Annotated in this window: 52 protein-coding genes, 2 tRNA genes, 2 rRNA genes and 3 pseudogenes (2 of these 59 running past the window's edge); 23 read left to right on the top strand and 36 right to left on the bottom strand. The window is 37.1% G+C overall.

Going from position 1 to position 57671, the window contains the following annotated elements:
- Positions 1 to 1920 carry the 3' portion of an alpha-ketoacid dehydrogenase subunit alpha/beta gene (locus AC0L3Q_RS20485; RefSeq protein ID WP_473282443.1) on the top strand. It extends 159 nt beyond the left edge of the window, so 1920 of the gene's 2079 nt are visible here — the last part of the coding sequence; the start codon falls outside the window, past its left edge; its stop codon occupies positions 1918 to 1920.
- Between the two features lie 48 nt (positions 1921 to 1968).
- Here the strand turns inward: AC0L3Q_RS20485 and AC0L3Q_RS20480 are convergent, their stop codons facing one another.
- The 22 genes and pseudogenes from AC0L3Q_RS20480 to AC0L3Q_RS20375 all read right to left on the bottom strand — a co-directional run bounded on the left by AC0L3Q_RS20480 (position 1969) and on the right by AC0L3Q_RS20375 (position 21192).
- Entirely contained in the window at positions 1969 to 2574 is a 606-nt protein-coding gene (locus tag AC0L3Q_RS20480) for a methyltransferase domain-containing protein (protein WP_473282442.1), read from the bottom strand.
- Between the two features lie 36 nt (positions 2575 to 2610).
- Positions 2611 to 3222 carry a glycoside hydrolase family 25 protein gene (locus tag AC0L3Q_RS20475; RefSeq protein WP_473282440.1) on the bottom strand — a complete coding sequence of 204 codons (612 nt, stop codon included), beginning with the start codon at positions 3220 to 3222 and terminating at the stop codon, positions 2611 to 2613.
- 198 nt (positions 3223 to 3420) lie between these two features.
- On the bottom strand, positions 3421 to 3948 hold the full coding sequence (locus AC0L3Q_RS20470; protein WP_473282439.1) for a hypothetical protein: 528 nt from the start codon (positions 3946 to 3948) through the stop codon (positions 3421 to 3423).
- Positions 3945 to 4358 carry a hypothetical protein gene (locus tag AC0L3Q_RS20465; RefSeq protein ID WP_473282437.1) on the bottom strand — a complete coding sequence of 138 codons (414 nt, stop codon included), beginning with the start codon at positions 4356 to 4358 and terminating at the stop codon, positions 3945 to 3947. Before AC0L3Q_RS20465 ends, AC0L3Q_RS20470 begins: the two co-directional genes overlap by 4 nt.
- 308 nt (positions 4359 to 4666) lie before the next feature.
- Entirely contained in the window at positions 4667 to 6688 is a 2022-nt protein-coding gene (gene ppk1, locus AC0L3Q_RS20460; RefSeq protein WP_473282436.1) for a polyphosphate kinase 1, read from the bottom strand.
- Positions 6689 to 6790: 102 nt separating this feature from the next.
- On the bottom strand, positions 6791 to 8686 hold the full coding sequence (locus AC0L3Q_RS20455) for a cation:proton antiporter domain-containing protein (RefSeq protein WP_473282435.1): 1896 nt from the start codon (positions 8684 to 8686) through the stop codon (positions 6791 to 6793).
- A 5-nt stretch (positions 8687 to 8691) separates the two neighbouring features.
- Complete coding sequence (locus AC0L3Q_RS20450; protein WP_473282434.1) at positions 8692 to 9453, bottom strand: hypothetical protein; 762 nt, start codon at positions 9451 to 9453, stop codon at positions 8692 to 8694.
- Positions 9454 to 9501: 48 nt separating this feature from the next.
- Positions 9502 to 10533: a Rieske 2Fe-2S domain-containing protein gene (locus AC0L3Q_RS20445; protein ID WP_473282432.1), complete on the bottom strand. Its 1032-nt coding sequence runs from the start codon at positions 10531 to 10533 to the stop codon at positions 9502 to 9504.
- On the bottom strand, positions 10533 to 10931 hold the full coding sequence (locus AC0L3Q_RS20440) for a hypothetical protein (protein WP_473282431.1): 399 nt from the start codon (positions 10929 to 10931) through the stop codon (positions 10533 to 10535). The genes AC0L3Q_RS20445 and AC0L3Q_RS20440 overlap by 1 nt, the downstream gene beginning before the upstream one ends.
- Before the next feature lie 2 nt (positions 10932 to 10933).
- Complete coding sequence (locus tag AC0L3Q_RS20435; protein ID WP_473282429.1) at positions 10934 to 11119, bottom strand: hypothetical protein; 186 nt, start codon at positions 11117 to 11119, stop codon at positions 10934 to 10936.
- A gap of 29 nt (positions 11120 to 11148) precedes the next feature.
- Positions 11149 to 13104, bottom strand: coding sequence for a thiamine pyrophosphate-binding protein (locus AC0L3Q_RS20430; protein WP_473282427.1), 1956 nt, complete (start codon positions 13102 to 13104; stop codon positions 11149 to 11151).
- Positions 13105 to 13116: 12 nt separating this feature from the next.
- Positions 13117 to 13506 carry a DUF2721 domain-containing protein gene (locus AC0L3Q_RS20425; RefSeq protein ID WP_473282425.1) on the bottom strand — a complete coding sequence of 130 codons (390 nt, stop codon included), beginning with the start codon at positions 13504 to 13506 and terminating at the stop codon, positions 13117 to 13119.
- A gap of 5 nt (positions 13507 to 13511) precedes the next feature.
- Positions 13512 to 14255 carry a hypothetical protein gene (locus tag AC0L3Q_RS20420; protein WP_473282424.1) on the bottom strand — a complete coding sequence of 248 codons (744 nt, stop codon included), beginning with the start codon at positions 14253 to 14255 and terminating at the stop codon, positions 13512 to 13514.
- Positions 14256 to 14281: 26 nt separating this feature from the next.
- Positions 14282 to 14542, bottom strand: a complete 261-nt coding sequence (locus AC0L3Q_RS20415; RefSeq protein WP_473282422.1) for a hypothetical protein — start codon at positions 14540 to 14542, stop codon at positions 14282 to 14284.
- Positions 14543 to 14594: 52 nt separating this feature from the next.
- Positions 14595 to 14771 carry a hypothetical protein gene (locus AC0L3Q_RS20410; protein WP_473282420.1) on the bottom strand — a complete coding sequence of 59 codons (177 nt, stop codon included), beginning with the start codon at positions 14769 to 14771 and terminating at the stop codon, positions 14595 to 14597.
- A 19-nt stretch (positions 14772 to 14790) separates the two neighbouring features.
- On the bottom strand, positions 14791 to 16401 hold the full coding sequence (locus AC0L3Q_RS20405) for a glutamate synthase-related protein (RefSeq protein ID WP_473282418.1): 1611 nt from the start codon (positions 16399 to 16401) through the stop codon (positions 14791 to 14793).
- A 35-nt stretch (positions 16402 to 16436) separates the two neighbouring features.
- Positions 16437 to 18851 carry a BamA/TamA family outer membrane protein gene (locus AC0L3Q_RS20400; RefSeq protein ID WP_473282416.1) on the bottom strand — a complete coding sequence of 805 codons (2415 nt, stop codon included), beginning with the start codon at positions 18849 to 18851 and terminating at the stop codon, positions 16437 to 16439.
- Positions 18836 to 19966 (bottom strand): metallophosphoesterase family protein, encoded by a 1131-nt coding sequence (locus AC0L3Q_RS20395; protein ID WP_473282414.1) that lies wholly within the window; start codon positions 19964 to 19966, stop codon positions 18836 to 18838. The genes AC0L3Q_RS20400 and AC0L3Q_RS20395 overlap by 16 nt, the downstream gene beginning before the upstream one ends.
- 28 nt (positions 19967 to 19994) lie before the next feature.
- Entirely contained in the window at positions 19995 to 20333 is a 339-nt protein-coding gene (locus tag AC0L3Q_RS20390; RefSeq protein ID WP_473282413.1) for a Crp/Fnr family transcriptional regulator, read from the bottom strand.
- 36 nt (positions 20334 to 20369) lie between these two features.
- Positions 20370 to 20483 (bottom strand): annotated as a pseudogene (locus AC0L3Q_RS20385) (hypothetical protein); the annotation flags it as partial.
- Positions 20484 to 20485: 2 nt separating this feature from the next.
- Positions 20486 to 20665, bottom strand: coding sequence for a hypothetical protein (locus AC0L3Q_RS20380; protein ID WP_473282411.1), 180 nt, complete (start codon positions 20663 to 20665; stop codon positions 20486 to 20488).
- A gap of 194 nt (positions 20666 to 20859) precedes the next feature.
- Complete coding sequence (locus tag AC0L3Q_RS20375; protein WP_473282409.1) at positions 20860 to 21192, bottom strand: single-stranded DNA-binding protein; 333 nt, start codon at positions 21190 to 21192, stop codon at positions 20860 to 20862.
- 277 nt (positions 21193 to 21469) lie between these two features.
- Between AC0L3Q_RS20375 and AC0L3Q_RS20370 the strand changes: the two genes are divergently transcribed.
- From AC0L3Q_RS20370 to AC0L3Q_RS20355, 4 genes are all read left to right on the top strand, one after another.
- The gene (locus tag AC0L3Q_RS20370) at positions 21470 to 22009 is read left to right on the top strand and encodes an AAA family ATPase (RefSeq protein WP_473282407.1); all 540 of its coding nucleotides are present in this window, start codon (positions 21470 to 21472) and stop codon (positions 22007 to 22009) included.
- 64 nt (positions 22010 to 22073) lie between these two features.
- Positions 22074 to 22454: a nuclear transport factor 2 family protein gene (locus tag AC0L3Q_RS20365; RefSeq protein ID WP_473282405.1), complete on the top strand. Its 381-nt coding sequence runs from the start codon at positions 22074 to 22076 to the stop codon at positions 22452 to 22454.
- Positions 22455 to 23378, top strand: a complete 924-nt coding sequence (locus AC0L3Q_RS20360) for a leucine-rich repeat domain-containing protein (protein WP_473282403.1) — start codon at positions 22455 to 22457, stop codon at positions 23376 to 23378.
- Positions 23379 to 23431: 53 nt separating this feature from the next.
- On the top strand, positions 23432 to 24121 hold the full coding sequence (locus AC0L3Q_RS20355; protein ID WP_473282401.1) for an alpha/beta fold hydrolase: 690 nt from the start codon (positions 23432 to 23434) through the stop codon (positions 24119 to 24121).
- Positions 24122 to 24288: 167 nt separating this feature from the next.
- On the opposite strand, the gene AC0L3Q_RS20350 is transcribed toward AC0L3Q_RS20355, so the two are convergent.
- The 3 genes from AC0L3Q_RS20350 to AC0L3Q_RS20340 form a co-directional block, all read right to left on the bottom strand.
- On the bottom strand, positions 24289 to 24903 hold the full coding sequence (locus AC0L3Q_RS20350; RefSeq protein ID WP_473282399.1) for a DUF4230 domain-containing protein: 615 nt from the start codon (positions 24901 to 24903) through the stop codon (positions 24289 to 24291).
- Between the two features lie 90 nt (positions 24904 to 24993).
- Positions 24994 to 25542, bottom strand: a complete 549-nt coding sequence (locus AC0L3Q_RS20345) for a DUF4136 domain-containing protein (RefSeq protein WP_073318791.1) — start codon at positions 25540 to 25542, stop codon at positions 24994 to 24996.
- Between the two features lie 82 nt (positions 25543 to 25624).
- Entirely contained in the window at positions 25625 to 25801 is a 177-nt protein-coding gene (locus tag AC0L3Q_RS20340; protein ID WP_473282397.1) for a DUF5522 domain-containing protein, read from the bottom strand.
- Between the two features lie 28 nt (positions 25802 to 25829).
- On the opposite strand from AC0L3Q_RS20340, the gene AC0L3Q_RS20335 reads away from it, so the two are divergent.
- Positions 25830 to 26156, top strand: coding sequence for a hypothetical protein (locus AC0L3Q_RS20335; RefSeq protein ID WP_073318788.1), 327 nt, complete (start codon positions 25830 to 25832; stop codon positions 26154 to 26156).
- A 4-nt stretch (positions 26157 to 26160) separates the two neighbouring features.
- Here the strand turns inward: AC0L3Q_RS20335 and AC0L3Q_RS20330 are convergent, their stop codons facing one another.
- Complete coding sequence (locus AC0L3Q_RS20330) at positions 26161 to 27087, bottom strand: polysaccharide lyase family 7 protein (RefSeq protein WP_473282395.1); 927 nt, start codon at positions 27085 to 27087, stop codon at positions 26161 to 26163.
- A gap of 85 nt (positions 27088 to 27172) precedes the next feature.
- On the opposite strand from AC0L3Q_RS20330, the pseudogene AC0L3Q_RS20325 reads away from it, so the two are divergent.
- The 3 genes and pseudogenes from AC0L3Q_RS20325 to hemL all read left to right on the top strand — a co-directional run bounded on the left by AC0L3Q_RS20325 (position 27173) and on the right by hemL (position 30272).
- Positions 27173 to 28107: pseudogene (locus tag AC0L3Q_RS20325) on the top strand (1-aminocyclopropane-1-carboxylate deaminase/D-cysteine desulfhydrase).
- 255 nt (positions 28108 to 28362) lie between these two features.
- The gene (locus tag AC0L3Q_RS20320) at positions 28363 to 28983 is read left to right on the top strand and encodes a glucosaminidase domain-containing protein (protein ID WP_473282393.1); all 621 of its coding nucleotides are present in this window, start codon (positions 28363 to 28365) and stop codon (positions 28981 to 28983) included.
- A gap of 2 nt (positions 28984 to 28985) precedes the next feature.
- Positions 28986 to 30272: a glutamate-1-semialdehyde 2,1-aminomutase gene (gene hemL / locus AC0L3Q_RS20315; RefSeq protein ID WP_473282391.1), complete on the top strand. Its 1287-nt coding sequence runs from the start codon at positions 28986 to 28988 to the stop codon at positions 30270 to 30272.
- 7 nt (positions 30273 to 30279) lie between these two features.
- On the opposite strand, the gene AC0L3Q_RS20310 is transcribed toward hemL, so the two are convergent.
- From AC0L3Q_RS20310 to AC0L3Q_RS20295, 4 genes are all read right to left on the bottom strand, one after another.
- Positions 30280 to 30816 carry a TIR domain-containing protein gene (locus AC0L3Q_RS20310; RefSeq protein ID WP_473282390.1) on the bottom strand — a complete coding sequence of 179 codons (537 nt, stop codon included), beginning with the start codon at positions 30814 to 30816 and terminating at the stop codon, positions 30280 to 30282.
- A gap of 153 nt (positions 30817 to 30969) precedes the next feature.
- Positions 30970 to 31449 carry a hypothetical protein gene (locus AC0L3Q_RS20305; protein ID WP_473282388.1) on the bottom strand — a complete coding sequence of 160 codons (480 nt, stop codon included), beginning with the start codon at positions 31447 to 31449 and terminating at the stop codon, positions 30970 to 30972.
- A gap of 200 nt (positions 31450 to 31649) precedes the next feature.
- Entirely contained in the window at positions 31650 to 34085 is a 2436-nt protein-coding gene (locus AC0L3Q_RS20300; RefSeq protein WP_473282386.1) for a zinc-dependent metalloprotease, read from the bottom strand.
- Between the two features lie 165 nt (positions 34086 to 34250).
- Positions 34251 to 35738 carry a hypothetical protein gene (locus tag AC0L3Q_RS20295; protein ID WP_473282385.1) on the bottom strand — a complete coding sequence of 496 codons (1488 nt, stop codon included), beginning with the start codon at positions 35736 to 35738 and terminating at the stop codon, positions 34251 to 34253.
- Positions 35739 to 35895: 157 nt separating this feature from the next.
- Here AC0L3Q_RS20295 and yiaA point away from each other — a divergent pair, with 157 nt between their 5' ends.
- The 4 genes from yiaA (at position 35896) to AC0L3Q_RS20275 (ending at position 38784) form a co-directional block, all read left to right on the top strand.
- Positions 35896 to 36375: an inner membrane protein YiaA gene (gene yiaA / locus AC0L3Q_RS20290; protein WP_473282383.1), complete on the top strand. Its 480-nt coding sequence runs from the start codon at positions 35896 to 35898 to the stop codon at positions 36373 to 36375.
- Positions 36376 to 36527: 152 nt separating this feature from the next.
- Positions 36528 to 37829, top strand: a complete 1302-nt coding sequence (locus tag AC0L3Q_RS20285; RefSeq protein WP_473282381.1) for a DUF2157 domain-containing protein — start codon at positions 36528 to 36530, stop codon at positions 37827 to 37829.
- Positions 37826 to 38383, top strand: a complete 558-nt coding sequence (locus AC0L3Q_RS20280; RefSeq protein WP_473282379.1) for a GDYXXLXY domain-containing protein — start codon at positions 37826 to 37828, stop codon at positions 38381 to 38383. Before AC0L3Q_RS20285 ends, AC0L3Q_RS20280 begins: the two co-directional genes overlap by 4 nt.
- A gap of 56 nt (positions 38384 to 38439) precedes the next feature.
- Positions 38440 to 38784, top strand: coding sequence for a DUF6515 family protein (locus AC0L3Q_RS20275; protein ID WP_473282377.1), 345 nt, complete (start codon positions 38440 to 38442; stop codon positions 38782 to 38784).
- 81 nt (positions 38785 to 38865) lie between these two features.
- Here AC0L3Q_RS20275 and AC0L3Q_RS20270 read toward each other — a convergent pair whose 3' ends face one another.
- Positions 38866 to 39468, bottom strand: coding sequence for an SPOR domain-containing protein (locus AC0L3Q_RS20270; RefSeq protein ID WP_473282375.1), 603 nt, complete (start codon positions 39466 to 39468; stop codon positions 38866 to 38868).
- Between the two features lie 180 nt (positions 39469 to 39648).
- On the opposite strand from AC0L3Q_RS20270, the gene AC0L3Q_RS20265 reads away from it, so the two are divergent.
- Positions 39649 to 41406: an alkaline phosphatase D family protein gene (locus AC0L3Q_RS20265; protein ID WP_473282373.1), complete on the top strand. Its 1758-nt coding sequence runs from the start codon at positions 39649 to 39651 to the stop codon at positions 41404 to 41406.
- 137 nt (positions 41407 to 41543) lie between these two features.
- A complete protein-coding gene (locus AC0L3Q_RS20260; RefSeq protein WP_473282371.1) occupies positions 41544 to 42008 on the top strand; it encodes a hypothetical protein in 465 nt (154 codons plus the stop codon).
- Between the two features lie 63 nt (positions 42009 to 42071).
- Here AC0L3Q_RS20260 and lysS read toward each other — a convergent pair whose 3' ends face one another.
- The 3 genes from lysS to AC0L3Q_RS20245 form a co-directional block, all read right to left on the bottom strand.
- The gene (gene lysS, locus AC0L3Q_RS20255; protein WP_473282369.1) at positions 42072 to 43760 is read right to left on the bottom strand and encodes a lysine--tRNA ligase; all 1689 of its coding nucleotides are present in this window, start codon (positions 43758 to 43760) and stop codon (positions 42072 to 42074) included.
- 162 nt (positions 43761 to 43922) lie between these two features.
- Positions 43923 to 44387 carry a DUF1573 domain-containing protein gene (locus AC0L3Q_RS20250; protein WP_473282367.1) on the bottom strand — a complete coding sequence of 155 codons (465 nt, stop codon included), beginning with the start codon at positions 44385 to 44387 and terminating at the stop codon, positions 43923 to 43925.
- Positions 44388 to 44524: 137 nt separating this feature from the next.
- The gene (locus tag AC0L3Q_RS20245; protein WP_473282365.1) at positions 44525 to 45589 is read right to left on the bottom strand and encodes a response regulator transcription factor; all 1065 of its coding nucleotides are present in this window, start codon (positions 45587 to 45589) and stop codon (positions 44525 to 44527) included.
- A 112-nt stretch (positions 45590 to 45701) separates the two neighbouring features.
- On the opposite strand from AC0L3Q_RS20245, the pseudogene AC0L3Q_RS20240 reads away from it, so the two are divergent.
- Positions 45702 to 45859 (top strand): annotated as a pseudogene (locus tag AC0L3Q_RS20240) (YqaE/Pmp3 family membrane protein).
- Between the two features lie 53 nt (positions 45860 to 45912).
- The gene (lipB, locus tag AC0L3Q_RS20235; RefSeq protein ID WP_473282363.1) at positions 45913 to 46632 is read left to right on the top strand and encodes a lipoyl(octanoyl) transferase LipB; all 720 of its coding nucleotides are present in this window, start codon (positions 45913 to 45915) and stop codon (positions 46630 to 46632) included.
- 36 nt (positions 46633 to 46668) lie between these two features.
- Here the strand turns inward: lipB and AC0L3Q_RS20230 are convergent, their stop codons facing one another.
- Complete coding sequence (locus AC0L3Q_RS20230) at positions 46669 to 49143, bottom strand: hypothetical protein (protein WP_473282361.1); 2475 nt, start codon at positions 49141 to 49143, stop codon at positions 46669 to 46671.
- Positions 49144 to 49270: 127 nt separating this feature from the next.
- The gene (locus AC0L3Q_RS20225; RefSeq protein WP_473282359.1) at positions 49271 to 49870 is read right to left on the bottom strand and encodes a ribonuclease HII; all 600 of its coding nucleotides are present in this window, start codon (positions 49868 to 49870) and stop codon (positions 49271 to 49273) included.
- A 137-nt stretch (positions 49871 to 50007) separates the two neighbouring features.
- On the opposite strand from AC0L3Q_RS20225, the gene AC0L3Q_RS20220 reads away from it, so the two are divergent.
- From AC0L3Q_RS20220 to AC0L3Q_RS20195, 6 genes are all read left to right on the top strand, one after another.
- Positions 50008 to 51993 (top strand): putative porin, encoded by a 1986-nt coding sequence (locus AC0L3Q_RS20220; RefSeq protein ID WP_473282357.1) that lies wholly within the window; start codon positions 50008 to 50010, stop codon positions 51991 to 51993.
- Between the two features lie 143 nt (positions 51994 to 52136).
- A complete protein-coding gene (locus tag AC0L3Q_RS20215) occupies positions 52137 to 54434 on the top strand; it encodes an FdhF/YdeP family oxidoreductase (RefSeq protein WP_473282355.1) in 2298 nt (765 codons plus the stop codon).
- 548 nt (positions 54435 to 54982) lie between these two features.
- A 16S ribosomal RNA gene (locus tag AC0L3Q_RS20210) occupies positions 54983 to 56508 on the top strand.
- 125 nt (positions 56509 to 56633) lie between these two features.
- Positions 56634 to 56707, top strand: a tRNA-Ile gene (locus AC0L3Q_RS20205).
- Positions 56708 to 56796: 89 nt separating this feature from the next.
- Positions 56797 to 56870, top strand: a tRNA-Ala gene (locus AC0L3Q_RS20200).
- Positions 56871 to 56987: 117 nt separating this feature from the next.
- Positions 56988 to 57671: ribosomal RNA gene (locus AC0L3Q_RS20195) — 23S ribosomal RNA — on the top strand; it runs 2136 nt beyond the window's last position.
- Together the 16S and 23S rRNA genes with 2 tRNA genes alongside form the textbook arrangement of a ribosomal RNA operon.

The following is a 57671-nucleotide window of genomic DNA, read 5'->3' as shown; positions in this document are numbered from 1 at the left end:
GTAGCGATGCAATTATTGCCGCAGGATTTTGCTTTTCCGTATTATAGAGATGATGCGATGTTGTTGGGGATCGGGATGAAACCTTATGATCTGATGTTGCAACTGTTGGCAAAAAAGGACGATCCTTTTTCCGGGGGTAGAACCTATTATTCGCATCCGAGTTTACGAGATGCCGATAAACCAAAAATACCACATCAATCTTCTGCAACAGGTATGCAAGCGATTCCGGCAACCGGGGTTGGATTAGGGTTACAGTATAAAGAACTTGTAGGGATACCGCACAACGATTCCGGCAAGAGTGAGATAAAAGAGGCTCCTCTGGTGCTATGTTCTTTGGGAGATGCGTCGGTGACGGAAGGAGAGATCGCAGAGGCTTTCCAGATGGCAGCCTTAAAACAGCTTCCGATCTTGTATTTGGTTCAGGATAATGGTTGGGATATTTCTGCCAACGAAGCTGAAACAAGGGCACAAAATGCTTTTGAATACGCTAGAGGATTTAATGGTTTGGAAGCCATATCTATAGACGGAGCGAATTTTACTGAAAGCTATTTAGCCATTCAGGAAGTGATTCAAACGATTAGAGAAGAGCGACGACCTATATTGGTTCACGCCAAAGTTCCTTTATTAAATCACCATACATCGGGAGTACGTATGGAGTGGTATCGAGATGATCTTGATGAAGCTAGATCTCGAGACCCATATCCGGTGCTTCGTAACCAGCTGTTGGATAACGGATTTGAAGAAAAAGAAGTACAAGAAATAGAAAACAAAGCCAAGGATATCGTAGCCAGAGATCTTGAGGAAGCAATGAAAGCCGAAGATCCAACGCCAGAAGATTTGTTTACACACGATTTTGCACCAACACCAGTAACCCAAGAACTTGGAGAACGAGCACCATCAGACAAAGAAGAGGTAGTTATGGTAGATTGTGCCTTGTTTGCGGTAGAGGAATTGATGAGAGAGCATAAAGAATGTTTGCTGTACGGACAGGACGTAGGAGGTCGATTAGGAGGTGTATTTAGAGAAGCTGCGACACTGGCTCAAAAATTTGGAGATGAACGTGTATTCAATACCCCAATACAAGAGGCTTTTATCGTAGGATCAACTGTAGGGATGTCTGCTGTTGGGTTAAAACCAATCGTAGAAGTACAGTTTGCAGATTACATTTGGCCAGGATTGAATCAATTGTTTACAGAGGTAAGTCGTTCTTGTTATTTGTCAAACGGGAAATGGCCTGTATCAATGATTTTACGAGTTCCTATTGGTGCCTATGGTAGTGGTGGTCCTTATCATTCTTCATCTGTAGAATCTGTAGTAACCAATATCAGGGGTATAAAAATAGCATATCCTAGTAATGGAGCAGATCTAAAAGGATTAATGAAAGCCGCTTATCACGATCCAAACCCAGTGGTGATTCTGGAACATAAAGGGTTGTATTGGTCTAAGGTAAAAGGAACGGATGCAGCCAGAACAATAGAACCTTCTGAAGATTATATATTACCTTTCGGAAAAGCAAACATCGTGCAACGTATCTGGCCACAGGATGATCAAGAAACGCTTACCGTGGTGACCTATGGTATGGGAGTGCATTGGGCGCTAAATGCCACAAAAGATATCAAGGATGTTGTAGAGATTATTGATTTAAGAACCTTGTACCCTCTTGATGAAGAAACCATTATGGAATCGGTGAGAAAGACTAAAAAATGTCTGGTAGTTACCGAAGAACCAAGTAATAATTCTTTTGCAAGAGCTTTGGCTGGGAAAATTCAGGAAGAGTGTTTTAGGTCTTTGGATGCACCAGTAATGACAATAGGTTCAGAAAATATGCCGGCTATTCCCCTCAATAGTACTTTAGAACAAACCATGATTCCTTCTACCGAAAAAGTGAAGGCAAAAATTGATGAGTTACTAAAGTATTAAGCCGTCCTTTGAAAAAGAAAATTAAAAAGAAGACCTCTGCAAGGAGGTCTATTTTTTTATAAAAATCCCAAAAAGTTCGTTTCCTTGTCGTTCTGGAATTGAGTTATAGCTTTTTTCAAATGTTTTGGTCTTAAAATGAGTGTTGAGGTACGATAAATAAAGATCCTTGTCGCCTCCAAATGGGCGTTTTTCCATATCGTCAGTTAATGGGAAATCAAACCAAAGACCGACCAGTTTTCCTTCTGGTTTTAGGAGGTTCGCCATTTGTTTTACATAGGCCATTCTGTTATCGTCTGTAGGGATAAATGAACAAAAAAAGGTTTGTTCCAAAATAAGATCGTATTTCCCTTCGAGTGTAAAAAAATCATCGAGAATCAGATTGGATTTGGGAAATTGAGGCACCCTTTGAGCAAAGGCATCGAGAGGTGTTTGAGAGATGTCTAACACAGAAACGTTGGTAAATCCATTATGAAACAGATATTCTGCTTCATAAGCATTTCCAGCTCCCGGGATGAGTATTTTGATCGTTTTGTCTGTTAGCTGATCAACATATGTTTTTAAGGGCGTAGATACATATCCAATATCCCAACCCGTTCGGTTTTCGGCATAGCGTTCTGTCCAATAACGGCTTTCGGTAGATTGATGTTCATTCATTGATCCAAGATAATGAATACCATAGAATCTTGATCTCTATTTCTTTATCATTTTCAGAAAAGAGTCGGCATCGCCTTGAAACAGATCGTAATCGATTTTCCCTTCGGCACCTTCTAATTTTTTGCTATCGGTACGTTGCCAAAATGTCCAACTTTTATCCCTCCAGGTGTACGGCATTGTAGGAGATGCTGCCTTGGTATAATCTGCTATCCAAAGTTTATAGTTGGCAAACTCTGGATGTTTAAGATACGCATTGGCAAAAGTAGGATTGCTGTAAATGATAGGCCGAACCCCTAATTTTTCTTCAACTATTTTGAGCCATAGTAGTGTGTTGGTTTCGTACATTTCTTTGGTTACCGAAGTTTTCATTCCTAATTCTTCCAAATCTAACACAGGTGGTAGATCACCAGGAATTAGTTCTTTTACGGTTTCGGTAAAATTTTGTGCTTGTTTTTTGGGATCTTTTCCTGTTTCATAGAAATGATATGCCCCTCTATATAAGCAATTCTTCTTGGTCGCCGCATGGTTCTTTTCAAATCTGGGATCTTTAAAAGTTGTTCCCTGAGTGGCTTTCATGTATACAAAATTGACTCCATCTGCTTTTATTTTGTTCCATTGTACTTCTCCCTGAAAATGTGAAATATCCATCCCCAGTATACTGGGTTCCGTTCGGATTCTCTCTTCCTCAGAGGTACACGGATCTTTAATCACTTCTTTTTTTCAACTTCTGGTTGTTGGACTTCTATGTTTTCCTGTTCCTTTTTACATGATATCATCAAACATAGTGTAAGTAAGAAAAATGCTGCTTTTTTCATAAGATTAGGTTTTTTGAGTATGTTGTATTGGTTAGTGATTACTGGATTCGAAATCTTCACCAAGTTTTTTAAGGTTATCTATTTCTTGAGCACCGATAAGATTTAATCCTGAAAAATGGAAGAATTTTTTCAGTACTAGCCCCATAATGTAGAAGTATAATAGTGGCAAAATCAAGAAAAGTACCGTCAGATTACTCACCATATTAAGGATGAGCTTCATCAATTCTTTTTTGCCTTCTTTGAGAATCTGAAAAGTTTCGGATACTCCTTCGCTAACATCTACTCCAACATCTTCGACTTTGTCAACTACGGCATCTTCCACTTTTTTGAATAGGCTAATGTCCTTATGCCCTTTTTCTTTGGCTTTTTCTAGTTGTTTTTTCTTCTTACTTTCCTGTTTTGCCTTTAGTTTTTCTTTTTTATCCTCATACTTGTTTTTTATTTCAGACAGTTGCTTGTGTAGGTCTGACCCCAAACTTAGTTCCATAGTGTCTGAAACATAGTGAATACCATTCACGTATAATGCTAATCCAGGATTAATCAAAAGGGATATAATCAATAACCGCAACGCAATTTGGTTGTATTTTTTAAAGAATGCTCCAGCAAGAAAAAAATGGGCAGTATTTTGAATAGTAAGGATTTGCACATATTTACTAAAATGGTTTGAACACCAAGAACGATATTGGAAAACGCCAGATAATTAATAGCGCGTGTAAAAATATCTTCAAGCTCTGTTGCTAACCCACCTATTAATGGGATTTTAGAACTGTCAACGCTAGAAGCTATACTTTTTAATTCCATCGCAATCCCAAGACTCAGCATCATATCACTATTTACATTAGTCAAAAAGTCAATAGCTGGAGTGGTAAGGAGATTGGTGAAACCAATAATGATCAAAATAGAAGTAACGATAAGGATCCAAATTTTATCTTTTTGGAATACGGTTGTCAATGCTTGGTTGGTACTCATGACAGGTTAGGTTTAAAAGTTGTTGTGCTATCTTAAAGATAAATATTTTACCCCTAACAATTCGTACGTGTTTTTACGTAATATTGAAAATTAACGATAATTACCTATGGCACTAATAATAATCTAAAACCTGCTTAACAATGTCTTTGTATTATGCTTACGGGAATCTTAGTACCTTTGATGTCTATCTCATTGGGAGAAAAAGCATCGATATTTTATTTGGAAATATGGTAGATATTAGTATTTCTATAAACCTACTTAAATTCTGCGATAATTATAACATTAGATAAGTAAAGAAAACCACATAGCTATTGAGCTAGAGCTTGTACAGTTTCCATCTGAGCACGTATTTTTTTGGAACCACTCACATAATCGTTACTTTGATCTTCGTCGATGATTCTTGATTTTATAGTGTCCTCAATTTGTAATTGTACTACCTTTCTAATTTTAGCATATACATCTTGGTCCAGAATTGGAGTAATCACTTCGATCCTGTGATCAAGATTACGTGTCATCCAATCTGCCGATCCGATATACATTTTTTCTTTTCCGCCATTAGCGAATATATATACCCTACCATGCTCCAAAAACCGATCTACAATACTGGTCACATAGATATTTTTACTTTGTCCCTCGATACCAGGAACAAGACAACAAATACCTCGTACTACAAGTCGAATTTTTACTCCGGCATTACTAGCCTGATATAAAAGATCGATCATCCCCTGATCCTGGAGACTATTTAATTTCAAAATAATGTAGGCTTCTTGACCGGTTAACGCATTTTCGATTTCATTTCTAATTAATTTTTCGAAAGTGTTACGTGTAGAAAAAGGAGAAACTAATAGTTTTTTAGTTTTTGGGAGTATGCTATTTCCTTCTAATAGTTGAAAAACCTGATTCAGTTCGTCCGTTATTTTTTGATTAGCGGTCATCAAACCAAAGTCGGTGTATATTTTGGAGGTCTTTTCATTAAAATTTCCTGTGCTGATATAGCCATAGTTTTTGGCGATACCATTTTCTATACGTTCTATTAGCATGATTTTTGAATGTACTTTTATACCAGGGTAACTATACATTGCTTTGGCCCCATTATCTTGCAAAATTTTACCCCACCTGATGTTGTTTTCTTCATCAAATCGTGCCTTCGTCTCAATAAAAACAAAAACTTCTTTCCCATTTTTTGCAGCTTTCAGCAATGCCTCTGCTATTCCAGATTGTTTCGCTACCCGATAGAGTGTTACTTTTATTCGACTTACGGTTTCGTCTTCAGCAGCTTCTTGTGCCAAACGAAGGACATCGTCAAAAGATTCGTAGGGATAATATCGTAATCGGTCTTTTTTGGTAATTGCTTCAAAAATGGTATCGAACTTTTGAAGTTGACTGTCATATATTGGTGCCACAGCATCTTCGGTAAAGGTTTTGTTTGTTGGATTAGGAAAACCAAAAAAGTCTTTAAAATTATGATAGGTTCCACCCCATAAAACATCAGTTTCGTTGGCATCTATAATGTCTTTAATACGACTTAGTAGTTCATCAGGTATCGATCGATCGATTAATAATCGGGTAACCTGACCTGTATCTCGATTGCCTAGCGAATCTTTAATTTTGGTGAGAAGATCTCCAGAGTATTCGTTGTCTATGTATAATTCTGCATCTCTGGATATTTTGATAGCATAAAAATCAGAACATCCTTTTTCTGCATAAACCTTGGCGAGATTGTATTTCAGGATGTCGTCTACAAAGGTGATGTAGTGTTTCTCGCCTTCTGATGGAAACGTCACAAATCGACTCGTGTCGTTGGGGATTTTTACGATAACAACTTCTGAAGTATTGGATTGCGACGTAAGATACAATTGCTCATTCTCTATAAAAACACTTTCATTTTTTTGCACGCTATCAATAAGAACCTGTGTTTTATGCTCTAAATGTTCTTTATAATAGCGTTCTGCTACTATTTTTTGTGATGGTGAAAATGCATTATGATCAATTAAATGGATGCCTTCTTTCTCCAATCCGGGGAGAATCTGATTACCAAAAATAGCTCCGAATTCTTCTTGTTGAAGATGCACTTGCTTCTTTATTTTTTTTAATAGCTTATTGGGTTTGGTAATTAGTTTTTTGCGAAGGGATTTATCAAGATCTTTAATCTTTCTAATATCAGAAACTCGCACTTTAAAAAACTCATCAAGATTAGAAGAAAAGATGGCCAAGAATTTAATACGATCGTATAACAGATTGTTTTGATCTGCAGCTTCCTGCAATACTCTATGATTGAAACGTAACCATGATAGATCTCTGTTATAGTATTTCTTTGATATGAGCGCCATATTCTTAAGGTTTAATTTTGAAATATAATGACACTAAAGCTCTTGATGCCAAAATTATATATGATGTTAGTGTTATTTTTATGTAAAAAAAGATGAAGGATATTATCGATACAATCTTTTAACTAGTTTTCCGATACTTAAGCCTTGAACAATTATTGAAAAAATCACAACTACATAAGTAATATACAATATAACTTCGGAAGAAGCATTATCAGAAAGGCTTAACGCCAAAGCTACCGAAATACCACCTCGTAAACCTCCCCAGGTAAGCACACTTACCGTTTTGATAGGACTATCCTCAGTATGTCGTAACAAAGAATAAGGCAACAATACCGAAATAAACCTGGAAAGAAGAACTATTAAGATAGTGATTATCCCAAGCGTAAGATGTAACGGATCGTATTTGAGTAAATGGATTGCCAATCCTATTAGAACAAACAAAATACCGTTAAACACGTCATCCAATACTTCCCATATTTCATTAATTAGTTTTCGGGTTGGGCCAGTATTACTTTTAATATTCAATTTGTTGCCGATAACCATTCCGGTAACTACCATTGCCAGTGGGCCAGATACATGAATCATAGAGGCGATGGCATAACCCCCCATTACTATAGCAAGGCTAATCATAACAGCAAGTTGAGGGTTTTCTTTTATCGACCTAATCGTATAATATCCCAGAAACCCAAGTGCAGTACCGTATGCTATTCCTCCAACGGCTTCTTCCAGGAAAAGTTTTCCAATTTCTGAACCGATAGAACTTTCTATATCATGTTCACCCATTCCAGCCAAAATTAGGATACCAGAAAAGACAACAACACCAATCCCATCATTAAAGAGAGATTCTCCTTCTATTTTAATACCCAGACTTTTTGAAATATTTGCTTTCTTAAGTATGGCCATAACGGCAATAGGATCGGTGGGAGAGATTAAGGCACCAAATAATAAGGCATCCAAAAAGGGAAGAGATACTCCCATTGGATTAGCAACCAGATAAAGCAATCCTCCCACGACAAAAGTTGAAATAAGAACTCCTAAGGATGCAAATAAGATAATTGACCATTTTTCTTTGTTTAAATCTTCAATGTTTACATGCAATGCTCCAGCAAAGAGCAAGAAACTCAAGATGCCATCTAATAGCAGGGTCTTAAAATCTGAATTGACAATGATGTCGCAAAAAAACTGGTAAAATGCAGGAAAAATACTTTTACTTATCGTGATGATAAGAATGGTCACGAGGCTCATAATCATCAACGCAATAGTTGTGGGTAGATTTAACCATTTGTAGTTGATATAACTATAAAGAGCAGCGATAGAAAAGATAATACTGAAGGATTGTAACATGATGTTATTTTTTTCATTAATGTATTTACCAACAAAAAGAGCAATAACAATAGCGAGATAAAATTGCCCAATAACATTGAGAACAAGAGTTATCGCTTGAGCTTGCGGTGTAATAGGGGTAATATCTCCATAACCCACAGTAGTAATGCTAATAAAGCTGAAATAATAGTATACATATCCAGAGATATCGCTATGAAACCGGAAGGAAGAAGGATCAATGAGGTGTACAGTTTCAAAAAAAATACCTCCAATAATTCCCAGATAAATAAAACCTAAAATCGGCCCCAAAATAAATTGAAGGTTCATAGTGCGAATCTTTCTTAGTTGATGAATTAACAGTAAGCAAAAGTGAGAGAACAATACCAAAGAAGAGGCAAGACGACAGGCTAAGATACCCATGTGATTGGGATAAGAAAATTCTATCCAGATAAAAACTAAGGTAATGGCTCCCAAAGCATAGGTTCTAATCCTTTTTCTGGAGTCTGAAGCAATTAAAGAACTCGCTAATATGACTAAGGTATAATTGATTACTACCGGGTGCGCAGGTTGTATGGAAGAAATACTCGCATGGATAGGAGTTAATAGAAAATTAAATACACTTATTAATGCAATAAGATATTTGTATTTGGATAATATTTCTAAGGTCTTCGACATATGATTTAATAAATTCTGGAAGGTAAATCCAATTCTTGTATGGTGCTCACGTCAATCCTAATTTGATACCAGTCTTCTAGCTGTACTATCTGTCCTGAAAGTAATGAGGGCTTACCAATAAAGGGTAAAATATCCTTATGTATGGCTTTGCCATTTTGATCGGTAATTTGATAATATTCTGAGATATTATTGTCATCACTGGTTACCAGAACAGGAGGGATACCTCCAGAAATACATAAGGCCGCACAACTACGATGTATCTTTCCTTTTCCTGGTTTCATCACACCAAAATAGCATTTGGGATCTACGATTTCTCCCTTTAGCTCCATGTTTTTGGCTATGGTAGAAGATATTGGAGCTTGATGTGCTTGTCCTTTTTCCAGTAATGTTACTTTTTCATCATTTGTAATTTGTAATAGGGTTTTGCCATTGTAATAAATGAGATTACCCTCGATACTGATGATACTTCCGGAGATGGAACCTGACGTATTCCGGATCTTTTTTAAATAAGGGTTAGCACTAAATTTCCCAAAGCCCAGTAATAAGATATTTTTAAACGTGTTTTCTCCAGTTTTCACTTTAAGCATTGGGTATGGGTTTTCGTGATAAACCCCCATAATTTTGGTCGCTGTTGCTAATTCAAAAGTGCTATTCTTAAATCGATTCTGCGTAAATGCAAAAATGGAAGCGATTAAGATGACAGCTAGCAATCCAAACAGCACAAATTGCCGTACTGTTTTTTTGGTATGTTGCCCTATACCATCCACATAACCAATATAAAATTCGTCTTCTCTTTTTTCATGAGTTCTGTTTTTTTAAATGAGTATAGGAGTAACTTCAGTTCCTTCGGGCAGCGGGGTAGGAAGTATATACACTTTTTTATCCTGAATACGAAGCTCGTAAGTCGCTACTTTTTCCGTAAATGGAGGAGGAGACTGTCCATTGTGTGGCAAATACTGATATCCATGCCACGGGCAGGTCACGCAACCGTCAACTATTTTTCCTTCTCCCAAAGGTCCACCTTGGTGTTTACATACGTTTGAAATCGCAGATAATTGGTTGTTGTACTTAAATACAGCAACACGTTCCTTTTCTACGATAAATATTTTGGCTCGGTCTTCAAGAATGTCATTAACATCACAAACATATTCCCAGCCATCTTCAGTATCTTGGGTTACCGTAGCGTCAACTCTGGTTTCTTTAAAAGCAGCAATCAAATGTAGCGAGGCAATGATGATAAATCCAAAAATCAAAATACCTATGGATGCAAAAGAAGGCTGTTGCTGAAAAGCACCAAGAAAAACATGCATGATAATTAGTGCATAGGCAAAATACACCAGCATATGAAGTCTTTTCCAGGTTTTCGGAGAAAGGTTTTTTAACCAAAAATCATGACTGGTAGAAGCCATCAAGAACAAAATGATCAATGCAAAAAAACCAAGCACCTGAAATGGAAAATGAGTGAGTGAATCATAATCCATATTAGAGGTGAACAAAGCATAAATCGGATTTACATTTCCCAAGGAATGAAATTGAAATATAGAAAAGCCTCCATGCACCAAAGCAGCTAGAAACATACTTACTCCAAGATGTCTTCTGTTGTATAGCAAAGGAAGAAAATTAGTATTTAATCTGGCTAATGGACCGATTACCAGAACAATATGTAAAAGAGCAATAGCCAAAGTCCCGAACGCCCTTATGATCAAGGTTTCTATGCTGGTTGCTGGATTTGTAACCACGGTGATACCAATAAAGCATATCAGATAAACCAGAATCCCGATACCAATCCATCTATCATATACTTTTTTATTCTTGTTCCATAGAACAGTTTGATAACTTACTCCCATTACAATTCAATATTAAAAAGGTTGATATGTTTAATGTCATCTTGAATTTTAATGCTTTTACAGTTTGGGTTGATCTGAAATTGATAAATGCCTTTTTTATCCAGAACTCCCAAAAAAATCTCACTTTCGTTATTCGACGAAATTCCATATACCGAGGAGGAAGCACTTTTAAGAGGACGTTTTACAACTATTTGTAAATTGCTTTTATCCAATAATTGGATTTGAAATTGTGCATCATCTAAGATTAATTCCCCTGTGGTTTCTTCGCTGCTGTTTAGATCACTATCGGTAATAAAAGGTTCTTTGATACTTTTTAAAGCAAATATCACAAATACAGGAATCGCAATAACCAAGAGTATCCAGATGAGTTTATGTGCTTTTCGTTGTCCAGAAGTCATAATTAAGATTTTGAAGTTTTCAAGATTTTAATCAATAAAATAGGCCATAACCCTATAGCACCAGGAACCAATAATAACCGTACCGTCCATTTGCTCTCCGAAATCAGCGAATCTATTTTGGCAGCTCCTTTAATAAAAAAGTAGATGCCAAATAAAACCCCGATACCAAAGTATATGAGTATGAGCATAGGGATTATTTTTATCAAAGTTTCCATAGTTAGATAAGGTTTACGTCGGTAATTATTTCTAATAGTGCAGGACCTTGGTGATCTCTTAATTTTTCCATTGCAGGAATCAAGTCTTCTAATTTTTCTACTTTGATACCCAATGCTCCGCAGTTATTTGCAAAATCAGCAAAACTTGGATTGTGTAGAGAGGTTTGCCATACATCAAGTTCTGCGGCCCGTTGTTCTTTGGAAATTTTACCCAGTTCAGAATTGTTAAGTACGATATGCTTAATATTCATTTGATATTTTACCAAAGTAGAGATTTCTGCCAGGTATTGCCCTAGACCTCCATCACCAGATACCGACCAGATCGGTCTTTGATCACCTTGTGCGGCCCATGCCCCCATAGCTGCTGGTAATGAAAACCCAATGGACCCCAAATACCCAGACATAAGAATGGATTGTTGTTTTGGCTCAAAATAGCGACCAAAAGAATAGGTGTTGTTACCTACATCTACCGCAATAACCGCATTATCTGGAGTTACCTTGTTCATGGCATCAAATACAGCAATAGAACTAATGCCGGCAGCACTAGAGTCCTGAAGCCTACTTTGTTTCTCATCTCTCCATATTTGCCAACGGGAAGCAATTTCTTTACGATGATCAATACTCTGTGTAGCTCCTTCAGTTTCTTTTCGTATTACGGTTAAAGTTTCAGAAATTTCACCCCACAACGCGCAGTCAACTTTATGAAATTTGCTCAGGGCCATAGGATCAAAATCTACCTGGATGATTGGTTTTTTGGGAGTGATCCCTGTGTGATTAGAGAACGAGGCACCAAAAACAATCAAAAGATCGCTTTCATTCATAAACCATGAGGCGATGGGTGTACCACTACGTCCTAATACCCCGCACCCCAATTCGTGATCATCTGGGATCAAACCTTTTCCTTTGAAAGTGGTAATCACGGGGCAGTTAAGCGTACCTGCGTACTTGATGATGCTCTCCATTTCAAAACGTGCTCCATGTCCTACGATTATTGCAGGTCTTTTTGCAGATTTGATCATATCAATGGCTTTGCTAAGCATTTCTTTGGGTGGAGAGATATTAAAGGGAGTAATACGATTTTCTGGTGTTTGTGCTTGTTCTTTTTCTGGCTTAGCGGTAAAGGCAACTTCATCAGGAAAAGTGAGGTGAGAAACGTCTCTTTTGATCAAAGCATGCTTTAATGCCAAAGACATTAATTCACTATGATTAGAGTTGAGGTGTACTGCATGATTAAATTCAGCTACACTGTTAAAAGCTTTGGTCAAATCCACTTCTTGAAATGCACCTGTACCCACTACCTGCGTATGTACTTGTCCCGAAAGCGCTAATAATGGTACACGATCAACTTTGGCATCCCACATCCCTGTAAACATATTGGTGGCTCCTGGTCCTGCAATTCCAAAACAAGCGGCGGGTTTTCCGGTCAGTTTTGCATATCCGGATGCTGCAAAGGCAGCTGCTCCTTCATGACGAATTCCGAAGAAGCGTAATTTTCCTTTTTGTTCTTGCCTTCTCATAGCATCTGCAATCCCCAAATTACTATGTCCCACCATACCGAATACGGTATCTATACCCCAATTGACCATAGTTTCGATCATAACATCAGAGATAGTTTCTTGATGCTCGCCTTCTTCTGGGATACCTACGTAGATTGCATTTTCTTCTTCCTTAACATCAAAGGTCGTTACACCGTCATCAAATCCACCTGGGGGTAATCCTGTACAAGGATGAAAATCCCAACCATGCCATGGGCATCGTAACATTCCATTTTCTATAGAACCTTCTCCCAGTGGTCCTCCCTGATGCGGACAACTATTATCTAGTGCAGAGAACTTTCCTTCAAAATGCGTAAGGCAAATTCCTTGATGCCCCGCAGTAACGGTTTGTACTCTGCCTTCTGGAAGTCGATCTTTGTTGTCCAGTACTTTGTACCATACTGTTTTTTTGTTTGATGCCATGAATTTGTGTGTTTAGTTATTTGTTTTTTGATGAAATTGCTGTTGTCGTATCCGTACTGCTCTAAATGAGTAAATAATCAGTATGACTAATCCGAGAAGTACGCTAACAATTCCTGCTATGGAGATATAAATGGAAAATTCGAAATTGCTATCAGCGCTTTTGTATAGACCTGAAACCAAAGCTGAAATTACTAAACTTGCTACTCCGATATATAGAAATACCATCGCACTGTTTAGAAATTTTAACTGCTTTAATTTTTGTTCAATAAGATTTTGATTCATTCCATCCTGTTCTATTAGTCCTTTAATCTCTGTACTCAGATTTATGAGGAGGTTGGAGGTAGAAAGGATCAATAATCCAATCCCGGGAATGATCGTTGCAGGAATATACCAGTTTTCCATAGAGTTTAGTTTTTATAAGCTTGAAATGCTTCGTTAAAAAAACGTACTCCGGTTGTATGATCGATATCACTAATTGCTAATACAGCTCCTTTAAAGCCTTCATTTTTCCATTCACCCGCAGTAAGAGCAGCAAAATTAGAAGTGTCGATACCATCATGTCCTTGATAGGCACTGATGTAGAAATAATAGTCATCGATCATGGTATCGGGGATTGCCATTCCCAGTCCAATAGCCAACCCAGATTCATCCTCTAGAGGGGTAAATGCGCCAGTATCGAAATGATGAGGCCATATGCGTATTTCTGAACTTAGATGGTTATCATTAAGAAATCGTTGGATGACTGTATTAGCTAAGATACGATGCTTCTTTAATGTCTCCAGTTGATGTTTATCCTGAAGTGTAAACGTGTAATCCTCATGAATTTTGTAGGGTAGCTCATAATGTAGATCATAGCTATAGGTCCCTAACCCATATTGATGAGCCATTTGTTGAATCCATTGCACTATTTCGGCATGCGAAGTGCCATCTAACTTCAATGAATTAGAAATGTCTGTTCCCTTCCATTCTAAAGTGAAAAGATTGTAATTCAAACAAAGTCGGATCTCTTTATCTCCTAATTTACGAGTAGATAAAATGGCATTTTCTGTTGAAAATCCAAGGTTTGTATGGCTGTCATCATCTTTTTTCTCTAAAAAACTGATTCCTGCTGCAGCCAGATATTGTGCTGCCAAGTGCAATTGATTTGTCATGTTAAGGTTTATTTGTGTGTTATTACCTATTCTTTATGCGATTTTTGCTTTTCGTTTTTTAGAAAAACAAAAACAACTCCAACCGTAATAAATTCGTCATTCAATGCTCCCGAAACTCCTTTAAACTCAGCAAAAGCAAAAGTTTTTCCTAGATTATAGTGTACTCCAAGTCCATAATTGATTCCAAAAGTCTCTTCTTTTTCCTCTTCCGAAGTATTTGAAACTCGCTCTTGTTCAATGGTATAATTAATACCGGATAATGGATACACTCCAATTTTATGAGACACTTCAAAGATGTAATGTGCATTGAAGTTGAGTTCGGTTATTTTTAGATCATAATTATTTTCTACTTCTTGCTTTGGGAATAGGGGTTACTTCTGGACCAAAACAAAAATGGTCGTTAATTCCGTAGTACCCTCTTGCATTAAATCCTATCAAATTTTCTTCAAGTTCTAAGGATGGGGCAAAACCTAGCATCCATCCTTGTTGGCCTAACAGCGTTGAGGGAAAGCTCAAAATAACGACTAACAGTATTTTATAGCACACCCGCATAGTTAATGCCCGTTAGTCGATGCATGTCATAATCAAAAGTGGTCAGATCATCAAAATTGAATTGTCGGATATCATTATGACCACAAGATCTCGCGATAACTTGCATCAATTCTGTAGAGGCTTCAAAATAATTGGCCAATTGCCTGGCTGAGGATTGGATTTTTAATCGTGCTCTTAGATGCTCTTTTTGAGTGGCAACTCCTACTGGGCAATTATTGGTATTACAGGCTCTCATCCCTACACAACCTACCGCCTGTATGGCCGCATTCGAAACAGCAATAGCATCAGCTCCAAGCATCATGGCTTTAGCAAAATCCTCTGCTATACGCAGTCCCCCGGTAATGACCAGGGTAACGTCCTTTACACCTTGCTGATCCAAAAATTTTCTGGCTCTAGCCAGGGCGGGAATTGTAGGTACGTTGATGTTATTTCGCAAAACCGTTGGTGCGGCTCCGGTTCCACCTCCGCGTCCATCCAAAATGATGTAATCTGCATCGGCTTCTAGTGCAAAGGCAATATCTTTTTCGATGTGACTTGCGGCCAACTTGAATCCTACTGGAATTCCTCCAGATACTTCACGGACCTTATCACCCCAATCTCTAAAATCTTTTACGGTAACCAGGTTTGTAAAAGTGGCTGGAGATATTGCTGCTTCACCTTCTTTTAACTCGCGAACTTTTGCGATTTCTCCCTTTACTTTTTCTCCAGGGAGATGCCCTCCGGTACCTGTTTTGGCACCTTGTCCACCTTTAAAATGAAATGCTTGCACTTTGGGAACGCGATCCCAGGAGAAACCAAATCCGGCAGAAGCATATTCCATAAAATATCTTGAGTTTTCGGCTTGCTCATCAGGTAACATTCCGCCTTCTCCAGAACAGATTCCGGTTCCGGCCATTTCTGCACCAGCGGATAGCGCAATCTTTGCCTCTCTCGATAAAGCCCCAAAACTCATATCACTCACAAACAAAGGAATATTGAGGGTTAACGGTTTTTTTGCTCTTGGTCCGATCACAACTTTGGTGGCAACTTCTTCGTGATCTAATAAAGGTTTCTTTGCTAATTGAGCAGGTAGAAATTGTATATTTTTCCATTTGGGAAGGGTATTACGATCCACTCCCATTGCTTCTGAAAACCCGTGATGGCCTACTTTTTTTAGACCATATTGAGCCAAATGTTTAATGTAATTGGTATATGGCTCTGTATCTTCTGGATGAGTATCAGCATAAGCCCCCAAATATTCTTCTCTATTGAAAGGTTGTGGGTGTTCCACCAAGTATTGATTGATTTCTTCCTCGTCCACCAATAGATCATCTCCTTTTATTTGTGCTGTAAACTTATGTAATACTTCTTTGTTATTATATTCTGAAACTCCTGTGTCATAGCGATAGTCCCAACCGTGTACACCACAAATTAGATTGTGTCCATCGATATGACCATCTGCCATCAAAGCACCTCTGTGCAGGCATCGACCATAGAGCACAGAAATATCATCTTCGTATTTAACAATAACTAAATCCAAGCCATTTACGATGGCATGTGTTGGTGTTTTGGTTTCCAACTTGCTAACCTGTGCAATTACAACCGGTTTTTTCATAAGTGTGAGCGTATGTTAAAAGTTTATTTTTTGTTCTAAAAAGCGAATCCAACAGTAAATACAAATCGTGCTCCGTCTTCGGTGCCATATAAACCTGCATTTGCGGAAAAAGTGTCTAAACCACTAATCCAAAAAGTTCCTCCTACTGAGGTATGCCAGGTATCTGAATCGTCGTCTTCCACCCAAACCCGACCATGATCAAACCCACCGGTTACTCCGTATTTTAAAGGGATAAAACTGGTTTTGAATTTTCCTAGTTGCCAACGCAAGTCAATATTTTGGTATAAGGAGTACTTACCATTAAAGCGTTCGTTTCTGAAACCACGTAGTCCGTTGTTTCCTCCAATTTTAGTCCCGTGATAGAATTCAAAATCGTCACCAAGTATCGCTTCGGCTTGAACTTTTGTAGCCAGCACAAAGTTGCCTCTTTTAGAAAGACTGTGATCTATAGAAAAATACGGTCTTACGTATGCAAAACTATTTTCATTATCTCCACCATCAATATTGGTTTTATATCCTGCGGTGACCCCTGTATTAAGTGCATAGGTAGGAAAAGCAAGGTCATTTTTGTTGGCAAAATGATAATGTGCTTCGGCTCCCAGATAGTTTTGTCTTTCAAAAACATCATTGGTGGCGGGTACGATATTAATGAATCGTCCATTCGTGTTTTCAACCTCAAAAGATTCGAATAGCGGTTTGAAGTAAAAGTTACCTCCATCTCGACCTCTCCATATCAGAGAAATCGCAGCACTCAATTTTTCGATGCGAGTTCGGTTGAAGTCTAGATCTACTTCGTCTCTGTCGTATTCGGTATCATTACCAAATCCAAAAAAGTTAATCGCAAAAGTAGGACTGTTGTACTTGGCTTCTACACCAAAATTCCAGTTGTAAAAAATATTAGAAAACTCCCCATTGTATGATACATCAAATCCTGATGATCCAGTATAATACGATGCACCAATGGATTGTTTATGAGTAAAAGGGTTTCTTTGCAGACCATATTGTGTAAAGGTGTTTTGAACCCCAATGCGTAATCCATCATCGGGATTAAAGGCTAATAGAGGTAATACCTGATTTACGTGATAGCGACGTTTTTTGTAGTCATAATTATTAATCTCATAAGAATCGACTAGCCACTTTCTTGAATTTTTGTGTACGATGGTATTATCTTTTGATTTGTAGTCATAAAGTTTCACCTTTCTTCTATTGCTAAAATCGTAAGTGTCATTTTTTCTTCCACCCATAATCCGAACCATGATTGGATGATCGCCTTGTCCCTGGACCTTAAAAGAATCATTACCATTTAGACCGTATAACCAAATTTCTTTGGTTTCTTCTTTAGAAAAGGTACGATTAAAAATCTCAAGATCTTTACGTTGGATGTTGACAGAAGTTTGACCATTGGGAAGTCTTTCGATGACAAAATCATCATTTTTTTGAGTCCCGACCACTACTTCAAATTTATTGACGTAGAGATAATAGGCTCTGGCAATATTTTCAAGATTAGCTCTCCTTCCTTTTAGTTTGTTTTTAAGAGATTCAATATTTTCCCCTTTTACTTCATCAGGAATCTCGTTAAACGCTTTTTCTATCACCTCGTCGGTTAGGTTGTTCTGGATATATTGAATTTGCTGTTGCCAATCTTCCCAATTGGATTTATTGATAAACGTAAGGTCAAGGGGGTAAGGCTCAAAATTGAACCACTTGGTATTGGGTAACTCTTCATCAAAAGACTGCATCATTCGTATAAAGGGCACAGCAAATCTCAAAAAGGATAATACACTGCCATCAAATACAGAAAATGCCTGATCTCTATCCCTGGGGATCGGTTTACATACTTCGGTTCCATCGGGATTTTCGAATCGTGCCCAACGCCATTGATCTTCGTGTCTATCCCAATCTCCGATAAGCATATCAAATAATCGGGCACGTATGTAAGAAGGTTCGTCGACAATAGATTTTCCGGTTTTTCGAATCTCCATCAACACATCATTTGTACTTAGGATATCTTTGGGTTTTCCAAAACTTTCTAACTCGTTTTGATTGGAGGCAACACGTTCTTCAATCATGTATAGTTCATCTCCATATTCATCGTTGTATACTCCTAACGCTTCTTGTTTAGGAACATAAAAGAGTTTAGGATTAGTATGGTATACATCTGCAGCATCGGCAAGTGTACCTACAGCAAACGGAGTGTAGGGATGAGCAGAGGTATAGAAATCCAGTAAAAACCGATCTGCAAAACTATCTTGTAAATCTTCTTCGACGTATTTATCCTGAAATGCTGTTGCCTGTAAGAATTTAGTAGCACTTTTTCTTAAGGCTCGCATTACAAACTGTCTTCCATCTTTGTCTTCTAATCGAAGGGATTTAGATTGATGTCCTCCTCCACGACGTATTGGTTGTAGTCCACCAAATAAGGTGTCTAAGAATACTATGGGAGCTTCCACTTGGGTGCTGTAATATTTTCGATAATGGTCTCCCCAAAGTCCACGATACAATTTTCCTTTTGTAGTTTCTTCTTTAGTGTATACAGAAGATGTTGTGGTTTTTTCAAAACTATTTTTGGATTTGAAATTATAGGAAAGCTCTGAAACATCTCCTGAAAAGATAGTTGTAGAAAATATAGGCGCATCTGTACTGGAGAAAAAGAAACGGTGACCTTTCCACTCTTAAACACATCTAATTTGGCATATCCCATTTGCGAAGCACCAAAATCACCTTTCATTACCGATCGTACACCTTTTGTATTTCCCACTGCACCGCTAATGATTTGAGGAATGCTATATTTATTGATGTATTGCAGGTTTTGATCTTTTCCAGAAGCAAAGATGACATTTTCTCGTTGGCGCGCCAGAGTAAGTAATTTATTTCGTAAGTCGGTGTATTGTTTGTTCTGAAAATCCTGAGTAGACGTACCTCCAGTTCTGGCAATTAAACCCGAAGTTGAATTAGAAAAAACCGGATGATGAATAGCAACGATCTTAATTTTATCTTGATTCTTTTTCAGGACACTTTCAAATTCATCGTAGAACTGCGTTCGGTTTTGAATCTCACAATTGTCATTGATATAAATATTTTTATCCCAGTTTTCGAGATACCATTGAGAATCTACAGCGATTAAGACCACGTTTTCGGAGAGGTCTTTTTTCTTGATAGGGCATCCATCATCGGGATAGTACTTGGCTGCACTGTTATCCTGAACAAATTTTTCGATTCTTTTTACGTTTTTGTAACCAGATACTTTCCATTCGTTGTATCCGGGAGTGAGTATAATCTGTCCATTAAAATCTTCGATAACATCCAATTGTTTTCCTATCGTAGTTTTTGTAGAATTTTCTTTAATACTGGCTGGATCAGCAATATTACCAACCAACAATAAGGTGTTGTTTTTTTGTTGTTCTGATGCTTTGACAATCTGTTGTAGTACATCTAGATCAATATCATTACTGGTATTTGCAGTAATGTATATCGAATTCTCTATTTCGCTTTCTTGACTGTATAAAACAGAAAAGGCAAATACAAAAAAGAGTGTCGAGATGATTTTTGGTTGTGTGAATTTCATAATTAATATACGGTGTCTTTTGCTAGTTTTATGTCGGTATAGGTTTTTTGAGCATAGAAACGTATTGAGAATCATAATCAATGATGTTGTCTTTACGTAGTACGCTTAAAACATTACTAGCCATTTGTCTTGAGGTATTGGTTAAGTGGGCAATATCTTTATGTGATAGCAGGTTTTTGGCTATCATTCTATTATTTTCTACTTGTCCGAATTCTTGTATATAATCGGTAATAAAATCAGTGATTCGGGAAGTGCTATCTTTGTATAATAAGTCTTGAAGTCTGCGTTCCAGTTTTTTTATTCGTAAACCATACACTTTGAGTACACCATTTTTTAAGGATTGGTGTTTTTGCATGATTTTTTCCATTCTATCGGCTTCTATATAGCAAATGATACAGTCTTCTAAGGCAATTGCTTTTTCTTCTGCTGGCGATAAGTCGTCATATAGAGATAGTTCTCCAAAAATGTTTCCTTTTTTTACTAAGTACTTTGTAGTATCGTTTGAAGTATCAACAATTTTTACGCTTCCTTTTTTAAGAAAAAAATACTTTTTTCATCATTGTTGATAAGGTGAATGGTTTCTCCTTTGTTGATGTTCTCCATTTCAAGAATTTCACACATACGCATCATGGTTATGCGTCCGAGTTTTTGAAAAAGATTAAACCCTTCAAGAAACCAATATTTGGTATACGTGTTCAAAAAAGAAATTGGTTTATATAGTTAGTATTGTTAAAAATAATGAATTTTGATAACACCCTGACTGTGTTAATTTTTCAAAACTTACTTCAGACGACAAACTGCCTGTTTTGGATAATTTGGTCACCCAAAATTCAATAAAAAAGGCTCCGTTCAGGAGCCTTAATAGTCGTATTTATGATATTGATCTTACGAAGTTATTTACCAAGCATGAGTAATTCGTTGCAAACAACTTCTGTAATATACCGTTTTTGCCCATCATTATCTTCATAGCTTCTCGAAGTGAGCTTCCCTTCGATAGCGACTTCTTGTCCTTTGTTTACATATTTCTCAATGATTTCCGCGGTCTTACCCCATGCCACAATATTATGCCATTGTGTATCCGTAACTTTATCTCCGGATTTGTTGTAATAGTAATCATTGGTAGCAATAGAGAATTTTGCCAATTTTTTTCCAGATTCTAGATTTACGATTTCTGGTTCCTGTCCTAAGTTTCCAATCAACTGTACTTTGTTTTTAAGTGTGTTCATAATTTTTAGTTTTCGTTAAACAATTGATACTATCGAGTTCTGATGTTTCGACGATGCAAACATAGTATCGGGTTCAAACAGGATTCGGTTAGGAAGCATTTAATTTCGTTTGTAATCGTTTGTAGTCGTTTAAAAACTTTTATAATATTGATTATTAGTATTTTGTAAATAAAGGTGGGAGGTGTTTTTTATTTGGGAATTAGTTAATTTTAGAATGTAAATGGCTAGATGCAAGCATAATGATATATGTTCTGATGCATAATTATAAATCAGTTTGATGAAAATATTAGTATTTGGAGCTTCCGGTTCGGGAACCACGACATTAGGTAAGGCCATTGAAAAAGAATCAGGTTTTGTGCATTTGGATGTCGATGATTATTATTGGAGAAAAACAGAACCTCCGTTTGTCGAAAAAGTGCCATTACAAGAACGAAATGAGCATTTGAAGCAAGATTTTGAACATTATGATCATGTGGTGATGAGTGGTTCTATGGTAAGCTGGGGAAAAGAATGGGAGGTAGCCTTTGATTTGGCTATTTTTCTGTATTTGGATAATGAGGAAAGGATGAATAGGCTTCGGAAAAGAGAAAATGAACGATACGGGAATTTGTTAGAAACAGATCAAGAGATTCAGGAAAATTCGAAAGCATTTTTGCAATGGGCTAATCAGTACGAAAATGATGATTTTGAAGGAAGATCACTTAAGATTCACAAGAATTGGATGAAAAAACTGGACTGTCCTGTTTTGAAAATAGATGGAAGTTTGGAGTTACCAAATAAAGTACATCTGGTGATGACCAAATTAAAAACGATCTAATATGAGGTGTCTTTGGATATTCATAGTGTTTGGAGTTTTGATGAGCTGTAAAAAAAATGATACTATGCGAAATGAACAAAAACGAATGATAGAAAACTATGTCAATTCTTACAACAATTTTGACATAGAAGGGATGATTCAAGATCTCAATCAGGAAATTATCTTCGAAAATTATACTGGAGATACGCTGGATTTGAAGATAGAAGGATTGGATGGGTTTATAAAACAAGCAGAGTCTGCTACATCATTTTTTAAAGAACGACAACAAACCATTACGTCTTGGCAGTTTGATAATGATCTAGTCCGTATTACAATAGACTATGAAGGAATTTTGGCGGTAGATCTTCCAAATGGGATGAAAAGCGGGGATACCTTGCAACTCAAAGGTGTTTCTGAATTTACATTTAAAGGAAATAAAATTAATAGTATAAAAGATAAAAGTTAGATGTTGAGATCTGTAATTGTTACCATGGTAACTACCGGCTTATTGTTGCCAACAATAAATGCTCAAAAGCAGAACCCAAACGATTTGGTAGAGGGTGTTTTTGAAGCACCGGGAAAAGTAAAAACACTTACCCTGAATTGTTCAAATATTTCGGTTCTGGAAAAACAGGCTGATCAACTTATACAACTATCTAGTTTGTATATTCCTGGATGCAATCTTGAAGAATTACCTTCTGGAATCGACCAATTAAAAGCACTTACCTTATTGAATCTAGAAGATAATAATTTGAACACGCTTTCAGATGATTTAATGAGTCTACAAGAATTGCGGGTAATTAACCTTAGGAAAAATAGTTTCAAACATACTCCAGAAGTTTTTATCCATTTCCCCAATCTTAGGGAAGTTGATCTAGCCAATAATCAATTGGATTTGGCAAAAAGTATGAAGACTCTTAAAGAGATAAAGAAACTTGATTTTTTATATCTCTCGGGAAATGAGATATCCCTACTTCCTGAACAAATGGTGGATTTAGGAAGTTTACAAGAACTTCATTTAAGTCATAACCCGAAACTAAATCTTTCCAAAGGTTTCAAAGTACTATCTCGAATACCGTCATTAAAAATTTTGGTATTGAGTGCGAACCAGCTTACAGATCTTCCTAAAGAATTAGCGTTGATGCAAAACTTAGAGGGTTTAGTGCTGGATGAAAATCCAAATATGAATTTGGAACTGTTGCTCAATCAATTAAAACAACTACAGAACATAAAGGTGCTTTTGATTAGAAAATCTGGTTTGAACAATTTACCCCAAAATTTAGAATCTTTAAAAACGCTCGTGGTATTGGATTTGAGTCACAATAAATTTTCCGAAGCTGAGAAAATCAGAATTAAAGAAAAGTTGACGAATACCAAGGTGCTGTTTTAAAAATAATGTGGAAATGAAACAGTTCTTCACGATAAAATTTATATCCTATTAAGATGAAAAAACATATTCTTTTACTTCATGGAGCTTTAGGGTGCGTGGATCAATTCCAGGAATTGAAACGTATTTTATCTCAACAGTTTGAAGTACATGCCTTTAATTTTGATGGGCATGGGGGAACAACAATGACAAAAGACTTTAGTATTGATCTTTTTACGGATAATGTGCATTCGTTTATTCGGTCTCATGATCTTAAAGAGGTTTACATTTTTGGGTATAGTATGGGAGGGTACGTAGCATTAAACCTTGAGCATAAGTATCCTGGAAGCGTCCAAAAAATTATCACCTTAGGAACAAAATTTGATTGGTTTCCAGAATTTGCAGCCAAAGAGGTAAAGATGCTTAATCCTGATAAGATTGAAGAAAAAGTACCAAAATTTGCCAATTATTTGGAACAATTACACGGTCCTGAAAACTGGAAAAATGTAGTTCTTCAAACGGGGAATTTAATGCGTGATTTAGGAAATCAACCACTTCTTGATGATCAAGTGTTGGGATCCATACAAACCGAAGTGGTTGTACTTTTGGGAAGTTTGGATACTATGGTGACCAAAGAAGAATCAGAGCATGTAAGCAATTTGTTACCTTCTAGTACATTGAAAGAAATTCCTGATTTTCCGCACCAAATAGAGAAAGTAAACAAGGAGCAGTTAGCGTCCTTCATTACAAATATTATAAATAATTAATTTTTTTTGTGATAGGGGGTGGGGTATATTAGAAGTGATGCGTTTAATAAGTACAAAACAATAATCTGTATCAAAACGAGAAGTTTGAGGGACAAAGCAAATTTCTTTTAACAGGTTTTATATGAAGAAGGAAAGAGAGCTCTCTTTCCTTCTTTTTTTGTTCAAAATTAATCGATTAATTGCTTGATCTCAGACTCGTTAGTGATTTCTGTGTGATTGTATTTTAATCGCCATCCCAAGGAATTGGTGAGAATATAAATTTTTTGCAGTTCGCTAATCAAACGATTTTCAGAATTGGTGATCAGGGTGGATTTTCGGACCTTATGATCTAACTCTTTTATTACCTTTTTTTGTATTTCATTATGATCTTCTGCAGAAAATGGATTCAAGAATCCAGAAACAAGATTATGATATTTGATATCTGGATTGATATTGATTTCTGGTTCAGGAATATGAGTTAACGTTACGGTTTTATTCTCTTGATTAAGAATATACTCGATTTTACTCAGATCGTAAGAAACTTGTACTGTTGCATTAACTACAATAACAGCAGCTTTTTTGGCTGTAAAAAAATCCCAATAATACTTTTTGGCATCTTTGTATGTAATTACTTCAGCAAAATTACCTTCGGTAACTACAAGTTTGCCAACATTCTTGATCTGATTTAAAATAAGATCGGATGATGCCAATTCTGTTTTTCGGGTATTTGAGGAATCAATAAAGTATTTAATTCCTAAAGCCAATAAAGCCATGATTACTGCCCCTAGTAGAAAGTTTCGCATAGTTGTATTGTCAAGTTCTCTATAAAAGTACAATAAAAAAACAGCCTTTCTGTATAAGAAAGGCTGTTGCGTTTAACTTTGTTGTATCTGTTAATTCAATTCTGGAGGATATTTTTCTAGGATAGCCGCCACAATTTCATTCATTTTTTCTTGTTTTTTATCTACTTTATTGGTCAAAGCAGATGTTCCCATACCTTGCCAGATTAATTCCTTTTTAGACGCGTCTATAAGGTCTATGTACAAGGTGCCTTCAGTAACTCGAGAAACAGAATTATAGTTTGGTCCCCAAAACCATGGGTTCCATCCCCATCCATAACCCCATCCTGGGCCCCAACCCCAGCCCCAGTTATTTTGGTATACATTTACATTTTCTCTGGTTTTGGTAAAAATACTAACCAAAACATCTGGATTATCTGACTTTTGGAAGCCTTTTGCGTTCATATCTGCTTCAATAGCACGTAGAATTCGTTTTTTGTCGAGATCGCTAATTTCTGCCTTATCGATACCCGGTTTATAAAAAGCGTAGCTCTTATATGTATTAAAATTAGCCTTCTTATCATAATCTGAAGCAACTCTTACTGTAGTGCAAGAACTCAATGTTATGATAAGGATTAATGATAAAAGTGAAAAAAATTTCATAATCCCTGGATTTTATAGGTTTAACAACATCTTATGCAAAAAAATAAGTCACAATAATCATACCATATAAGGGAATGCAACACTATTTTTTTGAGTAACTATTCGTTTTCTTGTCATATCCGTATGGACAGTGTCTGCAACCACTTTCACAGCAATATCCTCTTCTTAGATGATATTGTTCTGTAAAACAACGATACCCTTCTGGGGTAATATAATAATCTCCCTCTTTTGGAGTTATTATTTTTTTAGGACCATTCATTATACAAAAATAAGTATCTTGCAGGTATATGCGCGTTGTTGTTAACAAATATTTGATAGGTAGACATTTCGTAGGGATTGCGCTCTGGCCATTTATTGTGGTCAAAGATTCATTCTTAAAGGAAGATGAAAGCTTCATCAATCACGAACGCATCCATCTGAGACAGCAAGCCGAGTTATTGGTATTACCCTTCTATCTCATCTATCTTTTAGAATATATCGTAAGAGTAATACAATATCGAAACTCGCAACTGGCGTACAGAAATATCTCTTTTGAGAGAGAAGCTTACGAAAATGAAGACGATCTCGATTATCTGAAAAAGAGAAAACTCTGGAGTTTTATGAAATATTGGTAGTGTGCTATTCAGTATGAGTGGTTTTTACACCATAGAGCACAACTTCTGAATCTTCTTCATAATCGTCATCCCATTTGAAATAATTTCCAGTTTTGAAGTAGTTTTCATAATGGTACCCATTTCCAACATAATCGTAAACGGTTACGTATTCAGTATCGATGTTTTTGGCCTCGCAGTACAGTTTGTACAATAATTTACCACCTTCAACCTTAAGAAAAATGGTGAATTTTTCATGCTCTACACGTCCAATATTGATTTTTTCATCTCCGTCGCTGGTCCATTCTCCACTTTCTGGTTTTTGGTAATACTCAATTACAATATCACCATCATACCATTGTACTTTTACGGTTGCAGGAGAGTTCTGAAGCCCCAAAGCTTCGTTTTTAATTCCGTGTATTTGCCCTACATAAGTTTGCTTATTTCCTTTACAATAGTTTACCTGTAAGGTAGATTCCATAATATGAGTTCCGGTTGCCATAGACCAGTTATCGGTTGTGGTTTGATTACCTCTCCAGTATTCTCTTAATTCTGTTCGGCAGTATTTTCTTTGGTCCAAATCGTAACCTCCAGAAGTAGTGAAACCAGTAAATTTGGTATAAAACGTATAGCTTCCGTCGCTATTTTTGTAAAAATACTGACGTTGTTCTTCAGTCAATTCATCATTTTCAATTGCTTCGTAATATATCGAAGTTGCTTTACCGTTACCTCTATCGATAGGGACAGATAAATACCAATTTTTCCAGATAACATTTGCCTGGCGTTCTTGTTCGTTATTATTGTCATCCTCAGTTTCTGGGTCTGGTTCTGGATCAGGCTCTTCAGAAACAGGTGGTGGATTAAGTTCTTCTTGTTCTTCAGAAGAACTGCAACTTGCAAGGCATAGAACAAATCCAAGGAATACTAATACGAAAAGCCTATTTTTGAAAATCATAACTCAAGAATCATTAAATTGGTTGACCAAAAATAATAAAAAATAAATAAACAGGTTTTTGATCGACTAAAATTGCTGTTTTTTCATGCTTTTTTCGGAAACTGTACATTCAGAAAATCAACTCATTACGCATCCCATTTTAGAAACTACGTCCGTTACTTTACATCTAAAACGTGAAGATCAATTGCATGAGTATGTATCGGGAAACAAGTTCAGAAAATTGAAATATAATCTGATAGAAGCAAAGACCTCTGGGCATACTACTATTCTTACCTTTGGTGGAGCTTATAGTAATCATATAGCAGCGACCTCTGCCGCAGGTAAATTAATGGGTTTTCGTACGATAGGGGTGATCCGGGGAGAAGAATTGGGAGTTCAATTACCTAAGACGTTGTCAGAAAATGATACGTTGCAGTTTGCCAATAAACAAGGTATGCAGTTCAAGTTTATGGATCGAACTACTTACAGATCCAAGGATACTAAAGAAGTTTTGCAAGAGCTTACCAATGAATTCGGTAATTTTTATTTAATCCCTGAAGGAGGGACTAACGATTTGGCGGTAAAAGGTTGCGAAGAAATTTTGACCGATCAGGACAGAATGTACGACGTGATTTGTTGCCCCGTAGGAACCGGAGGGACAATTTCTGGCATTATTAACGGTACTACCTTAGATCAAGAGGTAATAGGTTTCCCTGCGTTAAAAGGTGATTTTCTTTCTGATGAAATAAAAAAATACACGTCCAGGACCAACTGGAAGCTGATTACTGATTATCATTTTGGAGGTTATGGTAAAATAAATCGGGAGCTTATTGAGTTTATCAATATGTTCAGCAAAGAGCAAAAAATATCATTAGATCCTATCTATACAGCTAAGATGGTTTATGGGATTTTTGATCTTGTAGAAAAGGGTGTTTTTAAAAAAATACTCGTATTTTAGCCGTGCATACCGGAGGGGTACAGGGTATAGCAGGAATGAATAAAAAATTAATGAAAAAGAAGCTACCCCTTATTACAATTTGATGCAAAAATGAAGAAACTGATTGTATTGTTATTGAGTACTTTTTTCTAATTTCTTGTGGAGGAAGTAAAAAAGTAACCTCCACTTCCAGAACCAAAAGACCTGTTCCATCGCATAAAACTACTGTTGCCAAAACAAAAAAGCCTACAGAAAAAAAGGTTGTAAAAGAAAGCCCGAAGAAACCGGCAACTGCACTCTCCTATCAAGAACGTGTACAACAATATATCTTTGAATATGCGGGTATTGCCAAACAAGAAATGAAATCTTATGGGATTCCTGCCAGTATAACGCTTGCTCAGGGTATTTTGGAGTCTGGTGCTGGATATGGAGATCTTACACAGCGGGCAAAAAATCACTTCGGGATTAAATGTCACGATTGGCAAGGCGCCAGAGTTTATCACGATGATGATCGATTGCAAGAGTGTTTTAGGAAATACGATGATGCAAGCGAATCATTCCGAGATCATTCCCTCTTTTTGAAAAATAGAAAGCGATACGCCCGATTGTTTACATTTAGTAAAAGGGATTATAAATCCTGGGCAAGAGGGCTGAGAGAAGCAGGATATGCCACAGACAAAAAATATCCCGAAAAACTTATTAGTATCATAGAACGCTACCATTTGGATAAATACGATGATCAGGTATTAGGCCGTAAGAAGAATAGAAAGTCTAGGAAGGAAGAAGTAGCGGTGGTGTCTAGAATGACTGAAAGTAGTGGGCATTTGGTACAAAAAGGAGATACATTGTATTCTATTTCCAAAAGGTACAAGATAACCGTAGAAGAGCTAAAGGCATATAATAATTTAGCAGATAATAATATCAAAATCGGACAGGTACTAAGAGTTACTACCGAAGAAGAGGAAGAAGATTTTAATTAAATATGATCTACCAAAGAAGTAGCGCTCTGTTTGCTGAGGCGCAAAAAGTAATCCCGGGAGGTGTAAATTCACCAGTTAGAGCATTTAAAGCTGTAGGAGGAGACCCGATTTTTGTAAAAGAAGCCAAAGGTGCTTATTTGTTTGATGAAGACGATAATCGTCTCATTGATTATATCAATTCATGGGGGCCAATGATTTTGGGACATGCTTATCCTCCTGTGGTGGATGCTGTTGTGCAAAAAGCTAAAAAGGGGACCAGTTTTGGAATGCCTACCGAGATAGAAACCAAAATAGCAGAATTAGCTGTCGCTATGGTACCAAATATCGATAAGATTCGATTTGTAAATTCAGGTACCGAAGCTTGTATGAGTGCAGTGCGATTGGCTAGAGGATATACAGGACGTGATAAAATCATAAAGTTTGCTGGATGCTACCATGGGCACAGTGATTCTTTTCTTATTCAAGCGGGAAGTGGCGCGGTTACTTTTGGAAGTCCTAATAGTCCTGGAGTAACACAGGGAACTGCCAAAGATACTTTGTTGGCCAGATACAATGATCTTGAACAGGTAGAAAGTATCGTAAATTCTAACAAAGGAGAAATTGCCTGTATAATTATAGAGCCTGTAGCAGGTAATATGGGGTGTATCCCTCCTGTACCAGGGTTTTTAGAAGGTTTACGAACGCTTTGTGATGCCAATGATATTTTACTGATTTTTGATGAGGTGATGACTGGTTTTAGATTGGCACAGGGTGGTGCACAAGAGTTGCTAGGTGTTGATGCAGATATTGTCACTTTTGGAAAGGTGATCGGAGGAGGATTACCAGTAGGAGCATTTGCTGCCAGGGAAGAAATAATGAATCATTTGGCGCCTTTAGGACCAGTATACCAAGCAGGAACCCTGAGTGGTAATCCACTGGCTATGGCGGCAGGTCTGGCCATGCTAACGGAGTTACATACACAGCCTGAAATTTTTAAATCTATTGAAGAAAAAACTGCCTATCTGCATAAAGGAATGGCAGAAGTTTTGACGGCCAAAGGTATAGTGCATACCATCAATAGATTGGGTTCTATGATTTCTGTGCATTTTGCAGAAGATAAAGTCGTAGACTTTGACACTGCCGCAAATGGAAATAATGATACGTTCAAGAAATTCTTTCACGGCATGCTGGAGCGAGGAATTTATATTGCTCCAAGTGCTTTTGAAACCTGGTTTATTACGGAAGCGCTATCCTATGAAGATCTTGATGAAACCATTAAGGCAGTAGAGCGTATCGCAAATCACTTATAAAAAGAATTTAGTGCCTCATCCAATCGGCTAGTTCTTTACTATCTCCGTTTGGATATTGGATATGATAAAGATGTTCTTCTACTTCGTAGATATACGGATGCTTTTGAAGAATATCTTCTCCCTGAAAATCATCAAAATCACTACGCACAGGAAGTATAATAATATCTTCCGTTTTAATTTTGGTTTTTGCCAGACGAATTACCCAATTACACCATTTGGATTGTAGCGCTTCCTCTGTGGCCAAAAAAATGATCTTGTCACAGGCGGTAATTTTTTGCAAAATAGTTTGGGTAAGTTCTTCACTCTTGTCATCTTCGGTTACATTATCTAACCAGTCTACATAGAGCATCACTCTGAAATTGTTTAAAAAGTTGATCGCGCTATCTAATTCTTCTTGCTGATCTGGTTTGTGAATTAAAAACAAAGGGATTTTATGATCTTTGGTTTCCTGTTTGAAAAGCGCCAGACTTTCTTCTACTGATTTGATATAAAATCTAGCCGAATTTCGATATTGAAGCAAGCCGTATTTTGGAAGTATACTCATGTGAAGCGATAAGTTGGTTACTACGAATAACGTTTTAAAGATGCCTTTTGTTGTAAATTAATGAATTAATAAATGCCTCATCATATTTTTTAATAGATTAAAAATAATATGATGAGGCTAAGAACACTAAGTGGTTAATAAATAATAGGCTAATTATTCTTCGGATTCGTCGGTAACTGTTTTGTTTTTACCAAAAAGTATTTTCATTTCCTGATATACCTCTTCTGCATTAGGTTCGTTTTCTCCTGCCAGGTAACGAACCATTCTGTAAAAACTCAGCGCATTCGAATAGTTATCATAATCCAATAACATCTTAGTGTCTATGAGTTGTTGGGTAAGTTGTTTTAGTTTTTCTACTTCAGAATCGATTTGTTTCCGTGTATGGTAATCCCGATCAAATTCCTCCTTATCCAAAAAATTAGGAATCCATTTGGGTCGTTTTTCCATGTGTTTTTTGGCGCAGTCTACAATTTGTTTGTTTTGATTTGCGATTCGTCCGTATTGCTTTCTCTGTTCTGGGGATAGCGTTATAGTTTTTCCGGATAATACTTCGTTTATAGTATTAATTCCGAAACTAAGTTGTTGCAATTCGTGGTCAGAAAAAGAAATGGGTATTAGATTTTCTAGAGCCATTTGTGTGAATGTTAAAAGTTTATAAATGAAATGATAAGGCAAACCTAGTCGAAATCTCTTTATCGCGCCATCGGGAATACACCCCTTTTTGGTAGGGGAAATTTCTGGAAAAGGCTCTTTTTAAACCTTATTGAATTATGATTAAAAAAAGATCCCTGCATTTTATGCAGGGATCTTAATATGCTTATGATACATTAGCTTTACTTTGTTGGTTCTAGAATATTAGAGATTCTTTCTGCAATGTCCAAAAGGTGATAACGAGTCATTCTATCTGCTGTTCTAGAGGCGGCACTTCTCGCATCTCTTCGCAATGTGGTTAATTCTGCTCTTACCACAGCTCGAATATCACTTTGAGAAGCGTTTACATTGGTTCGTACTACAAAACGTCTTATGTTTGCTGGTATTTTTGGCTGTTCTTTGGTCATCAAAAACTCCATTCTGTCTACATAAGCTCTTTGCAAATTACGTCGATATACATCGATAGTTCTACCGTTTCTTAACTCAGACCACAACCCAGAACGTAATTCGCTCATCATATCAAGAAGCGTATAAGCTTCGTTGGTACTTAGGGCTTCATTTTCTATAAGTCGTGCCATACGACCATGCTCTAATAAGCGGTTTAATGTTCTGGATTGGAAGTTACGAATGCGTTCTACACTTCCGGCAGATTCAATTTTGTTAAAGATGGTGTTATCCAGTAGCCATTGCGGCGTGCTAAATAATTCTTCTTGCAAAAACTTCATAGCGCGCTTTTGGTTTTCTTTGGTGACATGAGTGTAAACAGCGCCTTCCTGGTCGTAGGTCTTATAATATTCATATACACCTCCAATGTTTGAGCTTACGTGCCCCATATATCTGTTGTATTGTGCTAATACCTGACCATACATAGTTTCGAGATCATCATAGTTTTTACCATCTTCTGCTGTCCACTGTATTAGATTAGGAACAATACGTTTTAGGTTTTTTATTCCATAGGTACTTGCGTTTACAGCATCGTCTCCTAAATCTTCAGTCTGAGAACTAGGATCTATAACACCAAACTGCTGTCTTCCGAATCTGTACATTGGATCGTTTTGATGTTTCAAAATCCATTGGTCCAAGGTTTTCTTTTCTTCTTCTGCGGTTTTATCTAAGATTGGACGATAACCCCAGCGGATAGCATGCTTGTCATAGATTCCGATTTTTGGCATAAGGGCAACATCACCATCTCCGGGTTGTGCTACATAATTAAATCTTGCATAATCCATAATCGACGGAGCAGTTCCATATTTTTTTGTGAATTCTGGATCTCTCAATGACTCAACAGGATAAGCAACGCTACTACCCATATTATGTGGTAGTCCAAGGGTATGTCCTACCTCATGTGCCGATACAAAGCGAATAAGTTTACCCATTACTTCATCTTTGAAAGCTACACTTTGTGCATTGGGATTAATGGCTGCAGTCTGCACAAAAAACCAATTCCTAAGTAACGTCATTACGTTATGATACCAGTTAATGTCACTTTCTAATATTTCTCCTGATCTGGGATCACTTACGTGTGGACCGTTAGCATTTGGGATAGGAGATGCTAGATATCGAACTACAGAATATCTTACATCCTCTGGGCTCCAATCGGGATCTTCTTCAACGCTAGGTGGGTCTTTGGCAATAATTGCTTCTTTAAACCCTGCTTCTTCAAAAGCGACTTGCCAATCTTCGATACCTTGTTTGATGTACTTTCTCCATTTTTTTGGTGTAGCACGATCAATATAATACACAATTTGTTTTTTGGGAACTACAAGTTCACCGCGATTAAATTTAGCGATATCCTCTTCTTTTACTTCAAGTCTCCAACGATCAAGATAGCGAACGGTCTTACTTTCTTGTGCTTCTAAACCATAATCTACCTGACCACGAGCAAACCATCCAACGCGTTGGTCAAAATAACGACGTTTCATAGGAGTTTTCGGAAGTAGGATCATAGAATTACTCATTTCTAATGAGATAGATCCTGTGCTTGCATTCGAAGGCGGTTCTGCAGCATTATAAGTTTTGATGTGTCGAGCTTCAATATTAAGTGGATAACTTCTTATGGTATCGATGTAAGATCGAGCATCATCCAACTTACTAATTTTGTAAGTTTTGCGTCTCACAGCAGGGAAGCCTAGTGCTTTTACATCCTTTTTGTATAAGTTAGTAACATCAATTACCGTGGCATTATGGATAGAGTCCTTATGAAATGCTTTTATAGGGAAAGCATACAATACGGGTTCAAAATTTGAATTTACCACCGCTTCGTGAATGGGTAATGAATCTGCAGCAAAGATTTGATGAGAGACTACGCGAAGCAATATTTGTTTGTTCTTTTTTTGCCAGCGTAGCACTTGCGTATTTTGCTTACCTCCACCAAAACCTATACCTGTAGCAGTTTTGGCAATTCTAGTTACCATCAACATTTCCCGGTTAAGCAGTGAGTCAGGAATTTCATAATAATATTTGTCGTTCACAAAATGAACGTCAAATAACCCTTTATCCGTTTTTGCTTGTTTGGTAATGACTTTGGTATAAGGCATTATCGTGTCTTTTTTTGACCAGGAGCTTTCTTTTGTACCGCAGTCTTTTTTCCTTTTCTCTTTTTTTAGCTTGAAACGCATATCCACTAGTAGTAAATGTTACGGTGAATATGAGAAGCCAAAGTATATTTCTTTTCATAGAATGATTTTTTTGAACGGCGGAAGGTAATAAAATTGCATAAGCGCTTATGTGAAATATTGGTTAAAGCATGATAGAATGCTGTTAATTTGATGAATAGTGTTTGGTCAGGTTTGCGCTAATAACTTTAATGTGATTCTATACAAGTTGTTATTATGTGCTTTTGCTTGTAACCAGGCGTAAAAGCTCATCTCAAAAATATCCTCCTGTTCCCGTCGGGAATCAATAAGCGCTTGTTTAATTTTTGATCGGAAAGAATCGGTGGCAATCACTTCTGGTTTTCTATAGTATTCTAGAATAAGTTTTAAGAATTCTAGGGCTCGTTTTTCTCCGTGCTGTTTTAAGTAGGTGCCATGTTTTTGCCGAAAACTATTTACTCGTGATTCTATAAGATCAATATGGTCCAATTCGATGCGTAAAAGGATTTCGACTAAGTTCTTTTTGATAACCCAAAGTACTCCGGCTTTTTGTGTATACCAGGTATCACTATGATATAGACTGTTAAAAACATTCAAAGCATCTCTAAATCGAAGTTGTTGAAAATAAAATACAATAAGACTTAGTTTAAGATCTAACAAGTAAGTAACTTGTTCTTTGTATTTATGTTCTTCAAAGTTTTCCAGAATATCAATAGCCCTTTCTCCATCGCCAGTATAATTTAGATTTAAGGTTTGTAGTAGCGTATATTGCGGAAAAAATCGACGATAATATTTTTTCTGATGCTTTAGCATCTGTTCTTTCATTTGCGATAAATGATGCATAGAGGTGTTAAAGTCTTTATTCCTGAAATAAGCATTAGCCACATAATACAGAATCTGAATATGATAAAACAAGTGTTTGTCGATCAACTCTTCTTTATCCATGATTTTACTGTAGGCCTCTTCTACAAAAGGTAGGATGGTAAAATAATCTCTGGTTTCTTGTGCTGCTTTGTTTGTGATTTCCAAAATTTTGAACAGTGACCTAAACGTTAGATCCTGAGTAACCGAAATTCCGAATTGTGATAAAGTGCTTTTGATCACCGTATTAAAATCTCCATGCTGTTGATGCAGTTGGTTTTGTACGGTTGCATAGAATAAATTAAGGTTTTCCTCTTCCTGGATAGAAGTCTTATTTTTTCTGAAATCGTGAATCAAATCGGGGAGATGCAGGGATGAACTTAAATGCGCGTATTGAATTTTGGTATAATATATTTCATTTAAAATTGTATACAGATCGTATGTTTTTGCCTTTTGTTCTGCTTTTTGAAGGGTTTTGAAAGCAATTTTATTTTGCTTTTGTTCAAAGAAAATTCTACTGGATAGTAACAGCTTTAAAATCTCCATCTCTTCTGAAGTTTCTCCTTCAAAGCTTTTTGAGGCGACAAAATCTATGAGATTATCATGCAGTCTTTTGCTTAATGCGTGATAAGCATTTTTGGATCGTTTTCCATAGATCAAAATATCCAGGTCTTTTACTTCTTCATTGGTATCCAAAAGCTTGAATAATTCGATGTTTTTGGTGTCGTTCCTTTTGTTTTTTCTCTTGAGAAATGCAACAAAACTTCGCTTCTCTTCCTCAGAAAAGGTTTGGATTATAGAAGAAATAACACTCATTATATCGTAAGTAAAATTTGTTATAAATATAGTATAATAAAAGTTTACTTTGAAAATTATAATTTATATATCGTAAGTTTTTTTGCAAAATAGAGTTTTGTGCCTCATCAGATTAGCCCACCTTTGTCTCAGAAAAAATCATCAAAATCAATTTATTATGGATTACAAATTTAGTAGTGATGTTTCTGAGGATACGATGAATCAAACATCAGAAAACAAAGAATCTAAAGTTTACGATCAAAAACCAACGCCTGCTTTCATATCAGCATCATGGGCAGCGTTGTTCATCGGTATGATATCCTATTGTATTGGTTTATGGAACGCCGATATGTTTCTGAACGAGAAAGGATATTATTTTACAATTTTATTATTTGGATTATTCTCGGCAGTGTCCGTGCAAAAAAGTGTAAGGGATAGATTAGAGGGCATCCCAGTAACCGAAATTTATTATGGTATTAGTTGGTTCACAACACTTACTTCTATTTTGTTGTTGATTATTGGTTTGTGGAATTCAGATTTAGAATTGAGTGAAAAAGGTTTTTACGGGATGTCCTTTACCTTAAGTTTATTTGCGGCAATTGCAGTGCAAAAAAATACCAGAGATAAGAAATACATCGAAAGCAAGGGAAATGCTTAAAATCAAAAGAAGGAGTTGTGCTTATCTCGTGGATCAAAAAATAAAAGTGAGATAAGATTGGGAGGTCAACTCCTTGTTTTGATGATTTGAAAGACAGCTGTGTAACAGCAGCTGTCTTTTTACTTACATTTATAACTAAACAATTTTATATCATGGGTTCGAGATTTAATAAAGAGCTTAAAACTTTGGTAAAAGATAAGGTCATTTCGCCAGAGCTCGCAGATAAGATAGAACAATACTACGCCACAAAAGATATTGGTAAACCGAATAGATTATTTACCATTTTTGGGGTTTTAGGAGCACTACTGATAGGATCAGGAATTATTCTAATGTTAGCACATAATTGGGACGATTTTTCGAGAATTACAAAAACAGTATTAGCCTTTATACCTTTACTTATAGGGCAGTTTTTTGTAGGGTTTTCGATTCTGAAAGATAAATCTGCAACCTGGAGAGAGGCTTCGGGGACGTTTTTGTTTTTTGCCGTTGGAGCTTGTATTTCTTTGGTGAGTCAGATTTATAACATACCGGGTAACATCAGTTCATTCCTTTTGGTGTGGATAGCATTGTGTCTTCCATTAATTTATGTGTTGCGATCCCATATGATTGCAATACTTGTGGTCATTTGGAGTACGTACTATGCAGCAGAAGTTGGTTTCTGGAACTACAGAAGTCATCAAACACCTTGGCTGTACCTACTGTTTATGTTGTTGGTGATTCCACATTATGTAATCCTTTTAAAACAAAAGCTTTTAAGTAACGTAGTTACCATTTTTAATTGGATTTTGCCAATAAGTTTTGCAATTGCACTACCCACTATTATTGGTGATAAAGGAGATTTAATACTAGTAGCCTATATCACATTTTATGGGTTGCTTTATAATATAGGTCGATTGGAGATATTCAAATCCTTAAGAACCTTAAGAAATGGGTACTTGATTATTGGGTCATTAGGAACGGTTTCATTCTTATTGACATTTACATTTCGATGGTTATGGGAGGAGTTACCACTCAAATTTCAGTATGGTTTACAGGAGATGTATATCAGCGCAGCACTTTTTTTGATAGCATTTGGGCTTGTTATTTATCATTTCATAAAAAAAGGAATTCGCCAAATCAATTTGTTTCAGATCACATTTGTGCTGTTTACGATTGTGTATTTTTTTCTTTCATCATTAGAAGTGGTGCCGGTGGTCTTAATGAATGCTTTGGCTTTTGCATTAGGAATATCTGCCATAAGAATAGGAGCGAATAAGTTTAATTTCGGAATCCTTAATTATGGATTACTAATTATTTCAATTCTTATTGCTTGTCGTTTTTTTGATACGGGGATGAGTTTCGTGTTAAGGGGAGTGTTGTTTGTTTTGGTAGGGATTGGCTTTTTTGTGACCAATTATATGATGCTGAAAAAACAACAACGAATTAAAAAACAATTAAAAGATTTACAATTATGAAGACGATACATTTATTCATAGGATTTATAGTATTGGCACTAATTCAAATTTTTATACCCGTTCAAATGATCTATGAGCAAGAGGATATTTTGAAATCAGGGGAGTTATACAAATTTAGAACGATGCCTATCGATCCTTCAGATCCATTCAGAGGGAAATACATTACACTTCATTATGAAATGAACTCCTTTGAGATAAAGGACACTACCATTGTTTATGGAGATGAAATCAAAGTGTATATCGATAAGGATGAAAATGGATTTGCAAAGACAGTACAAATAAGCAAGACCGAATTGGATATTGATAAAGACTTTGTGCTAGCCAAAGTGACTGGTAATTATAATGGAGTGGTAAATTTTGAGTTGCCGTTTAATAGATATTATATGGAGGAATCCAAAGCATACGATGCTGAAGAGGCCTATAGAAAAGTAAATAGAACGAGTGTGCATCACGATGTATATGGTAAAGTACATATTAAAGAAGGGCAATCTGTGCTTAGTGATGTAGTTATTGATGGTGTTTCTATCAAAGAATATGTAGAAAAAGAGCAATAGCATTAAACCTTTGTACAAATTTTCTGTCTAAGAAGTAAATGATAAAAACTAAGGATATGAAAATGGTACTAAAAACGGGGCTTGTTGTTTTATTAATTTCTTTTTTATCAACTTCTTGTGCAACTGCGGTAAGGGTGCAGCCAGCTAATACTGTTGTAGTGACCAAATTGCATCATCCCAAGGTGGTGGTACATAACAATGTACGATACTATCGAAGTAATGGAGTGTGGTATGTAAAAAGAAATCGAGGATATCGAGTGGTTACTGCTCCAGTAGGAGTTAGAGTGGCTGCATTGCCAAGAGGTTATAAAGTAGTTAAAGTAAGAGGGGTGAAATATTACAAACACCAAGGAGTGTATTACAAAAGAACAGGTCGACAATATGTTGTGGTTAGAGTCTGATCTTTTGATTGAGTTGATTGATTGTAAAAAAAGAGGTTGATATATCCGTGTTGTCAACCTCTTTTTGTTTTTATGTGTTACCTACCAGGCTTCTTCTATTTTTACCCGTTTTCCGTTTTGATACGAACCTATAAAAGCATTTCTGAATCCTAATTTTACTAATTCTCTTCTGAATTTCTTTGCTTCATTAAGAGTTTCAAAATTACCTAGGGCATATTTATTAAAGCCTTCGCTTTTAATCTCTTTGAAATTAACAAAGTTGTCAGAGTATAGGGATAGGTTTTTCTCCTCAAAAGCACCTATTTGAACTGCATATACTACTTTGTCATCCAACGTACCAGCGTCTCCAGAATCTTCTGCCTGTAATTCTTGATTCATAGAAAGATTTTGAAGTGTGCCTTCTAATTCTGTGATTTTATTTTCTAATACCCCTACTTTCTCTTTATGATCCTTTTGGGATATCATGTTGGCCGGAGTATTGAAGTTCATAAAGTAAACAGTACCCGCAATTCCTAGTAGCGCCAAAATACCAAGGATAATCGTTGCAATTTTGAACTTACGAGAATTTTCTTTTTCATCCTTCACGGCTTTGTCCCGCATATATTCTGAACTGCGTTTTGATTCTTCGGCTTGTTCAACTTGAGTTTTAAGATCCTGTAATTCTTCGTCTGTGATAAAAGGCATGGTCATTTGGTTTTAAATCACTCAAATATAGCAGATTCTTATCAAACACCAATACGACGTATTTTTTTGACCTTACAATCTGGTAAACTTGATGACCTAACAATTAAGGTTTATTTAATTCAAGCATAACCTTCAGCTACAAGAGTGAAAATACCTTTATGCCATTAAAAAAAGCATACTATGAACAGAAGAAAGTTTTTCGAAAAATCCCTTTTGGCCACGGGAGGTCTTATGTTGGCGCCAATATATGTAAGTTGTGATAATGATGATGATTTACCAATCACCCCCATTCCAGATTTGGTAACCGATAATTTTTTTGAAGGTGTGGGTAGTTTTGATCCTACCAATACAAGCGTAATTATTTGGACGCGTTTTACTCCGGTTTCCAAAGCCTTTGCAAAAACTTCACCAGTAGATGGAATTACATTGAATTGGCAGGTAGCCACCGACAATGCATTTGAGAATGTAGTAAGAAGTGGCGAGATTGGAACTTTTGAAGCAAATGATTATACCGTAGCTATTGATGTGCAGGATTTGCCATCCAATGCTAAATTTTACTACAGATTCTTCAATATTGATACCAAAACAGTTTCGGTTACTGGAGAGACGATTACTTTGCCAGGGGCCGGAGATGCTGTAAATAATATTAAGCTAGCGGTGTGTTCTTGTGCTAATTATGCCGCAGGATTATTTAATGCCTATGGTGCTATGGCAAATTCTGATGTTGATGTGATTGTACATTTGGGGGATTATATCTACGAATACGGAGAAGGAGAATATGGTACCAACGAAAATACGGTAGCACTGGATAGAGTACATGAACCTGCAAACGAAATTCTTAGTTTAGAAGATTATCGAGAGCGATACAGACAATATCGTAGCGATAAGCAATTGCAATTAGCTCACCAGAAAAAACCTTTCATTTGTGTTTGGGATGATCATGAGGTAACCAACGATGCATACAAAGATGGAGCAGAAAACCATCAAGAGTCTGAAGGTTCATACGAAGTGAGGAAACAAACCGCTATTCAGGTGTATAGCGAGTTTCTTCCGGTAAGAACTACCGATCCTTCCAAAATCTATAGAACTTTTGATTTTGGAGCTATTCTTAGCCTGCATATGTTGGATACTCGAATTATAGGAAGAGATAAACAAATTTCATACAACGACTTTTTTGATTTCACTACAGGAGCATTAGATGGAGAAGCTTTCCAGATTGCTTTATTGAATCCGGGGAGAACACTTTTAGGTACAGACCAAAAACAATGGTTGTCTGGGGCAATAAGTGCTAGTAGTGCTTCGTGGCAAGTGTTTGGACAGCAAGTTTTGATGGGTAAAATGTTTATGCCAGCAGAATTGTTAATCCTACTTGGACAGGTAGTTGCAGAAATAGGAGCAGCAGGTACCCTTTCTGAAGAGACGGCAGCGAGATTCCAGGGGTCTTTAGCTCAACTCACCGAAATCAAAGGGAGATTATTGGCGGGAGATGTTACACTTACTACCGAAGAAATTACCAGAGTTAGAACTGTACTACCGTACAACCTTGATGCTTGGGATGGGTATTTTACCGAGAGAGAGCAGCTTTTTGAAATGTTAAACGGAAAGAAAATGGTTTGTTTGGCTGGAGACACCCATAATGCATGGTACAACGTGCTTAAAAACGCAGGAGGAGATGAAGTCGGGGTGGAGTTTGCTACATCATCGGTCACTTCGCCGGGGTTTGAAAGTTTTGCGGGTATAGAAAGTGACCAAGTAGGTGGATTTGAATTTTCACTTCAAACATTAATTGATGATTTACAATATACAGATACCTCTAGGAGAGGATATCTCAAAGTGATATTTACTTCTGGTACGGCAGAAGCGCAATGGATGTTTATAGATACCATTGCTCAAGAAAATTATACAGAAACTGTAGGGAAAACAGTTTCGTATAGTTAGGATTTGTTTTTAAAAGGGGGAAAAGGAAGTGTTTTTATCATAGCACTTCCTTTTTTTGTTACGGTTAAATTGCAAAAAATAAGTAGGTTATCTGTAAGTAGGAGCTTGTGTTTATCGACCCATTATAAAAAAATATTATGGGAAAGAAATTAATACTAATAGGTTTACTCCTTGTCGGAGCGCTGGGAGTTAAAGCACAAGAGCTAAATTATCCAGTTTCAAGCGGGATCAACCAATTACCAAACGGATGGCATAAATTTACCCATGCGGGAGCATATTATGATGTAGAGATTTCTCAGGGACATTTAGTGAAAGGAAATGTAGTGTGGTTTGATAAAGCTACCTATTCTGGAAGTTTCGGGAGCAATAAAATTTCTGGAAAAGGTACGTATACCTGGCCCAATGGAGATCGTTATGAAGGATCTTTCAAAAATAACTTACGCCATGGTAAAGGAACCATGTATTGGTCAGACGGTACCAAGTATAGTGGGAAATGGAAAAATAATTTCAGGAATGGTAAAGGAAAATCGTATGACAGTGAAGGCAACCTTACACAAGAAGGTGTATGGGAAGCTGATGTTCTAGTTGCGAGTAAAAACTAAAATAGCTTTGGTACATCGTACCAAAGCCATCTCTCAAATTGTTTTATAAAAGGGGTTAATCAATTACAAAAGCTCGACAAGTAATCCTTCTTCGGTTTTGTCTACTTTAGCTAATTTGTTTTTGGTTAATCCCTTAATGGTTTTGTCCCATTTTTTATTACTTAATCCTGATTTTGATTTTAATTCATTCAAATCAATAGGAGAAGCGCTTTTCAAAATAGATACTACCGCTTTTTCCTCTTCGGTAAGGGTTACGGCTTTTTTCTCTGGTCGCATTTGCGGGAAAAACAAGACTTCCTGTATTGATTGATTATTGGTAAGATACATAATCAGACGATCCATACCAATTCCCATTCCAGAAGTAGGAGGCATACCATATTCTAAAGCTCGTAAGAAATCATGATCAATAAACATAGCCTCGTCATCTCCTTTTTCGCTTAATTTTAATTGATCTTCAAAACGTTCTCGTTGATCGATAGGATCATTTAACTCAGAGTATGCATTAGCGATCTCTTTTCCGCACACCATTAATTCAAAACGCTCGGTAAGCTCTGGGTTATCTCGGTGCTCCTTACACAGAGGGCTCATTTCCTTTGGATAATCTGTGATAAAGGTAGGCTGGATATAATTGCCTTCACACTTTTCTCCAAAAATCTCGTCAATCAGCTTTCCTTTACCCATAGTATCGTCCACTTCTACACCCATTTCTTTGGCTGCACTACGAATCTCATCTTCAGTTTTATCCGTAATATCAAAACCTGTAAAATGTTTGATAGCATCGGTCATGGTTACACGGGCATAAGGCGCTTTAAAATCAATTTCATGATCTCCAAAAGTTACTTTGGTTGTACCGTTTACCGCAATCGCACAGAACTCTAATAACTGCTCACAAAAATCCATCATCCAGTTGTAATCTTTGTAAGCAACATAGATCTCCATAGCAGTAAACTCTGGGTTGTGGGTGCGATCCATTCCTTCATTACGGAAATTTTTGGAAAACTCATATACCCCGTCAAAGCCTCCAACTATAAGTCTTTTTAAATACAACTCGTTGGCAATCCTCATATACAAAGGAATATCCAAAGAATTGTGATGAGTGACAAAAGGACGTGCCGCAGCACCTCCAGGGATCGGTTGCAAAATTGGGGTTTCTACTTCAAAATACCCTCGGTCATTAAAAAAGTCCCGCATGGCATTAAAAAGCTTGGTTCTCTTTACAAAAACATCTTTTACCTGTGGGTTAACCACCAAATCCGCATAGCGTTGGCGATATCTCAATTCTGGATCGTTAAACTCATCAAAAGTATTTCCGTCCTTATCTGTTTTAGGCAGTGGTAATGGTCGTAACGCTTTACTCAATAGCGTAAAATCTTTTACCATTACTGTTTTTTCACCAACTTTTGTGGTAAATAGTTCACCTTCTACACCTATGAAATCACCTATATCAAGAAGTTTTTTATAAACTTCATTGTATTGCGTTTTATCCTCACCAGTACAAATCTCATCTCTATTGAAATATACTTGCACTCTTCCATCGGCATCCTGTAATTCTGCAAAAGAAGCTTTTCCTTGTATACGTCTAGACATTAGTCGCCCTGCAATCACCACCTTTTTACCTTCGGTAAATTCCTGTTTGATCTTTTCTGAAGTGTGATCGGTTGGATACAAAGCAGCTGGATAAGGGTTGATTCCCAAATTACGCAGCGCATTTAATTTTTCTCGTCGTACAAGTTCTTGTTCTGATAATTGCATAATTCTGCCGTTTTAAGCTGGCAAAGATACGAACTATGTGGTAATCTTTCAATTTCGGGAAACCCAATTTTAAAGATTTCTGCTTTTCAAAATTTAAGGAATATTTCAAAACAAAAAATCCCGTCAACCGACGGGATTAAGATTCGTTTTTTGATGTCGAAATTAACGTCCAGATTTGTTTTTTGGAGTGACCATGGCTTTGATTTTCAAGGTCTCTTTTCCTTTTTCGGTATTCGCTGTTATCGTAACCTGTTTGGTTTGTAGATTTGGCTTTCCGTTCGAGTTAAAAGTAACCAAAAGTGTCCCCACAGCACCTGGTGCAATAGGCTCTTTTGGCCAATCACTAACTGTACATCCGCAACTTCCTTTGGCGCTAATAATAACAAGAGGAGCATTACCAGTATTAGTAAAGGTAAACGGATGCTTTACGATTTCTCCTTCGTTTATGGTTCCAAAATCATGACTTACCTTTGAAAATGTCATTACTGGCAAGTCTGCAATTTTTAGACTGTTGTTAGCCGCTATTTCTAGATTTTCTGCTTGTATTTTGTCGGTTGCTTTGTCTTTACAAGAAGTAGTAAAAATTAGAAATAGTGCTAACATAGTAGGTAACATAAGTTTTTTCATCTTTTAATTTTTAGATTAATACATAAATTGATCAAGTACATTCTATAGAAATGAACACGTCAAAATTGAGGTTTTGTAAAGGGAAAAATGAAGAAACTGGGGTCGAAATCGGGACTAGACCCGGGGTGGAAATTTTGCTAGCTACTGGTATATAGTGATTTAACTTCTTCTCTGGAGGCAACGTTTAATTTCTTATAGAGGTTGTTAATGTGTGTTTTTACGGTACTAACACTCACAAATATGGTAGTCGCAATCTCTTTATTCGTTTTATCCTGTAGGATGAGTTCCAGAATTTTTTGCTCCTGAGGCGTAAGATTTTGTTCTTTTAGAAGATGGGATACCGCTTTTTTCTTGCGATGATGATAAAGTTGAAATAAATTGAGCACTACTGAAAGAAGTAAAAGGATAGCAATAATAGGTAACCATGGTTTTTTTGCAGTATGTTCCTCTGGGTTCGACAAAAATCTGTCTGAAGCTAATTCCATGCGATATTGTTCGGTGTAAGGACTCTCTGGATATTGTTGTTGTAATCTATCGAGCAATTCATCGTAATAGACATTTTGCTTTAGATCCTCCAAATAGTACTTATGAAGCTCGTTGCTCTTATTGGATAAAAAACTATACACATAAAGCTCTAATAACGGTTCATTTTGTTCTTGTGCATAATCTTGTAAGGTCGTCAACCACTTGGCGGCATTTATTTTTTGACTAGTAGTACTTCGATATTTTCCAAAAGCATATTGCATTTCATGAATCAGCGAATCGATTTTGATAAATGCATCACTTTTTTGATTGGTCGAGACTACTTTGCAAAACATTTCTTGATCAAAAGAAAAAGGTAGTGCTATAGTATCTGTATTCTTTGCAATGAATAGGATTTCTTTGCTCTTAGGGCAAAAACCGTCAAAATGAACATTGTCTTCCTCGGTACCCGAGCAATTATGTGTTTGTATTTTATAGATATGATTTCCTTTGGGTAAATGATCTCCAACAAAAATAAAAGCGCCCAAAGAGTCAGGTTGTGTTTTTTGTATAATCTGCTCCGGATAAACTCCGGATAGTTTTCGGTAATCTTCGATAAGAGAAAGATAGACTGCTTCTGGCCAATTGTCTTTGTCTACTTCTCCTGTAAATTGATACTGCCCAATCCCAATAAAGGGAAAGCATAAAAGGACGATAAGAAGGTAATTCTGAAATTTCATGGGTTGTTGTCAAAAACAAAACAGAAATATAGAGATTAATTTTATAACATTGTAACAGAATATGAAGTTGTACTACCTATAAGTATACATCAATCAAATTTTATTATTATTTATGAGTTTTTGGAGGGTTTTATTAGCCATTTTTTTCCACCCCTTTCGGTTCTTGATAAAGGGTGTGGTTCTGTAATAATTGTTTTACTACTTACCATTTGTGGTTGGGTTCCTGGGGTAATCGCTGCATTAGTGATACTGAATAACCCAAAATCATGAGATTTTGTTAAAATCCATAAAGAATACGACGCCATCATTGTATCTTTGCAATAATGAACAAGAAGATACAACTGCAGGAGCTAGGTTATAAGGATTACAAAGAGACCTGGGATTATCAGGAAGAACTTTTCCGTGAGATTTTAGATATCAAAGTTAAAAATCGAAGAGAAGATGCAGGTTTGGAAACACCTAATTATTTCCTGTTTGTAGAGCATCCACATGTGTATACCTTAGGAAAAAGCGGGGATATGAGTAATCTTCTGCTCAATGAGTTGCAGTTGTCTCAAAAAGGTGCTACTTTCTATAAAATAAATAGAGGAGGAGATATTACTTATCATGGACCAGGACAAATCGTAGGATACCCTATTTTGGACTTGGATAATTTTTTTACCGATATTCATAAGTACCTTCGTTTTCTGGAAGAGATGGTTATCCTAACTCTTGCAGAGTATGGAATCGTAGGTATAAGGAGTGAGGGTGAAACGGGTGTTTGGCTTGACGTAGGAACTCCCTTTGCACGTAAAATATGTGCTATGGGGGTGCGAGCAAGCAGATGGGTGACCATGCATGGGTTTGCGTTCAATGTAAATGCGGATCTTGGCTATTTTGACAATATCATTCCTTGTGGTATCAAAGGGAAAGCAGTTACTTCTCTAAATGTAGAATTAGGCAAGGAAAGCATCTCTGTAGAAGAGGTGAAAGAAAAACTGCTTAAGCATTTCAAAACTCTTTTTGAAGCGGAGTGGATCCAACAAAAAACCGAAGCTAACTAAGTCAACTTCGGTGTGCTATATTGTAAGTATTTTGATTTAATTAATCTGATAGATCAATATACTATTGTCTTCACCTTGTACAACAAATTCTAGATTTGGGTCTTTATCCATATTCCCCATACTGATAACAGAGTTTCCATACACAGGGAAATTAGGTAGTAATTCTGCATTACTATCATACAAAAACACCTTTTTTGCTTGAGTGTCAGTAATGGTCACGTAGATCTTATTATTGATATAGAATAATTGTGGTTTCGTATATACACCGTATTCCAATTCTATCGTTCGCCCTTTGATAGACAGTTTGTTTTCAGAAAAAGTGACTAGTGTCTTGTTGGTGGCCACCATTCCACTATTCTCACCTGTAAGTTTCAAGTTTTGGGTGACCGCACTACCATCCGTTAGGATTTGAATCAATTTCCCATCCTTGGTAGTAGAAGTAAATTTATCCTGATATTGATACCATTGATTCTGTGAGAAATCAACTTTATCCTTTACAGTTACCCTAGGTCTTCCTAATCGATCTAATATAGAAAGCGTTCCGTTTTTCTCTGCAAAAAGTAAATAATCTTTGGTGCCAATTCTAATGTGCTTCGGAGGGAGAATAATATCGGTTTCAGTGCCTTTAAAACCAAATCCGGTCACGACATCTCCTTCGGCATTAAACATTTTTACCTGATTCCCCTGGGTGATTACGATTCGGTATCGTTTACTTTTGTCATAGTCGAATAAAGATAGCGGTTGCGTAATAGGGGTATCAAACTTCTTTGGATACGGAGCAACATCATTTCCATCTCTGTCAACAAGATACAAAGTGTTGGCCGTATTGAAAAGAAGCTGATATCTTCCATTTTTATAGATATCGATTTGCTGTATCTCTCCCAAAATCTCCCCGTTGATTTGTTTTTTCCAGAATATGGATCCTTTATCCGAAATCAGATATAGATTGTTGTCGATATCTTGTATGGTGGCGTCCATGCCTTTACTACGGTGATTTTTTACCAGAACGGGAGTGTTCAGAATTTTATTTTCCAAGGTAGTCGAAGCTGCCTGAGAGACAGAAGTAGCAGACCCTTTTGCCGCATTTTTTTGCAAGATACCATGGATATGGGCGAAATCATTTTCTTTGATAATTTGTAAAGCTCCTATCTCGTACCCTTTGTCTTTTACATCTTCTAATTCTTTTTGGTAATCCTCTTTGGCGTTTGCAGATACGTATTCTTTTATATTTTTAATGGTGCTCACGGCAAGAATAGAAGCTTCATTGGATAATCCATTCACAGCACTGCTGTAATATCCTTGCTGGTCCAGCAGTGTCTGATTTAGTACGTTAGCAATGATATCTCGTAAAGCGCTCATAGAACTTCCAAAGACCACAAAATCATCTTTTACAAAGTAAAATTTACCTTCAAAATCCTGCACTAGTGGATGCAAAACCTGCGAAAAAATGGCAGCATCAGAGTAGCGAAAAATGGAAATGTTTCTGTAGGTATCTGCTTTTTCTCCATTTAATTCTTCTGCTGTTGAGGTGCCGTCGATAGCATTCAAAACCAAAACCTTTTCTTTCTCCAGAAAAACAAGACCAATCTCCGAGATTCCTGCAAATACTTCATCTAATTGATTAGGGATATCCTCAACATCTCTGTCTTGAGCCCTGGATAAATTATTCTTTAAGGTCAGGAAATCATCATAGGTATAAGAGATGAATCCTTTGGCTCCTGTAGGAGTAATTTTGGAAAGTCGGTTGGTTTGCGGAATAGTATTGTCAAAAATCCCGATCGTGCTGGATAAGGAGTCTTTTTCGACAGCAATTCCATCAAATTTGATAGCATTTTGTTCGATCGTTGCATCAAGAGAGGTCCAGCCACTAAAATTACCCAGATCCTCTAGTGTGGTTTTGGGTAATAAAGAATTATGAATACTCTTAAGTTTTTTACCATTGATCAATACAGACAAATTGTTGTCTGTGCCAGATACATTATATACTTTTTGTAAATCACTGTCTATAGGTAATGGGTTGGCTTGTATCCGAATAGCATTTTCGATCAATAATTGAGAAGAAGAAGCAATAAGGATACTATCTTGTCTGGTGGCATAATAATTATCTCCTCCTGTGGTGATTTCATAGATTACATGCTCATCGTAGTTTATGGTTTTGATGTTTTTCTTATGGATGGAGTCCTGTTCAATGAGTTGAGGATCAAATTTAGAAACATACGTATATTCAAAATCATTTTTTCCTCTGGGTGAAAAACATAGCAAGCCTTCATTCTTATGGGTTTGATCCAAAATGGATAACTTTTTGAAATATTGAATAAAAGCTAATTGATTGTTGGTTTTGATAAAATGATTGTCTCTAAGTGAACTTGATGATTTATCGAGGTTATTGATTTTAATAATTACCTGAGCATCTCTGGGGATATACTCAATTAAAGAATTGGATTTTTTTGGGGTGGTATCACAAGAAATAGCAATAAAAATTAGTAGAATGCTAATTATTCTTTTCATCATATAAATTCGATTTGTATTCCTGGTTTGATATGTCAACATTAAAAAATTCAGCTTTTAGACCTCTTTATAACCGAGTAAATTTTGAATAAAAACAGTGGTTTGTTAATTGCTTCAAAGATATAATTATTTAAAGATCAAGTGTTAATTGTTCTGGAAGTAATCTGAAACTTTTGCGATGGTATTTTGTGATTCCATATTTTCGAATTGCTTCTCTATGTTCATTAGTAGGGTATCCCTTGTTTTTCTTCCAGTTATACATCGGGAACTCTTCGTGGATTTTCTCCATATATTCATCTCTATAGGTTTTGGCTAATACCGAAGCCGCTGCTATGTTTAAATATTTGCCGTCACCTTTTATAACGCAAGTATGTGGGATATTATGATAAGGTTTGAACTTATTTCCATCTACTGCAATATGTTCGGGCTGAGGGTTTAATTGCTCTATAGACCGTTGCATAGCAAGAATAGAAGCGTTTAGAATATTGATCTTATCGATTTCATCCATAAAAATATGTGTAACACCATAGGTAACACAACAGTCTTCTAATAGAGGTTTTAGAGATTTTCTTTTTGCCTCGCTAAGTTGTTTGGAGTCAGTTAGAATTTTATTTTTGAAATCATCTGGAAGAATGATGGCTGCAGCAGTAACCGGTCCTGCAAGGCAACCACGCCCTGCTTCATCTGTGCCGCATTCTAACAGATCAGTGTTTAATTTCAATGTAAGCATATTGCGAAGATACAGGATGTGTTGAACTTCGGAAAAACTATTTTTAAAAATTGAAAATAACAATCGTCTAAATCAGACAATGACTATCATTTACTTTCGTTAAAAAAGTATATTTTTGCCACAGTTCAAATACGCTAATGAGAAAAAACATAATATTAGTACTTTTATTAATCTATAGTGCTGCTCAGTGGGCTCAGCAAAGAAACCAGAATGAAACAGAAAATGGGCAGACCTTAGATGAGCGATCTATTCGCAATTCATCTAGTCGGTCCAAAGATAAAAAGCAAAAACCACCGATTACAGCTTATAAGATCATTTCTGTGCAAAATGATACTACTTTTGTAGATACTACACTTACCTTGCAAAAAGATTATCAATTCAACTACCTCAGAAGAGACGATTTTGAACTATTGCCTATCAATAATGTTGGACAAACTTATAATAGCCTAGCAAAAAGAGAAGAAAGAGATCATTTGTTGCCATTATTTGGAGCAAGAGCAAGACATTTTAATTTTATGGAGGCCAATGATATCAACTATTATCAGGTGCCTACTCCACTTACCGAATTGTATTTTAAGACCACTTTTGAACAAGGGCAACAATTAGATGCGTTTTTTACTGTAAATACTTCACCGAGACTAAACTTATCTATCGCTTACAAAGGGGTGAGATCGTTGGGTAAATATCAACACGCCTTGACGAGTACCGGAAATTTCCGATCTACTTTAAGCTATATCACCAAAAACGAAAGATATCGGATAAAAACACATTTCGTTTCTCAGGATTTATTAAACGAAGAGAATGGGGGGCTTTCTCCGGAGGGGATTGACCAATATTTGGCACAAGGGCAATTTGTAGGAGAGGAAGCTGAGTTTGCAGATCGAGGTTCAATTACTGTTAATTTTGAAAATGCAGAAAGTATCCTTTTGGGGAAACGGTTTTATCTCAATCACCAATTTGAAATACTGAAAAGAACCGATAGTAGTGGGACAGGATTAGCCATAGGACATATTATGGATCTTACCGATAAATCTTTCCAGTTTGATCAGGCGGCGATTGCACCCAGGAACATTTTTGGAGAAGCGTATCAAAGTGGAGCACTATCAGATAAGGTTGCGCTCGAAGATTTTAGCAATCAGGTATTTTTAGAATTTGATAATAAATGGTTAGGGAACCTCAGAGTGATCGGAGGAAGCTCTAATTATAATTATGGGTATAATAGTATTCTTAGCCAGGTCGATTCTGAAGGGAATCCAGTTAATATCACCAACAGAATAAAAGGAGATGTTTTTTCGGTAGGTGGGCAGTATACTAATAACTATAAAGGCTTTGAGCTTTTTGCAGATGGAATGACCTTGGTGTCGGGTGATTTTGATGGGCATTATGTGAATGCAGGGGCTGGTTACCAACTAAATGAGAAGTATGGGTTACAAGCGAAGATTAGTTCTAATTCTGTTGCACCTAATTATAACTTCTTGTTATATCAAAACGATTATGTCAATTACAATTGGCAAAATGATTTCGAGAATACCGAAACACAAAAAATATCGCTTAACATAAAAGCCAAAAACATTGCCAATATCGAGGCGAGTTACAGTACGATTAAGAATTTTACTTATTTCGCCAAAGACGCAGATTCGATCACGGTTCCTCTACAAGCAGTGGACAATATCGATGTGCTAAAGGTAAAATTAACCAACGCTTTTAAGTTTGGTAAGATTGGGTTAGAGAATACTGTGATGTATCAGAGTGTGCAAGGTGGAGATCAGATATATAATGTGCCAGAGATCATAACTCGCAATAGTTTGTTTTACGAAGACCATTGGTTTAAGAACAATGCGTTGTTTCTACAAACAGGGATTACGTTCAAATATTTCTCGGCCTATAATGGAGATGCATACGATCCTGTATTGTCCGAATTTTATTCTCAAAACGACCAGGAGATTGGTGGTTTCCCTCAAATTGACCTCTTTTTTAATGCCAAGGTTAGGCAAACCCGAATTTTCTTTAAAGTAGAAAACTTTTCCGAAGCCTTTAGTCAAAACAATGAATTTTCTGCTCCCGGTTATGCCTACAGAGATGCTGTGATTCGATTTGGATTGGTGTGGAACTTCTTTTTATAATGTTTTAGGGCGCCCGGGCGGGCTTTCCGTTTCAATTCCGGTCTGCGTTTGGCAGATCCGGGATTTTCACTTCAATCCCTGGCGCAGATATGGGATTAAGATGTATCTTTGGTATTCCTCACATTTTATTTAGATCAAGATACATGAGCATCATTAATAAAAGAAATATATCCGTTTTAGGGCCTACATCATTTACAGGAATCAAAGTAAAAGAACCTGCTGTCTATGCTGCCGGATTACCAGCGGTAAAAGTGGCTCTTCAACACGCTTTCAAAGAAATGGGAGTCACAAAGTCGTTTCAGGTACTTGGTAAAATGAATCAAAAAGATGGATTTGATTGCCCTGGTTGTGCCTGGCCTGATCCTGACAAACCTTCAAGATTGGGGGAATATTGTGAGAATGGGGTGAAAGCCATAGCCGAAGAGGCAACCAATCAAAAAGTAGATCAACACTTTTTTGCAAAACACTCAGTAGAAGAACTGTCCCAATGGTCAGACTATCAAATCGGCAAAAGTGGACGATTAACAGAGCCTATGGTGTTGCGGCCTGATTCTATATATTATGAGCCTATTTCTTGGGAAGATGCATTTGCCTTAATCGCAGAAGAACTGCATGCCCTGGATTATCCAGATCAAGGAGTGTTTTATACTTCCGGAAGATCAAGTAACGAAGCAGCATTCTTATATGGGCTTTTTGTAAGAGCTTTTGGAACCAATAATATGCCGGATTGCTCAAATATGTGTCACGAGTCTAGTGGTGTCGCATTAAAAGAAACTTTGGGGATTGGCAAAGGCTCAGTAAAACTAGAGGATTTTGAAAAAGCTGAGGTGGTAATGGTGATTGGGCAAAATCCAGGAACGAATCACCCCAGAATGCTATCTGCATTGCAAAAATGTAAAGAAAATGGAGGCAAAGTGATTAGTATTAATCCTTTAGAAGAAGCAGGTTTAATACGGTTTAAAAACCCTCAGGAAATTAAAGGGGTTCTGGCATCGGGTACAGCTCTTACCGATATACATCTTCAGGTAAAAATAAATCAAGACGTTTCACTATTGAAATTGATGATTAAAAAACTGATAAGATTAGAGAAAGAGCGAGGAGGAGTTGTTGATCATGAATTTATCAAAGAGTATACCCAAGGATATGAAGCATTAGAAAAGGATGTGGATATGTATTCTGATCAGGAGCTCTTAGAGCAATGTGGTGTTTCAGAAAAGATAATTGACCAAGCGGTTGATCTGCTAGCGCACAAAAAGAAAATTATTATTTGCTGGGCAATGGGGCTCACCCAACATAAAAATGGAGTAGAGAATATTAAAGAATGTGTGAATCTTCTATTGCTGAAAGGAAGCTTGGGTAAACCTGGAGCAGGAACTTGTCCGGTAAGAGGTCATAGCAATGTACAAGGGGATCGTAGCGTTGGGATTATGCATCATGTATCACCGGCGCTCAATGAGGCTATTGAAAATACCTTTGGGTTTACGCCTCCAGACAAGGAAGGGTTGGATACGGTGCATGCCATAGAAGCCATGAATACAGGAAAAGCAAAAGTGTTTATTGCACTGGGAGGTAATTTTTTGTCTGCAGCTTCCGATACCGAATATACGGCCCAAGCTTTATTTAATTGTAATCTAACCGTGAATATAAGTACCAAATTAAACAGAACACATTTGGTTGCGGGAAAAACTGCATTGATTTTACCGACTTTAGGCAGGTCAGAACAAGATATAAAAGAAGGTCGACCAAGATTTTTTACAGTAGAAAATAGTATGGGAAAAGTACATCGATCAAAAGGGATGCTGCCTCCTGCTTCTGGTAATCTTAAAAGTGAGCCAGAGATTATTGGTGGAATTGCAGAAGCATATTTCAAAAATGAGCATGTGGTAGATTGGGAAGGATTATCAACCGATTACGAGCTAATAAGAGAGAAAATAGAAAAAGTGGTTAACGGGTTTCAAGAACTTAATGATCGCTCAAAAGGAGTAGGTTTTTATCTTCCTAATAATGTAAGAGATTTAGATTTTAGTAAACTACCCAATAAAAAAGCACAATTTAGTATATGCAGTTTGCCGGATCATCAAATAAAAGAAGATGAGTTTTTGTTAATGACGATTCGATCCCATGATCAGTTTAATACTACTATATATGGATTAGATGATCGGTATAGGGGAGTGTATAATGAAAGAAGAGTAGTATTTATGAATGAACAAGACATGCGGGAGCATGCATTGCAAAAATTTGATGTTGTTCATTTGATAAGTCAATATGATGGAGTAGAACGAAAAGCAATTAACTTTTTAGCGATTCCCTACAATATTCCAAAAGGTAATTTGGGCGCATATTTCCCCGAGACAAATGTTTTGGTCCCTTATAATCACTTTGCAGACAAGAGTAATACACCTATTAGTAAATCCATTGTTGTGAAAATTGTGAAGGCGTAAATATTTTTTTTAGTTGTAAGTAATGGTGTATTAGGATGTTGAGTTTTTAGATTAAAAAAAGATTAAAAAAACTTTAAAAAAGTCTTGTTGGTAATTAAAAAGGCTGTATGTTTGCAGCCGCTAAACGGGGAAGAGATTTGAGGGTAGATGTAGTTTAGTAATGTTCATTGACAGCTTCGAAAAAAAACTTTTTAAAAATATTTCAAAAAAGTTTTGGTGGATAAAAAAGGGGTTGTATATTTGCACCCGCTTTGAGAGAGAGAAGCGAAGTTCATAAGAGAAATTACAATGGTTTAGGGTTGGTTTTGGCTAGCTAAAAATAGGGTTCGATTCCCTTAGTAATGACGAAGTTTTAGGATGCTATTAATAGTGGCATTTGAATCTAAAGAAGTTCATAGACATATTGATTGACAGCGCGTACGATTTTTGGTTTTATTACTGAGAATCGAAGCAAATAAATTAAATCGAAAGACTAGAATCATCTATTGAGATAAGAACCGATTAATTCTGTGTTGTATTGTTTTTAGATAGATAATATTTAAGAATAAACGATGAAGAGTTTGATCCTGGCTCAGGATGAACGCTAGCGGCAGGCTTAACACATGCAAGTCGAGGGGTAACAGGAGATTGCTTGCAATCTTGCTGACGACCGGCGCACGGGTGCGTAACGCGTATAGAACCTACCTTATATTGGGGGATAGCCCAGAGAAATTTGGATTAATACCCCATAGTATGCTGAATTGGCATCAGTTTAGTATTAAAGATTTATCGATATAAGATGGCTATGCGTTCTATTAGCTAGTTGGTAAGGTAACGGCTCACCAAGGCGACGATAGATAGGGGTCCTGAGAGGGAGATCCCCCACACTGGTACTGAGACACGGACCAGACTCCTACGGGAGGCAGCAGTGAGGAATATTGGACAATGGAGGCAACTCTGATCCAGCCATGCCGCGTGCAGGAAGACTGCCCTATGGGTTGTAAACTGCTTTTATAGAGGAAGAAACCGCTCTACGTGTAGAGCTCTGACGGTACTCTACGAATAAGGATCGGCTAACTCCGTGCCAGCAGCCGCGGTAATACGGAGGATCCAAGCGTTATCCGGAATCATTGGGTTTAAAGGGTCCGTAGGCGGGCTTATAAGTCAGTGGTGAAAGTTTGCGGCTCAACCGTAAAATTGCCATTGATACTGTAGGTCTTGAATCATTGTGAAGTGGTTAGAATGTGTAGTGTAGCGGTGAAATGCATAGATATTACACAGAATACCGATTGCGAAGGCAGATCACTAACAATTGATTGACGCTCAGGGACGAAAGCGTGGGTAGCGAACAGGATTAGATACCCTGGTAGTCCACGCCGTAAACGATGGTTACTAGCTGTTTGGACTTCGGTCTGAGTGGCTAAGCGAAAGTGATAAGTAACCCACCTGGGGAGTACGTTCGCAAGAATGAAACTCAAAGGAATTGACGGGGGCCCGCACAAGCGGTGGAGCATGTGGTTTAATTCGATGATACGCGAGGAACCTTACCAGGGCTTAAATGTAGTCTGACAGCTTTAGAGATAGAGTTTTCTTCGGACAGATTACAAGGTGCTGCATGGTTGTCGTCAGCTCGTGCCGTGAGGTGTCAGGTTAAGTCCTATAACGAGCGCAACCCCTGTTGTTAGTTGCCAGCGAGTAATGTCGGGAACTCTAGCAAGACTGCCGGTGCAAACCGCGAGGAAGGTGGGGATGACGTCAAATCATCACGGCCCTTACGTCCTGGGCCACACACGTGCTACAATGGCCGGTACAGAGAGCAGCCACTTAGTGATAAGGAGCGAATCTATAAAGCCGGTCACAGTTCGGATCGGAGTCTGCAACTCGACTCCGTGAAGCTGGAATCGCTAGTAATCGCATATCAGCCATGATGCGGTGAATACGTTCCCGGGCCTTGTACACACCGCCCGTCAAGCCATGGAAGCTGGGGGTACCTGAAGTCCGTCACCGCAAGGAGCGGCCTAGGGTAAAACTAGTAACTGGGGCTAAGTCGTAACAAGGTAGCCGTACCGGAAGGTGCGGCTGGAACACCTCCTTTCTAGAGAATTTAGAAATGGTACGACTCAGAAGGTTTTTATTCAAGGAGTTGATTTTAGTTTTTCGGCTGTCAATTAAATATTAAGGGATCGATTGTTTTATTAGGCAATTGATTTTTACTAACGAAGTCTCATAGCTCAGCTGGTTAGAGCGCTACACTGATAATGTAGAGGTCGGCAGTTCGAGTCTGCCTGAGACTACGAAATAAGTTCATTTTATATTGAATAAGGAAATTTTAGAAGTTGTGCTACTGTCAACTAATATTTGGCTACGGTCAACTTTATAAGACGGGGAATTAGCTCAGCTGGCTAGAGCGCCTGCCTTGCACGCAGGAGGTCACCGGTTCGACTCCGGTATTCTCCACAAGGTCTTTAAGGCCACAACGTTCATTGACATATTGATTTAGAGAAAAAACGAGCACACATGATTGTAAAATTGTGTGATGTAAAGAAAAAAACTAAGAGCAAATTAAAGCATAAGACATAAGCTAATTAAGGGCGTATGGGGGATGCCTAGGCTCTCAGAGGCGAAGAAGGACGTGATAAGCTGCGATAAGCTACGGGGAGAGGCACATACTTGTTGATCCGTGGATTTCCGAATGGGGCAACCCGGCATGTTGAAGACATGTCACATCGTAAGATGGGCGAACGTGGGGAACTGAAACATCTAAGTACCCATAGGAGAAGAAAACAATAGTGATTCCGTTAGTAGTGGCGAGCGAACGCGGAATAGCCCAAACCAAATCGGTTACGGCCGGTTTGGGGTTGTAGGACTACGAGATAGGATTTGTAATGAATTAGAACTGTTTGGAAAGACAGGCCAGAGAAGGTGATAGCCCTGTATAAGTAAAGATCAAATACTTAGTAGTATCCTGAGTAGCGCGGGGCACGGGAAACCCTGTGTGAATTTGGCGGGACCATCCGCTAAGGCTAAATACTCCTGAGAGACCGATAGTGAACCAGTACCGTGAGGGAAAGGTGAAAAGAACCCTGAATAAGGGAGTGAAAAAGACCCTGAAACCATACGCTTACAAGCGGTCGGAGCCCTTTTGGGTGACGGCGTGCCTTTTGCATAATGAGCCTACGAGTTACTTTTACTAGCGAGGTTAAGATTTTAAGAATCGGAGCCGTAGCGAAAGCGAGTCTGAATAGGGCGCTTTAGTTA

This window comes from Aquimarina sp. KJ22-3 (genome assembly GCF_055808215.1).
The sequence above is the reverse complement of the archived record's forward strand: the minus strand, read 5'-3'. Positions and strand labels throughout refer to the sequence as shown.

Bases quoted from the DNA above. Each gene is read 5' to 3' on its own strand.
- AC0L3Q_RS20480 (WP_473282442.1), bottom strand. From the start codon at position 2,574: ATGAATGAACATCAATCTACCGAAAGCCGTTATTGGACAGAACGCTAT.
- AC0L3Q_RS20475 (WP_473282440.1), bottom strand. From the start codon at position 3,222: ATGGATATTTCACATTTTCAGGGAGAAGTACAATGGAACAAAATAAAA.
- AC0L3Q_RS20465 (WP_473282437.1), bottom strand. From the start codon at position 4,358: ATGAGTACCAACCAAGCATTGACAACCGTATTCCAAAAAGATAAAATT.
- ppk1 (WP_473282436.1), bottom strand. From the start codon at position 6,688: ATGGCGCTCATATCAAAGAAATACTATAACAGAGATCTATCATGGTTA.
- AC0L3Q_RS20455 (WP_473282435.1), bottom strand. From the start codon at position 8,686: ATGTCGAAGACCTTAGAAATATTATCCAAATACAAATATCTTATTGCA.
- AC0L3Q_RS20445 (WP_473282432.1), bottom strand. From the start codon at position 10,533: ATGGGAGTAAGTTATCAAACTGTTCTATGGAACAAGAATAAAAAAGTA.
- AC0L3Q_RS20440 (WP_473282431.1), bottom strand. From the start codon at position 10,931: ATGACTTCTGGACAACGAAAAGCACATAAACTCATCTGGATACTCTTG.
- AC0L3Q_RS20435 (WP_473282429.1), bottom strand. From the start codon at position 11,119: ATGCTCATACTCATATACTTTGGTATCGGGGTTTTATTTGGCATCTAC.
- AC0L3Q_RS20430 (WP_473282427.1), bottom strand. From the start codon at position 13,104: ATGGCATCAAACAAAAAAACAGTATGGTACAAAGTACTGGACAACAAA.
- AC0L3Q_RS20425 (WP_473282425.1), bottom strand. From the start codon at position 13,506: ATGGAAAACTGGTATATTCCTGCAACGATCATTCCCGGGATTGGATTA.
- AC0L3Q_RS20420 (WP_473282424.1), bottom strand. From the start codon at position 14,255: ATGACAAATCAATTGCACTTGGCAGCACAATATCTGGCTGCAGCAGGA.
- AC0L3Q_RS20405 (WP_473282418.1), bottom strand. From the start codon at position 16,401: ATGAAAAAACCGGTTGTAATTGCACAGGTTAGCAAGTTGGAAACCAAA.
- AC0L3Q_RS20395 (WP_473282414.1), bottom strand. From the start codon at position 19,966: ATGAAATTCACACAACCAAAAATCATCTCGACACTCTTTTTTGTATTT.
- AC0L3Q_RS20390 (WP_473282413.1), bottom strand. From the start codon at position 20,333: ATGGAAAAAATCATGCAAAAACACCAATCCTTAAAAAATGGTGTACTC.
- AC0L3Q_RS20375 (WP_473282409.1), bottom strand. From the start codon at position 21,192: ATGAACACACTTAAAAACAAAGTACAGTTGATTGGAAACTTAGGACAG.
- AC0L3Q_RS20370 (WP_473282407.1), top strand. From the start codon at position 21,470: ATGAAAATATTAGTATTTGGAGCTTCCGGTTCGGGAACCACGACATTA.
- AC0L3Q_RS20365 (WP_473282405.1), top strand. From the start codon at position 22,074: ATGCGAAATGAACAAAAACGAATGATAGAAAACTATGTCAATTCTTAC.
- AC0L3Q_RS20360 (WP_473282403.1), top strand. From the start codon at position 22,455: ATGTTGAGATCTGTAATTGTTACCATGGTAACTACCGGCTTATTGTTG.
- AC0L3Q_RS20355 (WP_473282401.1), top strand. From the start codon at position 23,432: ATGAAAAAACATATTCTTTTACTTCATGGAGCTTTAGGGTGCGTGGAT.
- AC0L3Q_RS20350 (WP_473282399.1), bottom strand. From the start codon at position 24,903: ATGCGAAACTTTCTACTAGGGGCAGTAATCATGGCTTTATTGGCTTTA.
- AC0L3Q_RS20345 (WP_073318791.1), bottom strand. From the start codon at position 25,542: ATGAAATTTTTTTCACTTTTATCATTAATCCTTATCATAACATTGAGT.
- AC0L3Q_RS20340 (WP_473282397.1), bottom strand. From the start codon at position 25,801: ATGAATGGTCCTAAAAAAATAATAACTCCAAAAGAGGGAGATTATTAT.
- AC0L3Q_RS20335 (WP_073318788.1), top strand. From the start codon at position 25,830: ATGCGCGTTGTTGTTAACAAATATTTGATAGGTAGACATTTCGTAGGG.
- AC0L3Q_RS20330 (WP_473282395.1), bottom strand. From the start codon at position 27,087: ATGATTTTCAAAAATAGGCTTTTCGTATTAGTATTCCTTGGATTTGTT.
- AC0L3Q_RS20320 (WP_473282393.1), top strand. From the start codon at position 28,363: ATGAAATCTTATGGGATTCCTGCCAGTATAACGCTTGCTCAGGGTATT.
- hemL (WP_473282391.1), top strand. From the start codon at position 28,986: ATGATCTACCAAAGAAGTAGCGCTCTGTTTGCTGAGGCGCAAAAAGTA.
- AC0L3Q_RS20310 (WP_473282390.1), bottom strand. From the start codon at position 30,816: ATGAGTATACTTCCAAAATACGGCTTGCTTCAATATCGAAATTCGGCT.
- AC0L3Q_RS20305 (WP_473282388.1), bottom strand. From the start codon at position 31,449: ATGGCTCTAGAAAATCTAATACCCATTTCTTTTTCTGACCACGAATTG.
- AC0L3Q_RS20300 (WP_473282386.1), bottom strand. From the start codon at position 34,085: ATGCGTTTCAAGCTAAAAAAAGAGAAAAGGAAAAAAGACTGCGGTACA.
- AC0L3Q_RS20295 (WP_473282385.1), bottom strand. From the start codon at position 35,738: ATGAGTGTTATTTCTTCTATAATCCAAACCTTTTCTGAGGAAGAGAAG.
- yiaA (WP_473282383.1), top strand. From the start codon at position 35,896: ATGGATTACAAATTTAGTAGTGATGTTTCTGAGGATACGATGAATCAA.
- AC0L3Q_RS20285 (WP_473282381.1), top strand. From the start codon at position 36,528: ATGGGTTCGAGATTTAATAAAGAGCTTAAAACTTTGGTAAAAGATAAG.
- AC0L3Q_RS20280 (WP_473282379.1), top strand. From the start codon at position 37,826: ATGAAGACGATACATTTATTCATAGGATTTATAGTATTGGCACTAATT.
- AC0L3Q_RS20275 (WP_473282377.1), top strand. From the start codon at position 38,440: ATGAAAATGGTACTAAAAACGGGGCTTGTTGTTTTATTAATTTCTTTT.
- AC0L3Q_RS20270 (WP_473282375.1), bottom strand. From the start codon at position 39,468: ATGCCTTTTATCACAGACGAAGAATTACAGGATCTTAAAACTCAAGTT.
- AC0L3Q_RS20265 (WP_473282373.1), top strand. From the start codon at position 39,649: ATGAACAGAAGAAAGTTTTTCGAAAAATCCCTTTTGGCCACGGGAGGT.
- AC0L3Q_RS20260 (WP_473282371.1), top strand. From the start codon at position 41,544: ATGGGAAAGAAATTAATACTAATAGGTTTACTCCTTGTCGGAGCGCTG.
- lysS (WP_473282369.1), bottom strand. From the start codon at position 43,760: ATGCAATTATCAGAACAAGAACTTGTACGACGAGAAAAATTAAATGCG.
- AC0L3Q_RS20250 (WP_473282367.1), bottom strand. From the start codon at position 44,387: ATGAAAAAACTTATGTTACCTACTATGTTAGCACTATTTCTAATTTTT.
- AC0L3Q_RS20245 (WP_473282365.1), bottom strand. From the start codon at position 45,589: ATGAAATTTCAGAATTACCTTCTTATCGTCCTTTTATGCTTTCCCTTT.
- lipB (WP_473282363.1), top strand. From the start codon at position 45,913: ATGAACAAGAAGATACAACTGCAGGAGCTAGGTTATAAGGATTACAAA.
- AC0L3Q_RS20230 (WP_473282361.1), bottom strand. From the start codon at position 49,143: ATGATGAAAAGAATAATTAGCATTCTACTAATTTTTATTGCTATTTCT.
- AC0L3Q_RS20225 (WP_473282359.1), bottom strand. From the start codon at position 49,870: ATGCTTACATTGAAATTAAACACTGATCTGTTAGAATGCGGCACAGAT.
- AC0L3Q_RS20220 (WP_473282357.1), top strand. From the start codon at position 50,008: ATGAGAAAAAACATAATATTAGTACTTTTATTAATCTATAGTGCTGCT.
- AC0L3Q_RS20215 (WP_473282355.1), top strand. From the start codon at position 52,137: ATGAGCATCATTAATAAAAGAAATATATCCGTTTTAGGGCCTACATCA.